50 protein-coding genes, 1 tRNA gene, 1 rRNA gene and 1 pseudogene (1 of these 53 only partly in view) are annotated in these 57180 nt (G+C 63.4%); 29 read left to right on the top strand and 24 right to left on the bottom strand.

All coding sequences use genetic code 11. The features are described from left to right. From BVH03_RS09745 to BVH03_RS09695, 11 genes are all read left to right on the top strand, one after another. Positions 1–316, top strand: the 3' portion of a protein-coding gene (locus tag BVH03_RS09745) for a chorismate lyase (protein WP_075960974.1). Its footprint begins 227 nt before the window's first position; 316 of the gene's 543 nt are visible here — the last part of the coding sequence; its start codon lies off the left edge, out of view; the stop codon is at positions 314–316. Positions 317–371: 55 nt separating this feature from the next. Further along, on the top strand, positions 372–1265 hold the full coding sequence (gene ubiA / locus BVH03_RS09740; protein WP_075960973.1) for a 4-hydroxybenzoate octaprenyltransferase: 894 nt from the start codon (positions 372–374) through the stop codon (positions 1263–1265). 69 nt (positions 1266–1334) lie between these two features. After that, entirely contained in the window at positions 1335–4193 is a 2859-nt protein-coding gene (locus BVH03_RS09735; RefSeq protein ID WP_075960972.1) for a type I restriction-modification enzyme R subunit C-terminal domain-containing protein, read from the top strand. Beyond that, positions 4190–6220 carry a restriction endonuclease subunit S gene (locus BVH03_RS09730; RefSeq protein WP_075960971.1) on the top strand — a complete coding sequence of 677 codons (2031 nt, stop codon included), beginning with the start codon at positions 4190–4192 and terminating at the stop codon, positions 6218–6220. The genes BVH03_RS09735 and BVH03_RS09730 overlap by 4 nt, the downstream gene beginning before the upstream one ends. After that, positions 6217–7716: an RNA-binding domain-containing protein gene (locus BVH03_RS09725; protein WP_075960970.1), complete on the top strand. Its 1500-nt coding sequence runs from the start codon at positions 6217–6219 to the stop codon at positions 7714–7716. Before BVH03_RS09730 ends, BVH03_RS09725 begins: the two co-directional genes overlap by 4 nt. Positions 7717–7719: 3 nt before the next feature. Further along, on the top strand, positions 7720–9201 hold the full coding sequence (locus BVH03_RS09720; protein ID WP_075960969.1) for a class I SAM-dependent DNA methyltransferase: 1482 nt from the start codon (positions 7720–7722) through the stop codon (positions 9199–9201). A gap of 86 nt (positions 9202–9287) precedes the next feature. Beyond that, positions 9288–9977: a phosphate regulon transcriptional regulator PhoB gene (gene phoB / locus BVH03_RS09715; protein WP_070885833.1), complete on the top strand. Its 690-nt coding sequence runs from the start codon at positions 9288–9290 to the stop codon at positions 9975–9977. A 52-nt stretch (positions 9978–10029) separates the two neighbouring features. Next, a complete protein-coding gene (phoR, locus tag BVH03_RS09710) occupies positions 10030–11337 on the top strand; it encodes a phosphate regulon sensor histidine kinase PhoR (protein WP_075960968.1) in 1308 nt (435 codons plus the stop codon). Positions 11338–11456: 119 nt separating this feature from the next. Beyond that, positions 11457–12797: a hemolysin family protein gene (locus BVH03_RS09705; RefSeq protein ID WP_075960967.1), complete on the top strand. Its 1341-nt coding sequence runs from the start codon at positions 11457–11459 to the stop codon at positions 12795–12797. A gap of 236 nt (positions 12798–13033) precedes the next feature. Then, positions 13034–13792 carry a hypothetical protein gene (locus BVH03_RS09700; RefSeq protein ID WP_075960966.1) on the top strand — a complete coding sequence of 253 codons (759 nt, stop codon included), beginning with the start codon at positions 13034–13036 and terminating at the stop codon, positions 13790–13792. A gap of 137 nt (positions 13793–13929) precedes the next feature. Further along, the gene (locus BVH03_RS09695; RefSeq protein WP_075960965.1) at positions 13930–14673 is read left to right on the top strand and encodes an endonuclease/exonuclease/phosphatase family protein; all 744 of its coding nucleotides are present in this window, start codon (positions 13930–13932) and stop codon (positions 14671–14673) included. A gap of 18 nt (positions 14674–14691) precedes the next feature. Here BVH03_RS09695 and BVH03_RS09690 read toward each other — a convergent pair whose 3' ends face one another. From BVH03_RS09690 to BVH03_RS09670, 5 genes are all read right to left on the bottom strand, one after another. Further along, a complete protein-coding gene (locus BVH03_RS09690; protein ID WP_075960964.1) occupies positions 14692–15588 on the bottom strand; it encodes a M23 family metallopeptidase in 897 nt (298 codons plus the stop codon). 159 nt (positions 15589–15747) lie between these two features. Continuing rightward, positions 15748–17814, bottom strand: a complete 2067-nt coding sequence (locus tag BVH03_RS09685) for a GGDEF domain-containing protein (protein ID WP_075960963.1) — start codon at positions 17812–17814, stop codon at positions 15748–15750. A gap of 2 nt (positions 17815–17816) precedes the next feature. Further along, positions 17817–18680, bottom strand: coding sequence for an endonuclease/exonuclease/phosphatase family protein (locus tag BVH03_RS09680; protein WP_075960962.1), 864 nt, complete (start codon positions 18678–18680; stop codon positions 17817–17819). A gap of 22 nt (positions 18681–18702) precedes the next feature. After that, complete coding sequence (locus tag BVH03_RS09675) at positions 18703–19332, bottom strand: thiol:disulfide interchange protein DsbA/DsbL (protein WP_075960961.1); 630 nt, start codon at positions 19330–19332, stop codon at positions 18703–18705. Between the two features lie 152 nt (positions 19333–19484). Then, on the bottom strand, positions 19485–20090 hold the full coding sequence (locus BVH03_RS09670; RefSeq protein ID WP_075960960.1) for a cytochrome c: 606 nt from the start codon (positions 20088–20090) through the stop codon (positions 19485–19487). Positions 20091–20595: 505 nt separating this feature from the next. Between BVH03_RS09670 and BVH03_RS09665 the strand changes: the two genes are divergently transcribed. Both BVH03_RS09665 and BVH03_RS09660 read left to right on the top strand, forming a co-directional pair. Further along, positions 20596–21543, top strand: a complete 948-nt coding sequence (locus tag BVH03_RS09665) for a hypothetical protein (protein ID WP_075960959.1) — start codon at positions 20596–20598, stop codon at positions 21541–21543. 63 nt (positions 21544–21606) lie between these two features. After that, positions 21607–22254, top strand: coding sequence for an HAD family hydrolase (locus BVH03_RS09660; RefSeq protein ID WP_075960958.1), 648 nt, complete (start codon positions 21607–21609; stop codon positions 22252–22254). Positions 22255–22274: 20 nt separating this feature from the next. On the opposite strand, the gene BVH03_RS09655 is transcribed toward BVH03_RS09660, so the two are convergent. Beyond that, positions 22275–22529: a DUF1161 domain-containing protein gene (locus BVH03_RS09655; protein ID WP_075960957.1), complete on the bottom strand. Its 255-nt coding sequence runs from the start codon at positions 22527–22529 to the stop codon at positions 22275–22277. Positions 22530–22563: 34 nt separating this feature from the next. Beyond that, entirely contained in the window at positions 22564–23640 is a 1077-nt protein-coding gene (locus BVH03_RS09650) for an aminopeptidase (RefSeq protein WP_075960980.1), read from the bottom strand. A gap of 104 nt (positions 23641–23744) precedes the next feature. Here BVH03_RS09650 and BVH03_RS09645 point away from each other — a divergent pair, with 104 nt between their 5' ends. After that, positions 23745–24164 (top strand): hypothetical protein, encoded by a 420-nt coding sequence (locus tag BVH03_RS09645; protein ID WP_075960956.1) that lies wholly within the window; start codon positions 23745–23747, stop codon positions 24162–24164. Between the two features lie 62 nt (positions 24165–24226). Here BVH03_RS09645 and BVH03_RS09640 read toward each other — a convergent pair whose 3' ends face one another. The 4 genes from BVH03_RS09640 to BVH03_RS09625 all read right to left on the bottom strand — a co-directional run bounded on the left by BVH03_RS09640 (position 24227) and on the right by BVH03_RS09625 (position 26442). After that, the gene (locus tag BVH03_RS09640) at positions 24227–24652 is read right to left on the bottom strand and encodes an OsmC family protein (protein ID WP_075928408.1); all 426 of its coding nucleotides are present in this window, start codon (positions 24650–24652) and stop codon (positions 24227–24229) included. Positions 24653–24737: 85 nt separating this feature from the next. Beyond that, positions 24738–25733: an LLM class flavin-dependent oxidoreductase gene (locus BVH03_RS09635; RefSeq protein WP_075960955.1), complete on the bottom strand. Its 996-nt coding sequence runs from the start codon at positions 25731–25733 to the stop codon at positions 24738–24740. Positions 25734–25892: 159 nt separating this feature from the next. Beyond that, complete coding sequence (locus tag BVH03_RS09630) at positions 25893–26114, bottom strand: DUF1161 domain-containing protein (protein ID WP_075960954.1); 222 nt, start codon at positions 26112–26114, stop codon at positions 25893–25895. Between the two features lie 112 nt (positions 26115–26226). Continuing rightward, complete coding sequence (locus tag BVH03_RS09625; RefSeq protein WP_075928405.1) at positions 26227–26442, bottom strand: dodecin; 216 nt, start codon at positions 26440–26442, stop codon at positions 26227–26229. Between the two features lie 173 nt (positions 26443–26615). Here BVH03_RS09625 and BVH03_RS09620 point away from each other — a divergent pair, with 173 nt between their 5' ends. The 3 genes from BVH03_RS09620 to BVH03_RS09610 all read left to right on the top strand — a co-directional run bounded on the left by BVH03_RS09620 (position 26616) and on the right by BVH03_RS09610 (position 30580). Next, entirely contained in the window at positions 26616–27119 is a 504-nt protein-coding gene (locus BVH03_RS09620) for a sigma-70 family RNA polymerase sigma factor (RefSeq protein ID WP_371915348.1), read from the top strand. Beyond that, positions 27116–28066 carry a FecR domain-containing protein gene (locus BVH03_RS09615; RefSeq protein ID WP_075960952.1) on the top strand — a complete coding sequence of 317 codons (951 nt, stop codon included), beginning with the start codon at positions 27116–27118 and terminating at the stop codon, positions 28064–28066. Before BVH03_RS09620 ends, BVH03_RS09615 begins: the two co-directional genes overlap by 4 nt. A gap of 96 nt (positions 28067–28162) precedes the next feature. Next, the gene (locus BVH03_RS09610) at positions 28163–30580 is read left to right on the top strand and encodes a TonB-dependent siderophore receptor (protein WP_075960951.1); all 2418 of its coding nucleotides are present in this window, start codon (positions 28163–28165) and stop codon (positions 30578–30580) included. A 231-nt stretch (positions 30581–30811) separates the two neighbouring features. On the opposite strand, the gene tauD is transcribed toward BVH03_RS09610, so the two are convergent. From tauD to tauA, 4 genes are all read right to left on the bottom strand, one after another. Beyond that, positions 30812–31672, bottom strand: coding sequence for a taurine dioxygenase (tauD, locus tag BVH03_RS09605; protein ID WP_075960950.1), 861 nt, complete (start codon positions 31670–31672; stop codon positions 30812–30814). Between the two features lie 5 nt (positions 31673–31677). Then, positions 31678–32493 (bottom strand): taurine ABC transporter permease TauC, encoded by an 816-nt coding sequence (tauC, locus tag BVH03_RS09600; protein WP_075960949.1) that lies wholly within the window; start codon positions 32491–32493, stop codon positions 31678–31680. Further along, positions 32483–33271: a taurine ABC transporter ATP-binding protein gene (locus BVH03_RS09595; RefSeq protein ID WP_075960948.1), complete on the bottom strand. Its 789-nt coding sequence runs from the start codon at positions 33269–33271 to the stop codon at positions 32483–32485. Before BVH03_RS09595 ends, tauC begins: the two co-directional genes overlap by 11 nt. A gap of 66 nt (positions 33272–33337) precedes the next feature. Beyond that, positions 33338–34321, bottom strand: coding sequence for a taurine ABC transporter substrate-binding protein (tauA, locus tag BVH03_RS09590; RefSeq protein ID WP_075960947.1), 984 nt, complete (start codon positions 34319–34321; stop codon positions 33338–33340). Positions 34322–34604: 283 nt separating this feature from the next. On the opposite strand from tauA, the gene BVH03_RS09585 reads away from it, so the two are divergent. Beyond that, positions 34605–35981 (top strand): uracil-xanthine permease family protein, encoded by a 1377-nt coding sequence (locus tag BVH03_RS09585; RefSeq protein ID WP_075960946.1) that lies wholly within the window; start codon positions 34605–34607, stop codon positions 35979–35981. A gap of 51 nt (positions 35982–36032) precedes the next feature. On the opposite strand, the gene BVH03_RS09580 is transcribed toward BVH03_RS09585, so the two are convergent. From BVH03_RS09580 to gabD, 7 genes and pseudogenes are all read right to left on the bottom strand, one after another. Further along, entirely contained in the window at positions 36033–37346 is a 1314-nt protein-coding gene (locus BVH03_RS09580; RefSeq protein WP_075960945.1) for an FAD-binding oxidoreductase, read from the bottom strand. Between the two features lie 114 nt (positions 37347–37460). Next, positions 37461–38507: a glutamine synthetase family protein gene (locus BVH03_RS09575; protein WP_075960944.1), complete on the bottom strand. Its 1047-nt coding sequence runs from the start codon at positions 38505–38507 to the stop codon at positions 37461–37463. Between the two features lie 364 nt (positions 38508–38871). Beyond that, on the bottom strand, positions 38872–39723 hold the full coding sequence (locus BVH03_RS27185) for a hypothetical protein (protein WP_371915349.1): 852 nt from the start codon (positions 39721–39723) through the stop codon (positions 38872–38874). Between the two features lie 26 nt (positions 39724–39749). Next, positions 39750–40343 (bottom strand): annotated as a pseudogene (locus BVH03_RS27180) (methyl-accepting chemotaxis protein); the annotation flags it as partial. Between the two features lie 260 nt (positions 40344–40603). After that, positions 40604–41680: an FAD-dependent oxidoreductase gene (locus BVH03_RS09565; protein WP_075960943.1), complete on the bottom strand. Its 1077-nt coding sequence runs from the start codon at positions 41678–41680 to the stop codon at positions 40604–40606. Positions 41681–41986: 306 nt separating this feature from the next. After that, positions 41987–43267, bottom strand: coding sequence for a 4-aminobutyrate--2-oxoglutarate transaminase (gabT, locus tag BVH03_RS09560; protein ID WP_075960942.1), 1281 nt, complete (start codon positions 43265–43267; stop codon positions 41987–41989). Positions 43268–43517: 250 nt separating this feature from the next. Further along, complete coding sequence (gabD, locus tag BVH03_RS09555) at positions 43518–44966, bottom strand: NADP-dependent succinate-semialdehyde dehydrogenase (protein WP_075960941.1); 1449 nt, start codon at positions 44964–44966, stop codon at positions 43518–43520. A gap of 346 nt (positions 44967–45312) precedes the next feature. Here gabD and BVH03_RS09550 point away from each other — a divergent pair. Both BVH03_RS09550 and BVH03_RS09545 read left to right on the top strand, forming a co-directional pair. Further along, positions 45313–45389, top strand: a tRNA-Arg gene (locus BVH03_RS09550). A gap of 206 nt (positions 45390–45595) precedes the next feature. Then, positions 45596–46426 (top strand): DUF1206 domain-containing protein, encoded by an 831-nt coding sequence (locus tag BVH03_RS09545; protein WP_075960940.1) that lies wholly within the window; start codon positions 45596–45598, stop codon positions 46424–46426. Positions 46427–46446: 20 nt separating this feature from the next. Here BVH03_RS09545 and BVH03_RS09540 read toward each other — a convergent pair whose 3' ends face one another. Beyond that, positions 46447–47367: a LysR family transcriptional regulator gene (locus tag BVH03_RS09540; protein WP_075960939.1), complete on the bottom strand. Its 921-nt coding sequence runs from the start codon at positions 47365–47367 to the stop codon at positions 46447–46449. A gap of 107 nt (positions 47368–47474) precedes the next feature. Here BVH03_RS09540 and BVH03_RS09535 point away from each other — a divergent pair, with 107 nt between their 5' ends. The 9 genes from BVH03_RS09535 to BVH03_RS09495 all read left to right on the top strand — a co-directional run bounded on the left by BVH03_RS09535 (position 47475) and on the right by BVH03_RS09495 (position 56493). Further along, positions 47475–48146 (top strand): RraA family protein, encoded by a 672-nt coding sequence (locus BVH03_RS09535; RefSeq protein WP_075960938.1) that lies wholly within the window; start codon positions 47475–47477, stop codon positions 48144–48146. 111 nt (positions 48147–48257) lie between these two features. Further along, entirely contained in the window at positions 48258–49313 is a 1056-nt protein-coding gene (locus tag BVH03_RS09530; protein ID WP_075960937.1) for a TRAP transporter substrate-binding protein, read from the top strand. 70 nt (positions 49314–49383) lie between these two features. Beyond that, the gene (locus BVH03_RS09525; protein ID WP_075960979.1) at positions 49384–49989 is read left to right on the top strand and encodes a TRAP transporter small permease subunit; all 606 of its coding nucleotides are present in this window, start codon (positions 49384–49386) and stop codon (positions 49987–49989) included. 1 nt (position 49990) lies between these two features. Further along, positions 49991–51271 carry a TRAP transporter large permease gene (locus BVH03_RS09520; RefSeq protein WP_075960936.1) on the top strand — a complete coding sequence of 427 codons (1281 nt, stop codon included), beginning with the start codon at positions 49991–49993 and terminating at the stop codon, positions 51269–51271. A 481-nt stretch (positions 51272–51752) separates the two neighbouring features. Then, on the top strand, positions 51753–52292 hold the full coding sequence (locus BVH03_RS09515; protein ID WP_075960935.1) for a TRAP transporter small permease: 540 nt from the start codon (positions 51753–51755) through the stop codon (positions 52290–52292). Then, on the top strand, positions 52292–53575 hold the full coding sequence (locus tag BVH03_RS09510) for a TRAP transporter large permease (RefSeq protein ID WP_075960934.1): 1284 nt from the start codon (positions 52292–52294) through the stop codon (positions 53573–53575). Before BVH03_RS09515 ends, BVH03_RS09510 begins: the two co-directional genes overlap by 1 nt. A 25-nt stretch (positions 53576–53600) precedes the next feature. After that, a complete protein-coding gene (locus tag BVH03_RS09505) occupies positions 53601–54599 on the top strand; it encodes a TRAP transporter substrate-binding protein (RefSeq protein WP_075934798.1) in 999 nt (332 codons plus the stop codon). A gap of 294 nt (positions 54600–54893) precedes the next feature. Continuing rightward, entirely contained in the window at positions 54894–55697 is an 804-nt protein-coding gene (locus BVH03_RS09500) for a carbon-nitrogen hydrolase family protein (protein WP_075960933.1), read from the top strand. Positions 55698–55707: 10 nt separating this feature from the next. Continuing rightward, a complete protein-coding gene (locus BVH03_RS09495; protein WP_075960932.1) occupies positions 55708–56493 on the top strand; it encodes an HpcH/HpaI aldolase/citrate lyase family protein in 786 nt (261 codons plus the stop codon). A 575-nt stretch (positions 56494–57068) separates the two neighbouring features. Here the strand turns inward: BVH03_RS09495 and rrf are convergent. Beyond that, positions 57069–57180: ribosomal RNA gene (gene rrf / locus BVH03_RS09490) — 5S ribosomal RNA — on the bottom strand; the annotation flags it as partial.

Below are 57180 nucleotides of genomic sequence, written 5' to 3'. Positions count from 1 at the left end.
GGTGCGCGAAGTCTACCTGCGCGGCAACGGCCAGCCCTGGGTGTTCGCCCGCAGCGTGGTTGCCCGGCAGGCGCTGCAAGGCTCGGGCCTGGATCTTCAGCAACTGGGTAGCCGCTCGTTGGGCGAGTTGCTGTTCAGCGACCGGGCCTTTGCTCGCGGCGAACTGCAGGTCTGCCGCTACCCAGGCGCCTGGCTACCGGCAGAAGCCGCACAGGGCGGCTTGTGGGCGCGGCGCTCGTGCTTTCGCCGCGAACAGCTGGCCGTGCTGGTCGCCGAAGTATTCCTGCCGGTCTTCTGGCCCGTGGCGAGTCGCTGACCCGCGGCTGGCGCGCCGCCGTATAATCCGCGCACCGCGCCAGGAGAACCGCTCGATGTACATTCGTCTGCTGCAATCGCTCAATCACCTGCACCCTCGTACCTGGGATTTTCTGCAGCTGATGCGCATGGACAAACCCATCGGTATCTACCTGCTGCTGTGGCCGACGCTCTGGGCGTTGTGGATCGCCGCCGAAGGCGTGCCGAGCCTCAAGAATCTGGTGATCTTCGTGACCGGCGTGGTGCTGATGCGCGCTGCCGGCTGCGTGATCAATGATTATGCCGACCGCAACTTCGACGGCCACGTCAGCCGCACAAAGGCGCGTCCGCTGGCCAGCGGCAAGGTCACCGCGCGTGAGGCACTGATTCTCTTTGTCGTGCTGGTGGCCCTGAGTTTCGCCCTGGTGTTGCTGACCAACGCCACCACCGTCTGGCTGTCGTTCGGTGCCCTGGGCGTGGCGGCGTTGTACCCGTTCATGAAGCGCTACACCTATTACCCCCAGGTGGTGCTCGGCACCGCGTTCTCCTGGGGCATGCCGATGGCCTTCACAGCCGAGACCGGCGAGCTGCCGGCAGCCGCCTGGTTACTGCTGTTGGCCAACGTGATCTGGACCGTCGCCTACGACACCTACTACGCCATGGCCGACCGCGAGGACGACCTGAAGATCGGCGTGAAATCCACGGCGATTCTGTTCGGTGATGCCGACCGGGTGATCATTTTCGGCCTGCAGGGCCTGACCCTGCTGTGCCTGCTGCTGGCTGGCGCGCGCTTCGAACTGGGCCTGTACTTCCATCTCGGCCTGCTGGTAGCCGCCGGCTGCTTCGCCTGGGAGTTCCACATGACCCGTCAGCGCGAACCGATGGTCTGCTTCCAGGCCTTCCTGCACAATCACTGGGCCGGGCTGGCGATCTTCGTCGGCATCGTGCTGGATTACGCGTTGCGCAGTTGATCTTTGCCCCTGGTATTCAGCGGGCTAGTATCGAGCCTTATTTACCGGCCATGTGAGACAAGGCAGTCCATGACCCAAACGCCGCCGCTCAACCAGAACCCAGAACAGCTCGCCCGCGACCGTATCGACGCACAACTGCGTCAGGCTGGCTGGGTGGTGCAAGCCAAGAACAAGATCAATCTTCACGCTGCCCTTGGCGTCGCCGTGCGCGAGTACGGCACCAGCGTTGGCCCGGCCGATTACCTGCTGTTCGTCGACGGTAAGCCCACCGGAGTAATCGAAGCCAAGCGCGAGGAAGCCTGGCACAGCATCAGTGCAGTGGAGGAACAGACCCAAGGCTATGCCAACGCCCAACTGAAATGGATCAAGGCCAGCGAGCCGCTGCGTTTTCTCTACGAAAGCACCGGCGTGATCACCCGTTTTACCGATAGCGGAGACCCCAAGCCGCGCTCGCGGGAGGTGTTCAACTTCCACCGCCCGCAAACCCTGCAGGAATGGCTAAGCCAGCCGGCTTCCTTGCACACCCGCCTGCAAGCCATGCCACTGCTCAATCCGCAAAAACTGCCAGCCAGCGAGCTGCGCCTGCGTGATTGCCAGGAAGTGGCGATCACAAAGCTGGAAGGCTCCTTCCGCGCCGCACGACCTCGGGCTCTGATTCAGATGGCTACCGGCGCCGGCAAAACCTACACCGCCATCACCGCCATCTACCGCCTGCTCAAGCACGCTGGGGCCAAGCGCATCCTGTTTCTGGTCGACACCAAGAACCTGGGAGAACAGGCCGAGCAGGAGATGCTCAGCTACCTGCCCATCGACGACAACCGTAAATTCACCGAGCTGTACCCGGTGCAGCGGCTCAAATCCGCCTACGTCGCCAGCGACAGCGCCGTGTGCATCAGCACCATCCAGCGTCTGTACGCCACGCTCAAGGGCGAGGAGCTGGACGATAGCGCCGAAGAGCTCAACCCTGCCGAGCAACTAACCAAGCCCAAGGCGCCGCTGCCGGTGGTGTACAACGAGAAGATCGCGCCGGAGTTCTTCGACTTCATTTTCATCGACGAATGCCACCGCTCCATCTACAACCTCTGGCAGCAGGTGCTCGACTACTTCGACGCCAGCCTGATCGGCCTGACCGCCACGCCGGACAACCGCACCTACGGCTTCTTCCACAAGAACGTGGTCAGCGACTACAGCCATGAAAAAGCCGTGGCCGATGGCGTCAATGTCGGCAACGAGGTGTACCTGATCGAAACCGCCGTGACCCAGAAAGGCGGCGTCCTCACCGCCGAGCAGCAGGTTGAACGGCGCGAGCGCCTGACTCGCAAGAAGCGCTGGGAACAGCAGGACGAAGACGAGGCCTACAGCGGCAAACAGCTCGACCGCGATATCGTCAACCCGGATCAGATTCGCACCGTGATCCGCACCTTCCGCGACAAGCTGCCGGAAATCTTCCCTGGCCGTATCGATGCCGACGGCAACTACCAGGTGCCCAAGACCCTGATATTCGCCAAGACCGACAGCCACGCCGACGACATCATCCACTGCGTGCGCGAGGAGTTCGGCGAGGGCAACGCCTTCTGCAAGAAGATCACCTACCGCGCCGCCAAGGACAGTACCGACCTCGACGGCAAGGTGATCGAGAAAGGCGAAGACCCCAAGGATCTGCTCGCCCAGTTCCGCAACGCCTACTACCCGCGCATCGCCGTGACCGTGGACATGATCGCCACCGGCACCGACGTGAAAGCGCTGGAATGCCTGCTGTTCATGCGCGACGTGAAGAGCCGCAACTACTTCGAGCAGATGAAAGGCCGTGGTACCCGTACCCTGGAAAAGGACGACCTACAGAAAGTCTCCTCAGCGGCCACCACGGGCAAGACCCACTACGTGATCGTCGACGCCATCGGCGTCAGCAAATCCCTGAAAACCGCCAGCCAGCCGCTGATCACCAAACCCGGCGTACCGCTCAAGGACCTGGCCATGGGCGTGATGATGGGCGCCAGCGACAGTGATAGCGTCAGCTCCCTGGCCGGCCGCTTGGCACGGCTGAACAAACAACTGGAGCCCGCCGAGCACATGAAGCTCGAAGCACTGAGCGGTGGTGTGCCGCTGGGGCAGATCGTCAGCCGGCTGTTCAATGCCATCGACGCCGACCTGGTGGAAATCCGCGCCCTGCAACTGGCCGGCCAGCCGGCCGGCACCGATCCCGGCGAGGCCATGCGTGACAAAGCCCAGGCCGAGCTGGTGAAAGATGTGGCCAAGTTGTTCAACGGCGAACTGATCGAGCTGATCGACCGCATCCGCCGCGACAAGGAACAGAAGATCGACCACGAGACGCTGGATCGCGTGCTCAGCGCCGGTTGGCAAAGCGACAGCGCCGAGCAGGCGCAAAAGCTAAGTGATGATTTCGCCGCTTATCTGCACGAACATCGCGATGAAATCGACGCCCTGAGCATCTACTTCAGCCAGCCGCAGCGTCGCCGCGAAGTCACCTACGAACAGATCCGCGCCCTGCTCGATCGCCTGAGCGCCGATAAACCGCAACTGGCGCCGCTGCATGTATGGCAAGCCTATGCCCGCCTGGACGAAGTAAGCGGGCAGAACCCACTCAACGAGCTGACTGCTCTGGTCGCACTGATACGCCGCGTCTGCGGCCTGGACACCAAGGTCACCCCCTTCGAAGACACGGTCAACCGCAACTTCAAGCAGTGGATCTTCAAACGCCACGCCGGCGGTGGCGAGAAATTCAACGAAGCGCAGATGCATTGGCTGCAGATGATCCGCGACCATATCGCCACCTCCATCCATATCGACCGCGATGCGTTAGACTTCGCGCCCTTTAACCGCCATGGCGGGCTGGGTGGCTTCTACGAGCAGTTTGGCCCGCAGTACGAGGCGGTGATGGATGAGATTAATGAGGCGTTGGTGGCGTGACGGGGAATAAGAAAGTGGGTAGTGGGCTAAATGCAAGCGATAACAAACGGCCCACCAACTGGGTTACGCCCACCTTAGGCGAGGTTTACACCGTCGTGGGTGGCGGCACCCCATCAACCGAAAAAGCAGATTACTGGGGAACAGGCACACCCTGGGTCACAAGCGCCGATATTTATAGTGTTCGTGACATAAAACCGCGCAAGCAAGTCACTACGGAAGGCATTGAAAACAGTACAACTCAAATAGTCCCCCGCAAAACCTTGTTGGTTGTCACGCGCGTGGGCCTTGGGAAAATTGCCATTACCGAGACAGAAACTTGTTTTAGCCAAGATGTCCAAGGTTTGATCCAGCACTCTGATTTGATAGCGCCTGAGTTCGCCCTGTACTTTCTAAGCTACGAACTTCAAATCCTTAAGCACCAAGGCCGCGGCACTACAATTTCTGGAATCACAAAGAAGCAACTCACCGATCTCGAATTTCCGCTGCCACCACATAAAGAACAGTTGCGCATCGTCGCCAAAATCGAAGAGCTGTTCTCAGAACTGGATAAAGGCGAGGAATATTTACGTACCGCCCAACAGCAACTCAAGGTCTACCGCCAAACCCTTCTCAAGCATGCCTTCGAGGGCAAGCTGAGCGCCGACTCAAGGCAGATATCCATAGATCTCCATTGGGTTCAGCGAAAACTAGGCGACCTGCTGGAGTTCTTAACTTCGGGTTCAAGAGGCTGGGCTGCTTATTATGCGGATATAGGGGATATTTTTATCCGTGCCCAGAACATAAAGCATGATCGTCTTGACTTAAGCGATATAGCCTTTGTGGACTTGCCCGAAAAAGCTGAAGGGCTAAGGACTAGAGTTCAGAGGGGTGACTTGTTAATTACCATTACCGGAGCAAACGTGACCAAATCCGCTTTGGTCGAACATACCGTTGGCACTGCCTATGTCAGTCAGCATGTCGCGCTCTGCCGCCCCTCTGATGAGGTTCTGCCCAAATTTCTCTATTGGTATATCGTCGCTGAAGCTGCAGGGCGCAAGCAATTAACCGACTTGGCTTATGGCGCAGGAAAGCCAGGCCTTAATTTAGAAAATATCCGTTCGGTTAATGTCCATCTTCCTGACTTAGTCGAGCAAGCGAGAGTCGTCGAACTAATCGAGAACAAATTATCAGTTGTTGAAGACTTCGAAAAAACAATTACCCACTCCCTGCAACAGGCCGAAGCCCTGCGCCAATCCATCCTGAAAAAAGCCTTCTCTGGTCAGTTGGTTGCTCAAGATGCCAACGACGAGCCAGCCTCCGTATTACTGGAGCGGATCAAGGCGGAAAAGCAAGCCAGGCTTGTCACGGGTAAGCGCGCTTCACGTACTTCAGCTGCTGCGCAGCCGGACAATGTGGTGGCAATGCCGGCGCGTATCCCAGGTATCCCCAGCACAGACCTGCATGCCGGTATCCTGGCGCTGGCTTATAGCGCTCACGAGGCTGCCCCCCAGTACCTGCCGTACTTCGGCCATGTAAAAAGCGAGAAGGTCAGCCATTTGGTTGAAGCGCACCTGGGTATCGAGCTGGATCGTGCACCGGTCAAGGACGCCGCCGGCCCCAACGATTACCCGCACCTGAAGAAGGTTGAGTCACGAGCGCGCAAGGTGGGTTGGTTCGATATGCACTGCGAACCGGGGGCGGCAGCTTACAGCCTGCATAAGCTGGCCGGCTTCAATGAACTGCAAGTGAAAACCCGCAAGGCGCTTGGCCCACGATTGAATGACGTGGAAGCGCTATTGCGCCTGCTGCTGCCACTCAATACCCGGCAGACGGAAATCGTCGCGACCCTGTATGCCGCCTGGAACAACCTGCTACTGGCCGGCCAGCAGCCGAGCGACCAGCAGATTATCTTCGAGGCACGTGACAACTGGCACCCGGACAAACTCAAGATCGAGCTGTGGCGTTTTGAAAAAGGGCTCGTATGGATGCGAGAGCATGAATTGACTCCGCGCGGCCAAGGGCGTCGAGTTGAGGTACGGCGGGCATGACCCCCGAACACTTGGCGCGCCTGCTGCGTGACGGCGAGGGCCTGACGGTCGAGTTCAAGCGTGCCCGCGAGGCGCTCAATCGCGATGTCTACGAGACCATCTGCGCCTTTCTCAACCAGCGCGGCGGCACCCTGGTGCTGGGCGCGGCGGACGATGGCAGCGTGACCGGCATCGCGCCCGAAGCGGTGGCGCAAATCCGCAAGGATCTGGTCAACACCCTGCATAACGCGCAGAAGATCAACCCGCCGATGCAGTTGGTGCCAGAGCAACTGGAGCTGGACGGGCAGATCGTGCTGGTGCTCAGCGTGCCGGAAAGCTCTCAGGTGCACAGCTGCAACAACCGGGTATTCAGCCGTAACGAGGATGGCGACTTCGATATCACTGGCCATTCCCAGCTGCTCGGCGAGCTGTATCTGCGCAAGCAGGTCAGTTACAGCGAGAACCGTATCTTCCCCTTTATCCGCCTGGCTGACCTGCGCAGTGACCTGATCGAGCGCGTGCGCCACAACGTGCGCCTGCAGCGCAGCGGCCACCCTTGGGCCGAGTTGGACGATCTGGAGCTGCTGAAAAGCGCGCGGCTGTACCAGCGTGATTACCAGACCGGCGCGGAAGGCGTGTCCATGGCCGGCGCGTTGTTGTTCGGCCGTGACGAGGTGGCGCTGGGCGTGGCGCCGCATCACCGTACCGACGCGATTCTGCGGGTGCAGGATATGGATCGCTACGACGACCGCGACGATATTCGTACCAATCTGCTGGAAAGCTACGACCGGCTGATGGCCTTCGTCAGCAAGCACGTTGCCGACCCTTTCCACCTGGAGGGCAATCAGCGCGTCAGCCTGCGCGAACGGATTTTTCGTGAGGTGGTGGCCAACCTGCTGATCCACCGCGAATACCTCAATCCGTTCCCGGCCAAGCTGATCATTCAGCGTGACCGGGTGACCACCGAGAACAGCAACAACCCACACGGCGTGGGCTTGCTGCGCCCGGACGACTTCGCGCCATCGCCGAAGAACCCTGCTATCGCCCGGGTGTTCCGCGAAATGCAGTGGGCCGAGGAGCTGGGCTCCGGGGTGCGCAACCTGTTCAAGTACGCCCGCGCCTTCGGCGGCCAGGATCCGGTGCTCAGTGAGGAATCTATCTTCCGGGTGACCCTGATGCTGCCGCAACTCTCAGGTGTCAGCGCCACTCTGCCCGCCCTGAAACTGGAGGCGACCCTGGTACAGCCAGAGTCGCAGCCAGAGTCGCAGCCAGAGTCGCAGCCAGAGTCGCTGGAAGTGCGCGTGCTGCGCTGCTTGCTGGCTGGCCCAGCGAGCAAGGCAGCGCTCTCCAGCGCGCTGGGGCAGAAAAGCATCTCCGGGCCGCTCAATCAGGCAGTACGTCAACTCCTGGCTGCCGGCCGGATCGAGTACACCTTGCCGACCAAGCCCAACAGTCGGTTACAGCAATATCGCCTGACGCCCGCCGGGCAGGCGCATCTGAATCAGCAGGACAGTTAAGTTATGAGCACCACCCATGCAATCGTCTCCAAGGTCTGGAGTTTCTGTACCACCCTGCGCGATGACGGGGTTGGCTACGGCGACTATCTGGAACAGCTGACCTATCTGATCTTCCTGAAGATGGCCGACGAGTATCGCCAGCCGCCCTATGGCCGCGATATCGGCATTCCCGCTGGCTGCGACTGGCAGAACCTGAAGAGCAAGCGCGGCGCCGAACTGGAGGTGCAATACGTCAAGACGCTGTTGGTGTTGGGCGGCAAGCCAGGGATTCTCGGGCAGATCTTCACCAAGGCGCAGAACAAGATCCAGGACCCGGCCAAGCTCAGCCGCCTAGTGGAGATGATCGACGGCACCAAGTGGGTGACTCTGGGCGCCGATGTCAAAGGCGACATCTACGAGGGCCTGCTGGAGAAGAACGCCGAGGACACCAAGTCCGGCGCCGGCCAGTACTTCACTCCGCGTGCGTTGATTCGCGCCATGGTCGAGTGCCTGCGCCCGCAGCCGAACAAGACCATTGCCGATCCGGCCTGTGGCACCGGAGGCTTCTTTCTCGCCGCCTACGATTTTCTGGAGGCCAGCAAGACGCTGGACAAGGGTCAGAAGGATTTCCTCAAGAACCACACCTTCTTCGGCAACGAGATCGTCGCCAGCACCCGTCGCCTGTGCCTGATGAACATGCTGCTGCACAACATCGGCGAGATCGACGGCGACAGCCATATTTCACCTAACGATGCACTGATCGCCGACGATGGTCAGCGTTTCGATTACGTCCTGGCCAACCCGCCGTTCGGCAAGAAAAGCTCGATGAGCTTCACCAATGCCGAAGGCGAGCAGGAAAAGGACGAACTGACCTACAACCGCCAGGATTTCTGGACCACCACGTCGAACAAGCAGCTGAACTTCGTCCAGCACATCCGCAGCATGCTCAAGAGCACCGGCCGCGCAGCAGTGGTGGTGCCGGATAACGTGTTGTTCGAGGGTGGCGCCGGTGAAATCGTGCGCAAGCGCCTGCTGGAGACTACCGAGCTGCACAGCATCCTGCGTCTGCCTACCGGCATCTTCTACGCCCAGGGCGTGAAGGCCAACGTGCTGTTCTTCGACAATCAGCCGGCAAGCAAGACGCCGTGGACGAAGGAGGTGTGGTTCTATGACTACCGCACCAACATTCACCACACGCTGAAAAAGAAGCCGCTGCGCTTCGAGGATCTGCAGGACTTCATCACCTGCTATAACCCGGACAATCGCCACAATCGCCAGGAAACCTGGCATGAGACCGAAAACCCCGAAGGCCGCTGGCGCAAGTACAGCCTCGAGCAGATTCTCGCTCGCGACAAGACCAGCCTGGATATCTTCTGGCTCAAGGACAAATCCCTGGCCGACCTGGACAACCTGCCAGAGCCGGACGATTTGGCCGAAGAGATCATCGAGAACATTGAGGCGGGGCTGGCAAGCTTTCGTGAAGTGCTGGCCGGTTTGAATCGTTGAGGCTGCGCCTTACAGCTGTCATATCACTGCAATAATTCCGTTATCTAATGCGCCGCATGACAGTTGAATGAACCGAGGCTCAACCCATGGTTGGCAAGAACATCCTGATCGTCGATGACGAAGCGCCAATCCGCGAAATGATCGTGGTAGCGCTGGAAATGGCCGGGTACGAGTGCCTGGAAGCGGAAAACACCGGGCAGGCACACGCGATCATCGTCGACCGCAAACCCGACCTGATCCTGCTCGACTGGATGCTGCCCGGCACCTCGGGCATCGAGCTGGCCCGGCGCCTGAAGCGCGATGAGCTGACCGGCGACATTCCGATCATCATGCTCACCGCCAAGGGTGAAGAGGACAACAAGATCCAGGGCCTGGAAGTCGGCGCCGACGACTACATCACCAAGCCCTTCTCGCCGCGCGAATTGGTCGCCCGCCTCAAGGCCGTATTGCGCCGCGCCGGCCCCAGCGACAGCGAAGGGCCGATCGAAGTGGGCGGCCTGCTGCTCGACCCGATCAGCCACCGCGTGACCATCGACGGCAAGCCGGCCGAGATGGGCCCGACCGAATACCGCCTGCTGCAGTTCTTCATGACGCACCAGGAGCGTGCCTACACCCGCGGGCAGCTACTCGACCAGGTATGGGGCGGCAACGTCTACGTCGAGGAACGCACCGTCGACGTACACATCCGTCGCCTGCGCAAGGCGCTGGGCGAGGCCTATGAAAATCTGGTGCAGACGGTACGCGGCACCGGTTATCGTTTCTCCACCAAGGGCTAGACGATAGTCTGCAACTCATCATCACAGGGATCGGCTGGCGGATGAGCGAAACGTGACGAGCAACTGGCGTGGCGCCATAACCCGCCGCTTGGTGCTGCTGATCGCAGCCTGCCTGGCCGCCGGGGTGATTACCGGCGAATATGCCTGGGCCATCGCCATCGGCCTGGCCGCTCACCTGCTATGGAACCTCAGCCAGTTGCTGCGCCTGCACGCCTGGCTCAAGGATCACCAGCCCGACGAACCCCCGCCCGATGGCTACGGCCTGTGGGGCGAGGTGTTCGACAGCATCTACCACCTGCAGCGCCGCAACCAGCGGGCCCGTGGGCGCCTGCAGGCAGTGATCGACCGCGTGCAGGAATCCACCGCAGCATTGCGCGATGCGGTGATCATGCTCGACAGTCACGGCAACCTGGAGTGGTGGAACAAGGCCTCGGAAACCCTCCTGGGCCTGAAAACGCCACAGGACAGCGGCCAGTCGATCACCAACCTGGTGCGCGACCCGCGCTTCAAGGACTACTTCGAACGCGGCAACTTCCTCGAGCCCCTCGATCTGCCCTCGCCGGTCAACCCGCGCAAGCAGTTGCAGCTCAACATCACCCGCTACGGCAACGAGGAACACCTGATGCTGGTGCGCGACGTCACGCGTCTCCACCAGCTAGAACAGATGCGCAAGGATTTCGTCGCCAACGTGTCCCACGAACTGCGTACGCCGCTGACGGTGATTTCCGGCTATCTGGAAACCCTCCACGACAACGTCGACGACATCAACCCACGCTGGCGCCGGGCCCTGCAGCAGATGGAGCAGCAAGGCGCACGCATGCAGGGCCTGCTCAACGACCTGCTGCTGCTGGCCAAGCTGGAAGCCACGGACTACCCCTCCGACAACCACCCGGTGGCGGTCGACGTGCTGCTACAGACCATCCGCAACGACGCCCTTGCGATTTCCGCCGAGCGCAACCACCGGATCAGCCTCGAGGCCGATGCCGGCCTCAAGCTCAAGGGCAGTGAGTCGGAGCTGCGCAGCGCGTTTTCCAACCTGGTGTTCAACGCCGTGAAGTACACCCAGGCCGAGGGCGAGATCCGCATTCGCTGGTGGCAGGACGACCAGGGCGCGCACCTGTCGGTGCAGGACACCGGCCCCGGCATCGAGGCCAAGCACCTGCCGCGCCTGACCGAGCGCTTCTACCGGGTCGACTCCAGTCGCGCCAGCCATACCGGCGGCACGGGCCTCGGCCTGGCCATCGTCAAGCACGTGCTGCTGCGCCACCGCGGCGGACTGGAGATTACCAGCGTGGTCGGCAAGGGCAGCCTGTTCATCTGTAATTTCCAGCCGACACAAATCGCCGCGCGGAGCCGCTGAATAGGGTCTGTTGACGTTTCACGCACGGCCGCGTTGAAACGTCAACAGACCCTAGACCCTATTGCAAAGCGTTCGCCCAGGCCCCACCCTTTAGCAACATCCGGTCACACGAACCCCTTATGGATCCCTCTACGAGCTTCTCCTTCTCCAGTTACTTCGCTGACATGGGCCTGGTGTTGTTCGCCCTGTTCCTGGTACTGCTCAACGGCTTCTTCGTGGCCGCCGAGTTCGCCATGGTCAAGCTGCGCGCCACCAAGGTCGAGGCGCTGGCCAAGAAGAACGGCTGGCGCGGGCATATCTTGCGCACCGTGCACAACCAGCTCGATGCTTACCTCTCCGCCTGCCAGCTGGGCATCACCCTCGCCTCTCTGGGGCTGGGCTGGGTGGGTGAACCGGCCTTCGCGCATCTGCTCGAACCGCTGCTGACCTCGATCGGTATCGAATCGCAGAAGCTGATCCACGGCATCGCCTTCTTCACCGCGTTCTTCATTATTTCCTACCTGCACATCGTGATCGGCGAACTGGCCCCGAAATCCTGGGCGATCCGCAAACCGGAGCTGCTGTCGCTGTGGACGGCTGCGCCGCTGTACCTGTTCTACTGGGCCATGTACCCGGCGATCTTTCTGCTCAACGCCAGCGCCAACGCCATCCTGCGCATCGCTGGCCAGGACCAGCCCAGCGGCCACCATGAGCATCATTACAGCCGCGACGAGCTCAAGCTGATCCTCCACTCCAGTCGCGCCAGCGACCCGAGCGACCAGGACATGCGCGTACTCGCCTCTGCCGTGGAGCTGGGCGAGCTGGAGGTGGTCGACTGGGCCAACTCCCGCGAAGACCTCATTTATCTGGAGCTCAACGCCACCCTGGACGAGGTGTTCAGCCTGTTCCGCCGCCACAAGTACAGCCGCTTTCCAATCTACGATGAGGCCGCGGGTGAGTTCGTCGGCGTGCTGCACATCAAGGATTTGCTGCTGCACCTGTCGCTTCTGGAAATGCTGCCATCGACCCTGCGCCTGGCCGAGCTGATGCGCCCGATCGAGAAGGTCAGCCGCAACCTGCCGCTGTCCGATCTGCTGGAGCAGTTTCGCAAGGGCAGCGCACACTTCGCCCTGGTCGAGGAAGCCGATGGCAAGGTGATTGGCTACCTGACCATGGAAGACGTGCTCGAAGCCCTGGTCGGCGACATCCAGGACGAGCACCGCAAGACCGAACGCGGCATTCTCGCCTACCAGCCCGGCAAGCTGCTGGTGCGCGGCGACACCCCGCTGTTCAAGCTCGAGCGCCTGCTGGGCATCGATCTCGACCATATCGAGGCCGAGACCCTTGCCGGCCTGATCTACGAAACCCTCAAGCGCGTGCCCGAGGAAGAGGAATCGCTGGAAGTCGCCGGCCTGCGGCTGATCGTCAAAAAGATGAAAGGCCCGAAAATCCTCCTGGCCAAGGTCATCAAACTCGACTGATACCGGTGCCTGGGCGCCTGCCTACGATGCCGCTCAGGCAGTGATCCTCACCGCTCTGACAACCTGACCAATCGGTCATATATGGCAATGGAGCAGTGCTGGCACTGCCTTCCAATACAAGCACTTATGACCGTTCGTCGGCTTCCTCGAATGCCAGGGGCGGGTCGAGAGTCCACCGCGGGCATCGATTGGATCGGTGCCCCCCATCATATGAGCAGACTGCCAAGGATTTAGCCATGCAACTCAATGGAATCACCTCGAAAACCGCCCTCGCCCTGTGCCTCGCTGGCGCTTCCCATGCCTACGCCGACTCGATCACGGACCCGATTTCGACCATCGGTGTGATCGGCTCGCACAACCAGTACAAATTGAGCGCCTTTGGCGAAAGCGACAAGGAACGCCTGAACCAAGGCGGCCTGTTCTACAACTTCGGCAACAAGCTGACCGGCCATGAAGGCTTCATTTACCAGGCCGGTATCGAAGGCCAGTACCGCAAGAAGAGTGGCGACGAGTACAAGGCCGCCCGCGCCGATCTGGACCTGGGCCTGCGCGCTGCGCTGAGCACCAACAACTACGTCGACTTCATCGTGGGTGGTGGCTACGACTGGGGCCGTATTGAACAGGACAATGTTGCGCCGTTCGGCAACGACGTCAAGCTGACCAGCAAATCCCCGTTCGCCAAGGCAGGCATCGGCTACAACTACCTGACCCCGGATTACACCGTGCGCCTGGAAGCCGGTGCACGCTACTCGCTCGAGGCCGAAGCCAAGTTGAAAGTCAGCGGCGAAGGCAGCGACACCGTCGACCTGAAGGACAAGGCCAACCCGTACGCCGAACTGACTGTGCTGTGGAACAAGGGCATCAACAACCTGCCGATCAGCACCAGCCTGTACTACACCCGCACTAACTACAAACTCGACAGCGACACCGTGCTGGCGGAAAACAGCAAGCTCAAGCAGGAGCAGATTGGCCTGAAGGTCGGCCTGGCGTTCTGATCACCCCGCGGTGACCGAATCGCCCGGCTTGCCCGGGCGATTTGCATTGTGGCTGGCGTACCACGCATGCTGACCACGGGCGTCAGGTATACTTGGCCGCCGCTGCAACGCCTCCTTTGTTCACGCCTTCCGATTCCATGTCGCTCACTATCGCCTCCATCAATATCGAACGCTCCCGTCATCTGGCGCGCGTCGAAGCTTTCATCGTTCGCGAACGCCCGGATCTGCTCTGCCTGCAGGAGCTCTGCGAGCGCGACATCCCGTTCTTCGAAGCCCTGATGGGCGGGCCCATGGTCTTCGCCCCAATGGCGTGCTACCCGGATGAAGGCCCGGCCAATGTGGTGGGCGTCGGCATGCTGGCCCGTGGCGAGGCGCTGCTCGATGTAACGGCCGAATACTACTCGGGCGACCCGGAGCACATTCAGGAGATGACGTTCTTCACCGCCGAGGGCCGGCGTGTGGCCGATCCGCGAAGCATCGCCGAAGTCATGCTCAGCGCCACGCTTCGCGGCTTTCGCGTCGCGACCACTCACCTGAACGTCACCCCGCTCGGCAGCTCCACGCCTTACCAGCGCGAGAGCGCCGGCAAGCTGATCAGTCTGGCCGAGGCGCAAGCGCAGGACGCCGGCGGTCTGTTGCTGACCGGCGACTTCAATGCACCGCGCGGGCGCGCCACCTTCGATTTGATCGCTGAACGCTTTATCGACGGGATACCGGCGCATTACACCAGCAGCATCGACGGCTCGCTGCACCGTGCCGGCGAGATTCCGTTCATGGTCGATGGGCTGTTCCACACGACGGGCTATCGCCTGGAAGATGCCAGGATGAGCAGCGGCGTATCCGACCACTGCGCATTGAGCTGTCGCCTGAGCACGGCCTGACCACGGAGGCTGATGGCTTCAGTCGCCGCCCACGGCGAAATTGGGCAGGCTGTCCACCGGCTGGGCGAACTCGAAGGGAATCGACTCCAGGGCCATGCCCACGTTGCGCTGCACCACGAAGTGCAGGTGCGGGCCGGTACTGTTGCCGGTATTGCCGGAGCGGCCGATCGGCGCGCCGAGCGCAACGCGCTGCCCTTCGCGCACGCTGACCGAACCCTGCATCAGGTGCAGGTAGACGCCCATGGTGCCGTCGTCATGCAGGATGCGCACGAAGTTGCCGGACGGGTTGGTGCCGCGCCCGCTCTGGTCATTCTCGGTCTTGACCACCATTCCGGCGCGCGCCGCCACGATCGGCGTGCCCTCCGGCATGGCGATGTCCAGGGCGTAGCGGCCCTTGGGCGTGAAGTGGCTGTACTGGCCATTGGCGCCCTGGGTCAGGCGAAACGGGCCACCGCGCCATGGCAGCGGATATGCCTGCTTGATCGGCAACAACCGCGGGTCACCCAGGGCGTAGTTGAGCTTCGGCGTGTAGCGCAGCGGCTTGGCAGGGTCCAACGGCGCCAGGGTGGCCAGACGGATCTCGCTGCGCGGCGGCAGCACCCAATTGATCGGCTTGCCCGGCGCACCACTGACGTTGCTCAACTGCTCCAGCTTTAGCTCGACCTGTACCGGCGCGAACAGGTCGTTGCGCACCAGCAGGGTTTCGCCGGCAGCATGCTTGCGGGTCTCCAGCTTCACCTGGTTGTCGAGCTTCTCGACCATGCGGTCGCTGAACACGAACACCTTCGCACCGGGTGCCGCCTGGTCACTGTAGGTGACCACGCCATTGGCATCGGTATACTTGTAGACAGTCAAGGCGCTCGCCTGACAGGCGAGCGCAGCGAGTCCCAACAGCAGTGAGAGGCGCCCTAGCATAAGATTCGATCTGGTTATCAAGTGTTCGGCAGGGGCAAGACTAGCAGCGCCGTGATGGCCAGGCGACTGCCGGCGCTGCGCTTTGCGACAACCGGCACACGCCGGGCGTACCTGGCGCACAGAAGGGATGAGTGGCGGCGGAGCCAGACTCGGCAGGGTTCAACCCACCTCGATACGGTTGCGCCCGCCGCGCTTGGCGCGGTACAGGGCCTGGTCGGCGCGCTCGAACACCTGTTCGCTGCGCTCGGCGCTGCTGAACGAGCTGATGCCGCCGGACAGGGTAATGGTCACGCGCTCGCCCTTGAAGTGGAACGGACAGTTCTCGATCGCCGAACGCAAGATGTCGAGTAACTTCAACCCACCATCCATGGGCGTCGTCGGGATCAGCAACACGAATTCCTCGCCGCCGAAACGGGCGATGAAATCGGTCTTGCGCAGCCGCTTGAACAGCTCGCCAGCGATGATCTTCAATACCTTGTCGCCAGCCAGGTGACCGTAGTCGTCGTTGATGCGCTTGAAGTGGTCGATATCCAGCACCGCCAGCAGCAGATCGCCGCCATAACGCTGCAGGCGCGCCAGCTCCAGATCCAGGCGCTCGGTCCAGGCCGCGCGGTTGGGCAGCCCGGTGAGCGGGTCGATCAGCGCCTTCTGGCGCTGCTCTTCGAGATGATCGCGAAAACCCTTGGCCTCCAGCTCCATGCTGGCCACCCGGTCGACCAGGATCTGCAGGCGCTCGCCAACCTGCAACTCGCGGGCATCGCGCTGCTGCTGGTACTGGCTCATGGTGCCAAGCAGACCGCTGAGGCGGTTCTCCACCAGTTCCTTGAGGTTGTCGAGGTCGGTAGCCGCCTGCACGCTGCTGTGCAGGCCATCGACCTGCTGGCGCAGCTCGCTGTCCAGGCTGCGCGCGGCCTCGGCGGAATCGGCGTAGTCGGCGTGCACGTCCTGCAGGCTGCCCTGGAAGACGGCCAGGCGCTCGTTGAGCTGCTTGAGATAACCCTCGAACTCGCGCTGGCCGACGTCGGCAATCGCCAGCATCAGCACGGCCAGGTCGTCGAGTACCGGCACCAGCTCGTACATGTTCAGCCCGGCGGTGATGCGCTGGCGCAGCGCGTCGGCCTGGCCTTGATGGCGCTCGGGCAGTGGCAATTCTTCCAGCAGCTTCAGCAGGCTGCCTTCCACGTGGCTGGCGATGGCGCTGTAGCCCGGCTCGGGCGCCGGCGGCAGGGCGTATTCGGGATCGCCTTGCGCCATCGCCACATCGGCGACGGTCAGCTCGGGCACTGCGTCCTGAACCGCTTCTGCCGCTGTGGCGGGCTCGGTGACAGGCCCGGCAGAGGCCTTGGCCACGGGAGACGGCATCAACAGGGCCGACGACAGCGGCAGGCTGTCCAGCATCACGCGGCCGACGGCAGGCGCACTGGCAGCCACAGGTACTGGTGCTGGTGCTGGTGCTGGTGCTGGTGCTGGTGCGACGACAGGTTGTGGAGAAGATTCTGGAGACGGCGCCGGCGCAGCCTCGGCAATGACGGCAGGCGCCACCTCCCTCTGCGTTACCACTTGCGGTTGCTGCTCGGCCACCTCCTGTTCGGCCATCGGCGGTTCGACAGCCGCAATTTCGTCGGATGCAGGAGCCACCTGCTCGCCCACTGCCAACGGCGTAGCGGAGGTCTCGGACTCGCTGCCGGCCGCCGGGCTGGCGCTGTCGCGGCTACCGAACAAGCGCTCGATAAAACCGGGCCGCTCCACCTGCTCGCCGCCCAGCGCCTGCAAGGCCTGTTGCTGCAGTTGGCCGAGTTCGGCCAGCAGCGCCGGCATTTCCCGCGACTGCCGGGCGCGCTGCTCGACCTGCTTGGCAAAGCGCTTGAGCGATTTGCGCACATCGCCTGGCAAATTCGTCTTCAACAGCTGCGCCACCAGGCTCGCCATGCCACTGGCGACCTGCTCGATGCGTTGCTGACGGCGTTGCTCGGAATCCAGAACGGTCTTTTCCAGCCGTGGAATCAGGGCACTGAGGCCGGCGTCCATGTCGTCACGGCGCAGGATCTCGCGAAGATCCTGCATGCACTGGTCAACCGACTTGTCGGAGCCCTCGGCGGCCAGGCTGCTGCGTACCAGACCACGGCGCAGCAGGTCGATGCGCATGTCCCAGCGCCGCTCGAGCTTCTCCTGCTGCTCGATATTGGCAAGGTACTTCTCGCGCCAGCGTCTGGCGTCGTCGGCCATGCTCAGGGCTCCTGTACACAGGGCGTCAACGGTGGCGTGAGGCTGTTGGGCAGGCGAATCTCCACGGCCACCGGCAGGTGGTCGGAGATCGGCTGGGCCAGCACCTGGAAGCGCTCGAGCTCCAGGCCCGGGCTGAGCAGAATATGGTCGAGGCAGCGCTGTGGGCGCCAGCTCGGAAAGGTTGCCTCGACCTGCGGCGCGAGCAAGCCGAGATCGCGCAGCGGCGAATGCTCCAGCAGGTCGATGGCGTGGGTGTTCATGTCGCCCATGAGAATCTGGTGGCGGTAGCCGCCGATCAGCTCGCGGATATAGGCCAGCTGCCGGGTACGGGTACGCGCGCCCAGCGCCAGGTGCATCATCACCACGGCGATGGCGTCGTCGCCCTCGCCGATGCGCAGCAGGATCGCGCCACGACCGGCCGGGCCGGGCAGCGGGTGATCTTCCAGCAGAGTCGGTCGCAGGCGGCTGAGCAACCCGTTGCTGTGCTGGGCGAAACGCCCCAGGTTGCGATTGAGCTGCTGGTACCAGTAGGGAAAGGCACCCATGCGCGCCAGATGCTCGACCTGATTGATGAACCCGGAGCGCACGCTGCCACCGTCGGCTTCCTGCAGGGCGACGATATCGTAGTCGCCAAGCAGGTCGCCAATGCGCTGCAAGTTGCCGGCGCGCCCCTGGTGCGGCAGCAGGTGCTGCCAGCCGCGGGTCAGGTAATGGTGGTAGCGCTCGGTACTGATGCCGACCTGGATGTTGAAGCTGAGCAGCCGCAAGCGCCCGTCCTGCGGCCACTCGCTGTCCGGAGTGCAGTCGGGGTTGACCTGTGGATCACACAGGCCAGCCTGACGGGGCATCGAGCGGCGACGCAGCATGGCAGGCGCTCCGATAGGTGGATTACTTGGCGGCGCGCTCTTTGGCGATCAGGTGATCGGCGACCTGCAGGGTCTGCTCAGGGCCACCCGAGCTGGAAATGTCGAAACGGTACTTGCCGTTGACGATCATCACCGGCACGCCGTTGATCTGGTAGGCCATGGCCAGTTTCTTGGCCTTTTCCATCTGGCTCTTCACGCCAAAGGAGTTGTAGGCCTTGAGGAAGGCGTCACGGTCGATGTCCTGGGTGACCAGGAAATCAGCCATTTCTTCGGGGGTGGCCAGCTTGCGACCTTCCTTGTGAATGGCGCGGAACACGGCGTCGTGCACCTTGTGCTCGACCTTCATGCTTTCCAGGGTGATGAACATTTGGCCGTGGGCGTTCCACAGGCCACCGAACAGGGCGGGAATGCGCACGAAGTTGACGTCGGACGGCAGCTTCTCGACCCACGGGTTGAGAGTCGGTTCGAATTGGTAGCAGTGCGGGCAGCCGTACCAGAACAGCTCGACGACTTCGATCTTGCCGGGCTTGGAAATCGGTACCGGGTTGCTCAGCTCGACGTACTGGTTGCCGGCTTCGATATCGGCGGCATGGGCGCTAACGCCGAACAGGCTGGCAGTGGCCAGAACCGCGGAGAGGATCAGATTACGCATGCATGACTCCTAACGATGAAGGTGCTGCGGACAGCTCTGGTTCGACTGGTCGCCACCCGGCAGGTTCCTGACATTGTAGCGGGCTCGCCAACGAAAAAGGGTGGCCACCGCCACCCTTTTTTTTCACCGCCTGGCAAATGCCGATCGACGCTTCAGTGCAGGCCCTGAACGTAGCTCGACACCGCCTCGATATCCTTGTTGCTGAGCTTGGCGGCGATATCGCGCATGATCATCGCGTCGCCATCGTTGCTGCGCTCGCCTTCGCGGAAAGCGGTCAGCTGCTTGGCGATGTAAGCGGCGTGCTGGCCACCCAGGTGTGGATAACCCGCCGTGGCGATGCCCGCCCCGTCGGGCGAATGGCAACCGGTGCAGGCCGGCATGCCCTCGGCCAGCTTGCCGCCACGAAACAGCGCCTGGCCGCGCTCGACCAGCGCAGCATCGGCCGCGCCCACGCTCATCTTTCGGCTAGCGAAATAGGCCGCGACGTCGGCCATGTCCTGCTCGCTCAGCGGCTCGAGCATGCCGGTCATTTCCACCACCGGCCGGGCGCCGGACTTGATGTCCTGCATCTGTTTGAGCAGGTAGCGCTCACCCTGGCCGGCCAGCTTGGGAAAGTTGGCCAGCGCACTGTTGCCATCGCCCCCGTGACAGGCCCCGCAAACCACCGCCTTGGCCTGCCCCGCAGCCGGATCACCCGCCGCCTGGGCAGCCCCGGCCAGGCCCAGCGCCAGCAGCAGACTCACTATTGTGTTGTTCATCAGCTCATCCAAACGGCTAAGAGAAGTGTTATGAACCGGGGCGTTCTGCCCACCGCATCAGGCGGCGGTGCGCAAATACTCAAGCCGCGCGTTTCTGCACGAACCTTGGGGCGGCATGATCTAGGGATGACGCGCCACTCGGCACGCCCCCTGCCCTGCACCCTAACAGCCTGGTTACCCACTCGGCACCCGCCATGATTGCTCAGTGCGGCAGGCCCGATAATGACCGGCATCAATCACCCGTGCAGATTCGCCATGTCGACAGCTAGAAACCAAAGGGGCAGAAAGCCTGACGGCATTCGCCCAGCTTTAACAGCACTGCAAAAACCTGTTGCAGGCCTACGTTAGAATCGCCCCATGAAAAACCACGCTCCAATTTCCTGACCGTTCTCTGCATTCTCGCCTTCGCCGCCGTCCCGCTGAAATAGCCGCACGCATCAGCGGCTGCTCTGCATTCCATTGACCCTACCCTGCTGGCGCCGCGGCGCCGCAAAAGGACATCACCATGAGCAACCCCTCCCCCGTCATCGGCCAGGCCGAGCCTCGACGTTCGTCACGCCTGCCCATGCGCCTGCTGTTCACGGCGCTGGCGTGCTGTACGGCGAGCCAGGTGATCCACTGGCTGATCATGTGGCTGACGCTGGAGCCGGAGTATTTCCAGGCCTATCTGAACAACCTGTGGCAGCTGGCGGCCTATTGGCTCAGCGCCCTGGCGGTCGACGGCTGTAGTGCGCTGCTGCTCGCCCGCTACTACCTGCAACGCCATGATGTGGTCGATGTGAGCCGCCCGGCGCGGCTCATCGCGCTGTTCATGGGCGTCTACCTGGTGGCGATCTTCGTGGTCGGCCTGCTCTACAACCTGCTGTGGGCGCAGATAGCTCCCTGGCTGTATGAAAATGCCCAAGGCGTTTCGCCCACCCTGCTCATGCTGCCGCTGAACCTGGTGTCCTTCATGCTGGCGACCCTGCTGCCGCTGTGGGCGAGCCTGCACCTGATGCGTCGCTGGGGGCAGTTCCAGGCCGGCTCGACCCTGGTGAGCCGTGGCGAGACCGCCCTGGCTTTCGGCCTGTTGTTCATCGTGTTCTACACCAAGCTGCTGACGCTGCTGCCCGCCGACGCCATCAGCCCTTACGGCATGGAGTGGATGCTCGGGCTCAGCACCGCCGCCGGACTGGTGTACGGGCTGGTGGCGCTGATCGCCGCGCAGCGCTCGCTGCCGGCGCAATTGCCGCAGCTGGCAGTGGGCCGCCTGCTGGCGAGCGTGCTGGTGTGCATGGCGATCTGGCTGTTGGTGGCCGGCGTGCTGGGTTTCGTGTTGCTGGTGGCGCTGTACGCCGGCTCGGAGTTTCTGGTGCTGGCGCTGATGGTGCTGTTCGGCGTCCTGCTGCTGGCGCTGCTCTGGCCGCTGACCCTCCTGAGCCTGCGCTGGATCTACCGTCCGCTCACCGCCTGAGTTGCCGCGGCAACCCACGGTGCGGGACAATCCACACCGATTCAGGCCAGCGGATACCCTCTCATGCAACAGCGCACCGTTCTCTTCGACCTCGACGGCACCCTCACCGACCCGCGTGAAGGCATCACCCGCTCGGTGCAGTACGCGCTGTCGAAACTGGATATCCACGAGCCCGACCCGGTGGCGCTGGAGCACTTCATCGGCCCACCGCTGCTGCAATGCTTCATGGATACCTACAGCCTGAGCGAGGCACGCGCCTGGGAGGCGGTGAATCACTATCGCGATCGTTTCCGCGAGGTCGGGCTGTACGAGAACCAGCTGTTCGACGGCGTGATCGAGTTGCTGCAACTGCTGCAGGAGCAGGGCCGCACCCTGTACGTCGCCACCAGCAAACCGACGGTGTTCGCCAGCGAGATCGCTCGGCACTTCGATTTCGCCCGTTACTTCAAGGCCATCTACGGCAGCGAACTGGACGGCACGCGCACCAACAAGGTGGAGCTGATCGCCCACCTGCTCGAACAGGAACGCCTCGATGCGGCCGATACGCTGATGATCGGCGATCGCAAGCATGACCTGATCGGCGCCCACAGCAACGGTTTGCAGGCGGTGGCGGTCGGTTACGGATTCGGTAGCCTGGAAGAGCTGAGCGGCGAGCGCCCAGCTCACCATGTGCAGACCCTGGCGCAGCTGCGCCAGGCGTTCAGCGCCTGAATGGTTAGCGGCGCAAGCCGCTACATCATCCGCGAGCCGGTCAGGTCGTTGCGCTGGTAGATCACCTTGCGGCTGCCGCCATCACAGGTGCCGATCACCATGCTGTCGTCTTCGACCTCTTCGTTGGGCACGATCTCCAGCGTATAGCTGGCTACACCCGCCGCCTGGATCTTCACTTCGATTTCCTGCTTGAGCTCGTCGCACGACTTGGGCGCCGCCCAGGCGTTGCCGCCCATCACGCCCAGCACCAGCATCACTGCCGTCCATCCTCTCATCACGACCTTCCTCTGCGTCTAGTTGGTTCTGACCCTACTCTGGGACAGCGTCCAGCGCTCGCAGTTGTATAAGCCGTTGCGTTGGCGGCAAAGCGCCCAATTCGGCGACCCGCTGGTAGAACCTCGGCCAGTCTCCCCCGACCTCGGCGAACAGCCTGGCGAATGCCGCGACCCATTGATCGTAGAGCCCGAAGGGCAGCAGCTTGGCGTTGTTCAAGGGGCCGTTGATCCAGCCGTCGTAGTAGCCTACGCCCTGCCACCGGCTCGCGCGTAACTGTCGATACTCGGCGCGCAGGCGCTCGAATTCGGCCTGCTTGCCGGCGCGCATCGCCTCGGCATCCAGGCCACTGGCGTAGAGCGTCTCCAGGCGCGCGCGACTGGCCAGCACCAACGCGGTGAATTGTTCACGCGGCTGCACACCGAGTTCCCTGGCGGCCGGCAGACCGCGGGCCGCGCGCCATTGCCGCAAACCCTCCTGCTCGACGAAGGTGGCGTAGGACTCGTTGAATGCCGTATCGCCGGCCAGGTAATACTGCTGGTGCGCCAGCTCATGAAAGATCACTGCGACCAGGCGCTCGTCGCTCCAGCGCAGCATGGTGTTGAGGATAGGGTCATCGAACCAGCCCAGAGTCGAGTAGGCTTCCACGCCACCCAGGTAGGTATCCAGCCCCTGCGCCTCGAGCAGCGCCGCCGCGCCACGGGCCCGGCCCTGTTCGTAGAAGCCGCGATAGGCCACGCAGCCGGCAATCGGGAAGCAGTGCAGCTGCGCTTGCAACGAGAACTCCTCGGTGGCGAACAGGTTCCACACCACGAACGGCCGTTGCAGGTCGGCATATAGCCGATAGCTGCGATTATCCGGCAGGGCCAGCCTCTCGCTGGCGAAGCGTCGCGCCTGCTGGGAAAGCGTAAGCCGCTCGCGCAGCCTCGCATCGGTGGCCGGATCGTCGATCAGCGCCTGCACCGGCTGCCGCGCGCTCAGCAACTGCAGCTGCCCACGGGCCAGTTGCCCGTAGTAATCGACCGTGCTGCAGCCGGTCAGCGCCAAGGCCAACAGGGGAACCGCCGCGCGGCGCGACAGGTCGACAAGAAGAGAGGTGCGCTGCTCGAGCATGGCCGGGGTCATGTAGAGGGTGATCGCCTCATCCTACCGCGAAGTCGCGGCCGCTTTGCGCGATACTGCTGCATCCACCGAATCGGCCCATGGGAGACACCACGATGCGCCAGCCCCTCCTGCTTGCCAGCCTGCTGCTCCTGGGCGCCTGCGCGTCGCCGCTGCCGGCCGCCGACCCGAACATGGCCTGGATCGATCTCAAAGGCGAAGGTATCGACCTGCTGATGGCCGAACGCCTGGACCGCGAGCGTGTCAACGACGGCCGTTATTTCCAGGTGACACCAGGCGCCCACGAGTTGGAGATGCGCTATCGCTTCGAGATTGCCGGCGGCGGTGGCGCTTCGATGATCTCCGAGCCACAGGAGCTGACCTGTGATGTGCGCATTCGCTATGACGACTTCAAGGCTGGTCAGCGCTATCGCGTCGAAGCCCGCTCGGCGGCAATGCGCGCACAAGCGGCGCTCTACGATGCAGACCGCAACGTGCTGGCACGGGGCAAGAATCTGCGCTGCGGCACTTTTTAATCCGAAGGGGTAGAAACGACTGAGCCGCACAAGGCGGCTCAGGTACGGCGGGCAGGAGCCGGTCAGGCTTCCAGCACGGCTTCCAGGGTGATCTCGGCGTTGAGCACCTTGGATACCGGGCAACCCGTCTTGGCAGTTTCCACTGCTTTCTCGAAGGCAGCGCGGTCAGCGCCCGGAATCTTGGCCTTCAGCGACAGGTGCACGGCAGTGATGGCGAAGCCGCCGTCCTGCTTGTCCAGGGTGACTTCAGCCTTGGTGTCGATGCTCTCGGCCGTCATGCCCGCCTCGCCCAGCTCCTTGGACAGCGCCATGGAGAAGCAACCGGCATGGGCTGCGCCGATCAGCTCTTCGGGGTTGGTGCCGGGCTTGTCTTCGAAGCGGGTATTGAAGCCGTAGGGCTGTTCGGAAAGCACACCACTCTGGGTGGAAATGGTGCCCTTGCCGTCTTTGATGCCGCCCTGCCAGTGGGCCGATGCTGTCTTCTTCATCTTTACGCTCCTGTTGATAAGGGGTACAGAATTGAGAGAGACAGCGGCCGGGCAAGTTCGAGTTTTCTGCCGAGCGACCGGCTGCTCAGCGCAAGCTGGCAAGGATATCGAAGGCGCGCAGGCGATCGGCGAAGTCGTAGTGGTCGCAGGTGAAGATCAGCTCGTCGGCCTCGGTCTGTTCGAGCAGTACCTCCAGCCGCGCGCGGATCTTCTGTGGCCCGCCGATCACCGCCATGCCCAGGAAGCTGCCCACGGCATCGCGCTCGTGGGGCAGCCATAGGCCCTCCATCGACTCCACCGGCGGGCGCTGCACCAGGCTCTGGCCGCGGATCAGCGAAAGGATGCGCTGATAGGCCGAGGTCGCCAGGTGCTGGGCCTGCTCGTCAGTATCAGCGGCCAGCAGCGGTACACCGAGCATCACGTAAGGCTTGGCGAGCGCCTCGGACGGTTTGAAGGCGTTGCGGTAGACCCTGATCGCCTCGTGTACATAACGCGGCGCGAAATGCGAGGCGAAGGCGTAGGGCAAGCCGCGCTCACCGGCCAGCTGAGCGCTGAACAGGCTGGAGCCGAGCAGCCAGATCGGCACATTGGTACCGGTGCCGGGCACCGCGATGACGCGTTGATCCGGCGTACGCGGGCCAAGGTAGCGCTGCAGCTCGGCGACATCCTGAGGAAAGTCGTCCGCGCTGCCGGAGCGCTCGCGGCGCAGCGCATGGGCAGTAAACTGGTCGGCGCCGGGCGCGCGGCCCAGGCCCAGCTCGATGCGTCCCGGATACAGGGTCGCCAGGGTGCCGAACTGCTCGGCGACCACCAGCGGCGCGTGGTTGGGCAGCATCACCCCGCCCGAGCCCAGCCGAATGCGCGAGGTGCCAGCGGCCAGATAGCCGAGCAAAACAGCGGTGGCCGAGCTGGCGATGCCGTCCATGTTGTGGTGCTCGGCGACCCAGAATCGGTTGAAGTCCAGCGACTCGACGTGCCGGGCCAGTGCCAGCGAATCATGCAGCGCCTGCTGCGGGCTGCCGGTGTCGCGGATCGGCGCCAGGTCGAGAACGGAGAATGGAAGTTGCGCGAGTGCAGACATAAGAGAACCCTTGCCCATGGACAATGCCGGGGCCTTATCCGAGTAAAACAGTAGGTCTTATCCTACGCCTCCCAGCCGTGCCTGGCCAACTCGGGGCAAATTGCAGGCAGTAAAAAGCCGGCGTCGCAGAGGCTGCGCGCCGGCTTTCGAGCTTCGTCATCAGTTGCGCTGGTAGACGATGTCCTTGGTGCCGCCTCCGCAGGAGCCAACCACCTGACGGTCGGTGACGCTGCCTTTGTCGACGATCTCCAGGGTATAGGATGCAACGCCATTAGCCTGAATCTTCGCATCGATCTCGCCTTTGAGCTCCTCGCAGTCCTTGGCCGCGAAAGCCGAACCAGCGAGCGCCATCAGGCCTACTGCAAACAACACTTTTTTCATCACAAACGCTCCCTCGTAGCAGTGAACAACGCCGGAAACCCAAAAGTGGCCCGACTCAATAAAGCCGCAGATCGCCGATAAGGCAAGTCACCACGACTGGCGATGCCCGTGATCAGCTGTTGGCGACGCGAAAGCCAACCTTCAGAGTTACCTGATAGTGAGCCACCGCGCCATCGGCGATATGACCACGGGTTTCGGTAATTTCGAACCACTCCAGATGCCGAATGCTCTTGCTGGCCTCGGCCAGGGCATTGTTGATGGCATCTTCGATACTCGAGGTGGACGAGCCAACCAGCTCGACCTTCTTGTAAGTGTGATGATCCGACATATCCGCCTCCAGGGCTGTGAATTCAGATGGGCTGATCGCCCTTAATCAATCAGTCACTGGAGCGCGCTGCTAAGTTCAGGTTTTCGTCGTGGAGCGTAACGACGAGGATTGCTCGTATTCTGCATGAATCTTAGAATGAGAAACATTATCACATTTTAATGGATCTTCACGCTGTGCGCAGCCATAACAACGCGCTAGGTTTTTTCTTCAGCGACCATCATCGCTGGTTGGTGCAATTCGTCCAGCGACAGTTGCGCAATCGGGCCGATGCCGAAGACACCGCCGCCGAGACCTTTTGCCAGATGCTCAATGCACGCGTCGATCCGGCGAGCATCGAGCAGCCGCGGGCGTTTCTGTCGACCATCGCGCGCCGGTTGATTTTTGACCGCCACCGCCGCAAGCGGCTGGAGCTGGCCTACCTGGAACGGCTGGCGCAAATCCCGGAAGCGTTGATGCCGCCTCCGGAGGAGCGCCTGCTACTGCTCGAAGCGCTGGACGCTATCGACCAGACACTGGACGGATTGCCCCTGCTGGTCAAAAAAGCCTTTCTGTATAGCCAGCTCGACGGTTTCAGCTATGTGGAGATCAGCCGTCGGCTGGGCATTTCCGAGCGCACGGTCGGCCGCTACATGACTCAGGCCCTGCGCCAGTGCTACCTGTGTGGGGCACAGCCATGAGCCACGCTCCGCTCGATCGCGCCGCCGAGCAAGCCATCACCTGGATGGTGCGTCTGCGTGCCGGCACGCCAAGCGCTCAGCAACGTGCGCGCTTCGATAGCTGGCTGGCCAGCGATCCGGCACACCAGCAGGCCTGGGCACAATTGCAACGCGGCCTGGGTAGCCACTTTGACGTGGTGCGCCAGGCACCTGAACGGTTGCGCGACAGCCTGTTGCACGCTGAGTCCAGCCGCCGTGACGTGCTGCGCGGACTGGTTGGCCTGGGCATGCTCGGTAGCGGCCTGTGGCTGGCTGCCGGCAGCGACCAGGGCCGGGTACTGCTGGCCGACCTGCGCACAGGTATTGGCGAAAGACGCAGCCTGGCCTTGCCAGACGGCAGCCGCTTGAGCCTGAACGCTGACAGCTCCGTGGATGTGGACTTCTCTGCCCGACACCGCCTGTTGCATCTGCACCAGGGTTCACTGCTGGTGCAGGCCGCTGCTGATCCGCTGCGACCGCTTGTGGTGCGCACCGCTCAAGGTGAGGCCAAGGCACTGGGCACGCGCTTCATGGTAGAGCGCCAGGCCGATTCGACTCGCGTGCTGGTGCTGGAACATGCCGTACGCGTCTCCCTGCCCGGCGGCCAAGGCCTTGAACTGCAAGCGGGACAGTGTGCGGATCTCTATCCCGCGCGCATCGAACGTCTGCCGGGCGACCAGCGTTTTCGCGCTGACTGGCAACAAGGTCGCCTTAGTGTGTTCGACGAGCCACTGGAGGCCGTGATAGATGCCTTGCGTCCCTATCGGCGCGGGCTGATACGGGTCGCCCCACAGGTACGACACCTGCACGTCCAAGGCGTATTCGCGCTCGACGACAGCGAGCGAACGCTGACCGCCCTGGCCGAGACCCTGCCGCTGAGCGTCGAGCACTATGGCCCGTGGCTGACCCTGATCGGGCCACGTAGCTGAATACAGGATATAGAATGCAAATTCTTCGCATCCGTGTCCGCTTTCACCACCTCGTTGCACCTCTCTCCTGACGATCCCACTTTTCAGGAGCATCCCGTGTTCAAACCCTGGCCTCTCGCCCTGGCAATCGCACTCGCGTCCAGCCTGCCGTTGGCAGCCGCCCATGCCCAGTCGGCGCCTCAGCAACAGCGGCTGACCTTCCAGCTGCCGTCCGGCGGACTCGGCATTACCCTAAACGCGATCGCTCGTCAGAGCGGCCAGGTCATGTCGCTCGACCCCTCACTGATCACCAACAAACGGGCGCCGGCCATCGTCGGCGAAATGACCGCGCTGGAGGCGTTGCAACGGGCCTTGGCGGGCAGCGACCTGCAGGTGATCGTTACCGCCAGCGGCGTGTTCAGCGTCGTGCCGGCGGTCCAGGCGCAAGGCACGATGGAACTGGGGGAGACCCGCATCGACAGTCAGGAGCTGAACGAGGTCACCGAGAACTCGGGCTCTTACACCACAGGCGCCGTAACCATCGGCAAAACCGCGCAGACCCTGCGGGAAACACCGCAGTCGGTCACCGTGGTGACCCGCAAACTGATGGACGACAAGAACCTGGTATCGCTCGACCAAGTCATGGCCCAGACCACCGGCATTACCCGTGCCAACCGTGGCTATGGCAACCACCACTTCAGCTCGCGAGGCTTCGACCTCACCGACGAGAGCTACCTGGTCGATAGCGTACCTGGGCAGGCATACGCCTATACCGGCTGGATGATTCCGGACATGGCGTTATTCGATCGAGTGGAAGTGCTGCGCGGCGCCTCGGGCCTGCTGGTCGGCGCAGGCAACCCCGGCGGCGCGGTGAACCTGGTGCGCAAGCGCCCGAGTGTCGACCCGCGCTTCACGGTGATCACCCGAGCCGGCTCCTGGGACAACTACCGCCTGGACCTTGACGCCAGCGGCCGCCTCAATTCCGAGGGTACCCTGCGCGGGCGTCTGGTTGCCTCCTACGAGGACCGCGGTTACTTCACCGATGTCACCAAATCCAAGCGCCCGCTGCTGTACGGCATACTCGAAGGCGACCTGAGCGACGCAACCACCGTGGCTTTAGGTCTACGCCGTCAGACCTCGCGGATCGACGGCTATAGCGTGCTGGGCCTGCCCAACAATCCGGATGGCAGCAACCCCCTTCTCAAGCGCAGCACCTATCTGGGCCAGGACTGGACCAAGATGCAAACGAACATGGATGAGGTGTTCGCCGACCTCACTCACCACTTCACCGACAGCTGGAGCGCTAAACTGGCGATGTCACATTCCGAAGGCGGCTACGACCGCAGTGCTCTGGATTGGGGTGTGGACTTCAGTCAACCTGGCTCGCTCGAATACGGAGCACCCGGCGCACCCCGGGTCACCGGCGTGGGCTATCACAAGTTCAGCATCACCTCCAATGCATTCGATGGCCACCTGGATGGCAGCTTCGACGCCCTCGGCCAGACCCATCAGGTCACGCTCGGGGCCAACTGGTCCCAGCGCAAGATGAACGACAAGGATGCAAGCGTGGAGCTGGCGACGCCCATTCCACTAGATGTGTTCGACCCCAGTCACAACAATGTTCAGAAACTGGCTCGTCAAGGCTGGGGGACAGACAATGACAGCATCGACACGCGCTATGGCGTATATCTCAACACCCGGCTGCATGCCACCGACGCTCTGAGCTTGGTACTCGGTTCACGTCTGAGCTGGTACAAGAACGAAGTGTGGGATGGGCCAACGGTCAATACCAATCGCCAGAACAGTGAATTCACGCCGTTCGTCGGTGCCATCTACGACCTCAACGATCAGTGGTCGTGGTACGCCAGCTATGCCGACATCTTCTTGCCCCAGTCGGATTACCGCACCGTCAGCGGGAGCGCGCTGGATCCGTCGATAGGCTCCAACTACGAAACCGGGATCAAGGGCGAATTGTTCGACAAGCGCCTGAATGTCTCGTTAGCGGTGTTCTATATCGAGCAGGAAGACGTGGCGGTCAAAGACCCGAATGCCCGTGACGAGTGCACGAACGACTCCTCGGGGCAATGCTGGCTGAACGGTAACGGCATCAGTCGCAGTAAAGGTTTCGAGGCCGAAGCCACTGGCGAGGTACTGCCGGACCTGCAGGTGGCCGCCGGTTACACCTACAACACCACCGCCGACTCGGGCGGCGGCCCCATCTCGGCGCAGACGCCCAAGCACATGCTGCGCCTGAACACCCACTACACCCTGCCAGGGCAGTGGAATAGGTTCAGCATCGGCGCAAGCGTCTCGGCGCAGAATGGCTACAAAGATGCGGTCAATGAGTCGCAGAACAGCGGTCGAGCCATCGTCGACGCCCGCGCCGCCTACAGGATCGACGATCACTGGACCGTCGGGGTCGACGTCGACAACGTCTTCGATCGCAAGTATTTCGCATCCATCGGCTACTGGACACGCGGCACCACCTACGGCGAGCCACGCAGCTACATGCTGAGCCTGCGCGGCGACTTCTAACCTGACCTCGCTACCGGCCACACTTGTCGGTCGACCCAGACGGCGTGCTCAAAGGCGCGCCGTTTGTATTTTCGTCCTTGACCGGCCTCGCCGGGCGAAGACAACAATGCCCCTCACCGAGCGAGGACACCGCTTTGCCGATGACCGCGAGGCATGTGATGCCAGCAAACGAATGCGCAGACCCGCTCTGACGAGGCCACTAGCAGGAAGGATCACAGTGCTGCTGACATCTTATGCAGCCCACCGCTGCGCGGCAGGCCCATAGGGCCGATCGCCGAGAATCGTCGCGCGGTGCATGATGCGCCGCTGCGGGCGGTAGTCGTCGCAGGCGTAGTGCTGGGTCAGGCGGTTGTCCCAGAAGGCCAGGTCGCCCTGGCGCCATTGCCAGCGCACGGCGAACTCCGGCCGGGCGATCTGTTTGAACAACATCTGCAGCAGCGCCGTGCTTTCGCCTGGCTCCAGCTCCTTGATGCGCGTGGTGAACGCTTCACTGACGAAGATGCCCTTACGCCCGGTTTCCGGGTGCACGCGAATCACCGGGTGGGTCACCGGCGGGTTGGCGGCGCGGGCGGCGTTCCATTGCTCCAGGGCATCCGGGGTGGTGCCGAAGCGCTCCAGCGGAAACGACAGGGTCAGGTCATGCACCGCGCTCAGGCCGTCGAGCAGCCCGCGGATCGGTGCGGAAAGCGCCTCGTAAGCCGCCGAGCAGCTGGCCCACAGGGTGTCGCCACCGTGGGCCGGCACGTGCCGGGCGCTGAGCAGCGAACCCAGCGGTGGCGACTGGATGAACGACACGTCCGAATGCCACAGGGCGTTGTCGCGCAGGTCGTTGAGGTCGGTATCCAGCACGAGGATTTCCGGCTGCGCGTCGATCTTCGGGTAGATCGGATGAATGTGCAGGTCGCCGAACAGTGCGGCGGCATTGCGCTGCTGCGCGGGCGTCAGCAACTGATCACGAAAGAACAGCACCTGGTGTTCGAGCAGGCCCTGATGCAGCGCCCGATGGTCGCCAGGCGTCAGCGGCTGCGACAGGTCGACGCCGTGCACCCGGGCGCCCAGGGCCTGGCCGATACGCTCGAATTGGATGCTCATGATCGTCAGCTCCAGGACGCGAAACGTTTCTGCAGAGCCCGCAACCCCAGCTCGATGGTCAGAGCGATAGCGGCGATCAGCAGGATGCCGACCACCACCACGTCGGTAGCGAGGAACTGCGCAGCGGACTGCACCATGAAACCCAGGCCCTGATTGGCGGCGATCAGCTCGGCAGCCACCAGCGTCGACCAGCCGACGCCAAGGGCGATGCGCAGCCCGGTGAGGATGTCCGGCAATGCGCTGGGCAGAATCACGTGGCGTACCACCTGCAGGCGGTTGGCGCCCAGGCAGCGAATCGCCTGGATACGCGCCTTGTCGACGCGGCGCACGCCGCCCACGGTGGCGATCAGCAGCGGCGCGAACAGCGCCAGGTAGATGAGCAACACCTTGGACAACTCGCCGATGCCGAACCAGATCACCATCAACGGCAGATAGGCCAACGGCGGAATCGGCCGGTAGAACTCCACCAGCGGGTCGAGCGCGGCATTCAGCGTCGGGTTCAGGCCCATGGCGATGCCCAGCGGCACGGCGCTGAGCACCGCCGCCAGCAGGGCCAGCAGCACGCGCCACAGGCTGGTACTCAAATGCTGCCACAGGGTGGCGTCCAGGTAGCCGTCGTGCAGCAAGCCCTTGAGCGCCACCAGCAGTTGCTCGGGCGCCGGCAGGAAGAGGGTATCGATCCAGCCCAGGTGCGTGGCCAGCCACCACAGGCTCGCCAGCGCGGCCAGGGTGGCGAAGGCGGCCACGCGGCGGCGGTCGAGGCCGATGACAAGGCGGCGACGGCGGACGTTCAGAGTGCTGCGTAGCGCTTCAGTAGGCATGGTCGGCGGGCTCCTGCAGGAAAATATCGAGCAACTCCTGGCGCAACTGCGCGAAAGCCGGATCGCCCTTGATCGAACGTACCGGCTCGCCGGCGGTGTAACGGCGCGCGAACGGCAACTGCCGGCGCAGCACCGCGCGAGCGGGCGGGCCATCCAGCACGATCAGGTCGGTGGCCAGGAACAGTGCCTCATCGACGCTATGGGTGATCAGGAACAGGCCCTTGCCAGTGCGCTTCCAGACGTCGAGCAGCAGCACCTGCATGCGCTCGCGGGTCAGTGCATCGAGGGCGCCGAAGGGTTCGTCGAGCAACAGGAAATCCGGGTCGACGGCCAGCGCCCGGGCCAGGCCGAGGCGCTGACGCTGGCCGCCGGACAGCTCGCCGACCTGATGGTGGGCATGGCTGGCCAGGCCGACCAGTTCCAGCACCTCAAGCGCCCGTGCATGGCGCTCGGTCTTGCTCAGGCCACGCAGGCGCAGGCCCAGGGCGACGTTGTCGAGGGCATCGAGCCAGGGCATCAGCGCGTCGTCCTGGAATACCACGCCCCGCTCGCCCCCCGGGCCCTGCAGGGTTTTGCCGTCGATATGCACCCGGCCGCGGTCCGCTGGCTGGAAACCGGCCAGCACGTTGAGCAGGCTGGACTTGCCGCAGCCCGACGGGCCGAGCACGACCACCGACTCACCTTTGTCGATCTGCAGGTCGAAGTCATCCAGGATCACCTGCGCAGCACCGCGGCGCGCGAAGCTCAGGCTGACCCGCTCGGCATTCAGTCGGCTCATGGTCGACTCCTCAATTAAAAAAGCCCCTCCGAAGAGGGGCAAACCTGTCGTGAAGGTGATTCGGGTTCACTGCGCCTTGGGCACGTACTCGGCGCTCACGTAGGGCGAGTAGTCGGGCAGGACGGCGGGAATGCGCTTCTGTTCCTTGAGGAACTCGGCCGTACGCGCGGTGGCCTTGGCGGTGCCGCCGCCCAGCAGCTCGGCGCTCACCTGCTGCTGGGCGCTGGGATAGGTCGAGCCGGCCAGCAGCTCGGGAACGTCAGCGGCATTGGCACCGATCAGCTTGGCGATCTTTTTGGCCTGTTCGGAATCGGCGGTCCACTTGGCGGCGTTGGCCTGGTAGTCGGCAAAAGCGTCCAGGGTCACGCCAGCGAACTCGGCGAGTACCTCGGGGTGCTTCTCGGCGAAATCCTTGCGAGCGACCCAGACCTCGAAGGTGGGCGCACCCCATTTGCCGACTTCGGCGGCATCGGTCAGCACCTTGCCGCTGCGCTTGATCTCGCCCAGGGCCGGCGACCAGACGAAAGCGCCATCGATGTCACCGCGCTTCCAGGCGGCGGTGATCTCGGCGGGATTGAGGTTGACGATCTTCACCTTGCTCGGGTCGATGTTCCAGTGCTTGAGGGCACCGAGCAGGCTGTAGTGGGAGGTGGACACGAACGGCGTGGCGATGGTCTTGCCCACCAGTTGCTCGGGGTTGTCGATGCCGCTGCCGTTACGCACCACCAGCGCCTCGGCGGCGTTGATCTGCGCCGCGACCAGGAAGGTCACCAGCGGCAACTTTCGCGAGGTGGCAGCGGCCAATGGGCTGGAGCCGAGGTTGCCGATCTGCACGTCGCCGGAGGCCAGGGCGGTCACCACTTCGGGGCCGGAATTGAAGCGTCGCCAGTCGAGCTTCTCGCCGATGGCTTTCTCGTAGGCACCGTCGGCCTGGGCGACCTTGGACGGGTCCACGCCGGTCTGGTAGCCGATGACGATATCGGCCGCCTGGGCCTGCAGGCTGGTGGCAGCCACGACGGCGAGCAGCAGGGTCTTCAAGGCATGTTTCATGAGCAACTCCTCGCAATGGGCACCGAGCCATCCCGGCTGCCTGCGCCTCGGTGGCGCTGTTGCGAGAAATTTATGGTTATAAAAAATATCCTTCCAATAACATTTAATGATTAGCTTAGAGCCGCCTGTCACAGCCGTGAGCCAGCGCGGCAGCGCTTGCACAAGACAATGCCGGTTACAGCAAAACGCGCCGATAGCCGGACCTCGATCACCCGGTCGCCAGCCACTTGGGATTGCCGTTTGCAGGCAGTAGAATCCGCCGTTTTTCCAGGCGATCACGACCATGCAACCAGGTGACTCCCCGCGTAACGGCGAACTGATCTACGGCCTCGAGGACCGCCCGCGCCCGCTGGTGGCCATCCTCGCCGCCCTGCAGCATCTGCTGGCGATCATCGTGCCGATCGTCACACCGGGCCTGCTGATCTGCCAGGCGCTGGGCGTGTCGGCCCGCGACACCAACCTGATCGTGTCCATGAGCCTGGTGATTTCCGGCATCGCCACCTACGTGCAATGCCGCCGCTTCGGGCCGCTGGGCGCGGGCCTGCTGGTGGTACAGGGCACCAGCTTCAACTTCGTCGGCCCGCTGATCGCCGGCGGCGCGCTGATGGTCAAGCAGGGCACACCGGTGGAAGGCGTGATGGCGGCGATCTTTGGCGTGGTGATCGCCGGCTCGTTCGTGGAGATCGGCATCTCGCGCATCCTGCCATTCGTGAAGAGGCTGATTACCCCGCTGGTGACCGGCATCGTGGTGCTGATGATCGGCCTGACGCTGATCAAGGTCGGCCTGATCAGCATGGGCGGCGGCTACGGCGCGATGGCGGGCGGTACATTCGCCAACGGCGAGAACCTGCTGCTGTCCGGCGTGGTACTGGCGGTGATCGTGGTGCTAAACCGCATCCCGGTGGTGTGGCTGCGCAGTTGCGCCATCGTCATCGCTCTGCTGGTCGGCTACGCGCTGGCCGGTTACCTGGGCCGCCTGGACTTCACCGGCATGCACCAGGCCGAGCTGTTCCAGGTGCCGACGCCGCTGCATTTCGGCCTGGGCTTTTCGTGGAGCCTGTTCATCCCGATGCTGGTGATCTACCTGGTGACGTCCCTGGAAGCCATCGGCGATGTGACCGCCACCAGCAAGGTGTCGCGCCAGCCGGTGGAAGGCCCGCTGTGGATGCAACGCATCAAGGGCGGCGTGCTGGTCAATGGCGTCAACTCGCTGCTGGCCGGCGTGTTCAACACCTTTCCCAGCTCGATCTTCGCCCAGAACAACGGGGTGATTCAGCTGACCGGCATCGCCAGCCGCCACATCGGCGTGTGGATCGCCCTGGTGCTGGTGATTCTCGGCCTGTTCCCGGCGGTAGCCGGCGTGATCCAGGCCGTTCCCGAGCCGGTGCTCGGCGGCGCGGCGATGGTCATGTTCGGCGCCGTGGCGGCGTCGGGCATCAACATCCTCGCCGGTATCGAGCTGGACCGCCGCGCGCTGCTGATCATCGCCGTGTCCCTGGCCCTCGGCCTCGGCGTTTCCCAGGTGCCGGAATTCCTCGCCCACATGCCGGCGGCGCTGCGCAACGTGCTGGAATCCGGCGTGGCCACCGGCGGCATCTGCGCGCTGGTGCTCAACTGGTTCCTGCCGGAGAGCACGGCCAAGGCCGAACGCCACGACTAAGAATCTGTGGCCCGTTACCGCCAGGGTGCAGGCAACCCTGGCGAACTGCCGTCAGCGCAGCTTCTCGAGCATCTGGTAGTACCACATGCCCGCCGCCAGCATCGGGTTGCCGAGCTGATCGCCCAGGGGCACCTTGATGTGCTTGCAGGCGGCGAAGGTGTCGAACTGTTCCAGGTCGCCGGTGATCGCCCTGGCCATGATCTCGCCCATGATGTGACTGGTCGCCACGCCGTGGCCGGAATAGCCCTGGCAATACCAGACGTTGCCGGACAGCTTGCCCAGCTGCGGGATGCGGTTCATCACGATGCCCATGGCGCAACTCCACTGAAAATCGATCGGCACGCCCTTGAGCTGCGGGAAGGTGCGCTCGATGCACGGCCGCAGCTCGCTGGCGATATCCCGCGAATCACGCCCCGAGTAATTGGCGCCGCCGCCGAACAGCAACCGGCCATCGCCGGTCAGGCGGTAGTAGTCGAGCACGAAGCGGCAGTCGTACACCGCCAGATCCTGCGGGTTGATCTCGTGGGCCAGCTCGCCCAGCGGCGCGGTGGTGACGATGCCGCCCATGGCCGGAAAGATCATGCCCTTGAGCTGGCGACGCTCCAGCTTGTGGTAGACATCGCCGGCCAGCAGCACCTGCTTGGCTTCGATGCGCCCGCCCGTGGTGACCACCGCCGGGCGCGGGCCGTGAACGATCTCCAGCACCTCGGAATGTTCGAAGATCAGCGCGCCCAGGCTTTCGGCAGCCCTGGCCTCGCCGAGGCACAGGTTGAGCGGGTGCAGGTGCATGTTGCGGGTGTTCTTCAGCGCGCCGCAGTACAGGTCGCTGCCCAATTGCGCCCGCACGCCAGCGGCGTCGAGCAGGCTGACATCGCCCGCCATGCCGCGGCGTAGCGCTTCGTCATAGGTGGCCTTGAGCTCGTCCAGATGGCTGGCCTTCATCGCGGTATGCAGATGGCCGTATTTGAGATCGCAGGCGATGCCGTACCTGGCCACCCGGCGCTCGATGATCGCGTGGCCGCGCCAGCGCAGTTGCCAGATGAAATCGTCCACGGCCTCGCCCAGGGTGTTGCGCATCTGCTTGCGCATGGCTTCGTCGCCGGACAGGCTGCCGGTGACCTGGCCGCCGTTGCGCCCGCTGGCGCCCCAGCCGGCCTTGTGGGTTTCCACCACGGCGACCTTGAGGCCGCGTTCGGCCAGTTCCACCGCGGTGGCGATGCCGGTGAAGCCGCCGCCGATGATGGCCACGTCCACGGTCACGCTGCCCTGCAGCGTCGGGTAGTCGCTCTCGAAATTGAGCGAGGCCGAGTAGTAGGACGGCGCGCGTACGGCAGCGGGTTTGACGGATTGATTGCTTGCGTTCATTGCATGTCCTTGGGGTGCGCTGGCACCGATAAATCAGCCATCGCGGCTAAAGCCGCTCCCACGCAGCGCTTGGGTAGGAGGGGCTTCAGCCCCGAGCCTTTCAAACAGGAGCCATCAGGCATTGCTCAGGTACCAGCGCCAGTCCTGTTCGCCGACCTCACCCATGAACTGGCGGTACTCGGCGCGCTTGATCGCCAGGTACACCTTGAGAAACGCCTCGCCAAAGGCCTCGCGGGCCCACTCGGAGTGCTCCAGCGCCTGGATCGCCGCCGACCATTGGGTAGGCAGGTGCTCGGTGGCCTGGGCATAGCCGTTGCCCTCGACCGGCGCCCCGGGGTCCAGCCCCTCGCGGATGCCCCGGAGAATCCCAGCCAGAATCGCCGCGGCGGCCAGATAGGGGTTGGCATCGGCGCCGCAGATGCGGTGCTCGATATGCCGGGTATTCGCCGGGCCACCGGGCACGCGCAAGCTGACGGTGCGGTTATCCACACCCCAGGTGGGCGCCAGCGGCGCATAGCTGTTGGCCTGGAAGCGTCGGTAGGAATTGGCGTTGGGGCAGAACAGCAGCAGCGAGTCGAGCAGACTGGCGAGCATGCCGCCGACCGCCTGACGCAGCAGCGGCGTGCCGGCTGGGCTTTCACTGGCGAACAGATTTTCGCCTTGTGCGTCTGCGAGGCTCACGTGCATGTGCATGCCGGTGCCGGCGATCTCGGCGAACGGCTTGGCCATGAAGCAGGCCTGCATGCCGTGGGCATGGGCCACGCCCTTGACCAGGTGCTTGTAGCGCACCGCCTGGTCCATGGCCGCGAGTGCCGGGCCGTGCTCCAGGGTGATCTCCACCTGGCCAGGGGCGTACTCGGAAATCGCCGTGCGCGCCGGGATGCCCTGAGCCTTGCAGGCCGCGTAGAGGTCCTTGAGAAACGGCTCGAGCTGCTCCAGCTCACGCAAGCCGTAGACCTGGGTCTGCCGCGGGCGGCCGCCGTCGGCGTCCAGCGCCGGCTGCGGGCGCCCGCTCTGGTACAGCGCCAGCAGCTCCTCGCGGTGCAACAGCTTGCCGCGCGGCACGCCATTGGCATCGAGGATGAACAGTTCGATCAATTCGATATCGGGGTTAGCGGCCAGGAAGTTCTGGGCTTCCTGCACCGCTGCGAAAGTGGTCATCGCGCACTCGCTTGCGCCAGTCAGGCGCTCGATGTCCGCACGGCCGGCTCGCGGTTCGAACCGGCGCACAGGCAGACAGATGGGTATCAGCGACTGCGGTCAGGGCGCAGCCATCGGATTCAGCGGGCGGAGAAGGCGTCCGGCGGGCGGGCGTGGCGACAATGCCAGAGTGCCCAGAAGGCGAGGATCTGCGGCAGCGCCGTGGGTTCGGGCGCCCGCCCCCGCGAGCGCAAGGCTGGCAGAGCAAGGGCGTGGACAAGGCTGCAGACCGGAATAGACATGCCAGCGAGGCTCGCACGCCGCGACAGTCGGGTTAAATCGTTATTGGCGCACCTTCAGGTCGCCAGCGGCTAAACAATCGCGCTCACGGCTCCGGCCGGTAACCCAGGCGCAAGCCGCCCCAATGCTTGCCCTGCACATGGATCGGCACCGACAGGTCGTGCATCAGTTCGCCGGTGTCGCGCATGTAGGTCTGCAGCAGCACGCGCTGTTGGTGGCTGCCGCAACGAATGCCGGTGCGGTCGTTGAACAGCCGCTTGCTGCGGCTCTTCACGGTGTCCACGGCGCGATCGCCGGTGGGCGGATGGTTGAAGGCCTGATTGTGGGTCGGCACGTAACCTTCCGGCGTGGTGGCGATGGCGAACACCAGGCCTTCATGACGCTTGAGCAGCGGCTCCTGAATGGCCGGCAGCACGCCATCGGCGTAGCTGTCGAAGCGCGTGCGGAATTTGGCCGGGAAGCTGTCCGGGATCGGCTGGTACTGGCGGTCGAACAGATCCGCGAGGCTGATGCGCCCGGCCTGGATATCGGCCTCGAACTGCCGGGCAATCGCGGCGGCGCCCTCCAGGGCGAGGTCGTAGATGCGCTGGTGGTAGTCATCGAGCCCGACGCTGGCCAACTGCTCGCTGACGCTTTCCGCCTGGCCGACCAGCTGCTCGGCGGCCTTGCCCAATTGGCGGGTCTGGTCCTCGCTGCTGCGCACGTCGCCGCGCAGTTGCTCGACCGCCACCAGCAGCTCGGCCAGATGCCCGTGGTTGCTCGCCGTGCCAGCGCTGATCTGTTCCACCTGGGTGTCGACATCAGCGGCCAGGTCGGCGATGCCGCGTAGTTGCTCGCCGGTGAATTCGACCTGCCGGGCGGCCGCTTCGAGCTCCTCGGCCTGACGCTGGATATGGCTGACCACCGCCGCACTCTGTTGGCGGATATCGGCGATCATCTGCCCCACCTCACCGGTAGCGCTGGCGGTACGCCCAGGCTGCGCACCTCGTCGGCGACCACCGCGAAACCACGGCCCTGCTCACCGGCTCGCGCAGCCTCGATGGCGGCATTGAGCGCCAGCAGGTTGGTCTGGCTGGCGATGGACTGGATTACCTGGGTGACCTGTTCGATCTGCTCGGTACGCGCGCCAAGGCCGTCGATCAACTCGCGGCTGGCGGCGGCCTGGACACTGAGCTGCTGCATGCGGCCGATGGCCTGCTGCAGTTCGGTCTGGCCGCTGGCGCTGCTGGCACGCACCGTCTGCGCGGCACCGAGGGTCTGTCCGGCGCGCTCGGCGTTGCTCTGCTCGGTGCGGGTCACGGCATGGGCGCCCTCGCTGATCTGCTCGACCGCCACCAACTGCGACTGCAGCCGGCCAGCCAGTTGCTGCACGGTGAACGCCACCTGGGCCGCGGACAGCGCGTTATGGCAGGTGTGCTGCGACAGGCTCTGGCTCAATGCATCCAGCGAAACCGCTGGGGCGGCTGCTGCCGTCGCCGGGGCAGGGCGCCGCCAGGGGCCGAGCCAGGGCCACAGCGCCAAGGCCAGCAAGGCGATCACGCCGACATAGACCGGCATCTGCACCTGCAGCCAAACCAGCAGCAGCGCCAGCAGGCCGACCACGTGCAGGGCCAGCGCGAGCCGGTCACGAGTCATTCCAGCGTCCATGGCGAACCTCGTCTTTCTTATTGTGGGGTGATACGAGCGACTGGCCTAGCGGCCCTTGTTCAGTAGATCGACCGCATGGGGCAAATCCGTAGGCCGAAACCAATTCGGTCAGTTGACCACCCCATGATGCGCCGTGCCATGGCACTTTGGTAGCAGAGCGGCGGACGCGCTCAGCGTTCGAGGCGGTGGCGCTTGACGAAGGAGCGGTCGAAGTAGTCCTTGCAGCGTCCGTAAAGCTGGCCGCCGGCACTCCACTGCTGCCAGCCCAGCAGCGCACCACCGTCACCACTGGCCAGTAGCAGGGGGCGCTGGCCACGCGCCTTGTAGTCACGCAGCGCGCCGCCGCGCAAGGCCGCTGCCAGGTTGGCGGCAAGCACCGGCACCTGGCGCATCGAATACAAGCCGCTCTTGCGCACGCCGGGCAGGTTGGCGCAATCCCCCACAGCGAACACCTGTGGGTGGGAATGGCTTTGCAACGTGGGCGCGGTGTTCACGAAGCCGTCGCCGTCGCAGCTCAGGCCGCTGGCCGCGATCCACAACAGCGCCTGGGCGCCACTGGCCAGCAACAGGCGGCTGCCATGCCACACGGACGCCTCACCGCTGATCAGGCAGTTGCCGTCGATGCGGCTGATCGGGCAATGCTCGCGCACCTGCACGCGGCGCATGCGCAGATGGCCCCAGGCGCGCATGCGCAAACCGGCACAGTGGCCGGCCAACAGTGGCTCACCGCAGAACAGCGCCAGCTGCGGCACCTGGCCGGCGAGGGCCAGGGCCATTTCCACCCCCGCCACGCCGCCGCCGAGAATCGCCAGCGGTTGCGGGTCACGCTGCCAGGCCTGCCAGCCGGTGATGAATTGATCGACCGGCTTCACCGCCAGCACGTCCATCCCCTCGCCCTCGCGTGGTGGACAGGCGACCCGGTCACCCACGTTGAGCGACAGCCAGTTGCCCAGCAAAACGCGACCATCTTGCAACGTCAGCTGACGTGTCGCGGCGTCCAGCGCGGCAACGGGGGCGACGATCAGCTCGACCTGCGCGGCCTGGCACAGCGCGCCCAGGCCGATCTGGCAATCCTCCGGCGAATAGCGGCCGCCGACCAGCCCCGGCAACATGCCGGCGTGCCAGGTGTGCTCGGCACCCGCCATCAGGGCGATACGACCCGCCGGCCGCTCGATCAGCGCCCAGCGTCGCAGTACCCCGAGATGGGCCGGGCCTGCGCCTACCAGCAACAGATCGTAGTCAGTCATCTACACCGATATCCTTGAGAACCTGGGAGCGATTTGCAGCCGCATGCGGGCATGCACAGCGAGCTTTGACCAACACACGCGCACAATGATCCCGCCCAAGAGGGCTTGATGGAGCATGGCGGCAGCAGGCCGTTTCGAGCAAGAGAGGAGACGCTTGCGGCGGGCTTTCGGCACATTTTCCTGCGGCCGCTATGCGCCACAGGTTGCCGTGGCCTGGTTCGGCGCTGCAACGTCCGGCTACAGGCGGTGGCATGAACCGCAGGCAAAAAAAGACCCGCCGAAGCGGGTCCTTTTCAATGCCGTGGCTTACGCCAGCTCGTCGAAGCACTCGGCGACGATGGCGATGCCTTTTTCCAGCTGGGCATCCGGGATGGTCACCGGCATCAGGAAGCGCACCACGTTGTAGTAGGTGCCGCACGACAGCAGGATCAGGCCCTTCTCGCGCGCCTTGGCGACGATCTTGCCCGTCAGCTCGGCAGCCGGCTTGCTGTGGTCGCCGCCGTCGAACAGCTCGATGGCGACCATCGAACCCAGGCCGCGCACGTCGCCGATCACCTTGTGCTTGGCGGCGATGTCACGCAGGCCAGCCTTGAGCTTCTCGCCAACGGCGTTGGAGCGATCCAGCAGCTTCTCTTCGTCGAACACCTTGAGTACGGCCAGGGCTGCAGCGCAGGCGATCGGGCTGCCGGCATAGGTGCCGCCCAGGCCACCGGGGGCGATCTTGTCCATGATCTCGGCCTTGCCGCTGACGCCGGAGATAGGAAAGCCGCCGCCGACGGACTTGGCGAAGGTGGTCAGGTCCGGCACCACGCCCAGTTGCTCGGTGGCGAAGAAGGTGCCGGTACGGCCAGCGCCGGTCTGCACTTCGTCAGCGATCAGCAGGATGCCGTGCTGGTCGCACAAGGCACGCAGGCGCTGCATGAAAGCTGGCGAGTTGACGTAGAAACCACCCTCACCCTGCACCGGCTCGATGATGATCGCGGCGATGTCCTGGGGCTGAGCATCGTTCTTGAAGATGCGCTCGATGCTGGCGATGGACTCGTCTTCGCTGACGCCATGCAGCTCGCACGGCGCGATGGCACGGTACACGCCAGCAGGCATCAGGCCCATGCCAGCGGAGTACGGCGCCACCTTGCCGGTCAGCGACAGGGTCATCATGGTGCGGCCGTGGTAGGCGCCGGTGAAGGCGATCACCCCAGCACGGCCGGTGGCGGCGCGGGCGATCTTCACGGCGTTCTCGACGGCTTCGGAGCCGGAGGTGACCAGCAGGGTCTTCTTGGCGAAGTCGCCCGGTACGCGCTTGGCGATTTCTTCGCACAGCTCGATGTAGGGCTCATAGGCCAGCACCTGGAAGCAGGTGTGGGTCAGCTTGGTCAGTTGCTCCTGAACGGCGGCGACCACTTTCGGGTGCAGGTGGCCGGTGTTCAGTACGGCGATACCGCCGGCGAAGTCGATGTACTCGCGGCCTTCGACGTCCCACACGGTGGCGTTCTCGGCGCGCTCGGCGACGATCGGGTGGATCTGGCCGACACCGCGCGGTACGGCGGCCTGGCGGCGTTGCAGCAGGGATTCGTTGGTCTTGCTCATGGCTTCCTCATTCACCGCTCATCGTCGGTGTGGTTCAAGGATGAAATGACCGGGTCAGCGCCGTCGCAGCATACGATGATCGACTGCAACACTCGCCCCGATCACAGGGACTACTTTTTGCTTTCACGCACTATCGGAGCGTAGCGAGCGAAGGTCAGGGCCGCACCCGCTCCTGCGGGTAGCGGCATTTCCCACATCCATGTGGGTCACAAGGGCTAACGCAGCATCACCGAAGCGCAGTAGCGACTACCTAGATGCTCAGGCAGAGGTACTTGATTTCCAGGTAATCCTCGATGCCGTACTTGGAGCCTTCACGGCCCAGGCCCGAGGCCTTGATGCCGCCGAACGGTGCCACTTCGTTGGAGATCAGGCCGGTGTTGATGCCGACCATACCGTATTCCAGCGCCTCGGCCACACGGAACACGCGGGAGAGGTCACGGGCGTAGAAGTAGGAGGCCAGGCCGAACTCGGTGTCGTTGGCCATGGCGATCACTTCGGCTTCGTCCTTGAAACGGAACAGCGGCGCCAGCGGGCCGAAGGTTTCGTCCTTGGAGACCAGCGCGTTCTTCGGCACGTCGGCCAGAATGGTCGGCTCGAAGAACGTGCCGCCCAGGGCGTGGGTCTTGCCGCCGGAGAGAATCTTGGCGCCTTTGGAAACGGCGTCCTCGATGTGCTCCTTGACCTTGGCCACGGCCTTCTCGTCGATCAGCGGGCCAGTGGTGGTGCCGTCTTCCAGACCGTTACCGATCTTCAGCTTCTCGACCGCGACCTTGAGCTTCTCGGCGAAGGCCTCGTAGACGCCGTCCTGCACGTAGATGCGGTTGGCGCACACGCAGGTCTGGCCGTTGTTGCGGTACTTGGAGATGATCGCGCCTTCGATGGCCTTGTCCAGGTCAGCGTCGTCGAACACGATGAAAGGTGCGTTGCCGCCCAGCTCCAGGGACACCTTCTTGATGTCCTGAGCGCACTCGGCCATCAGCTGGCGACCGATCTCGGTCGAACCGGTGAACGACAGCTTGCGCACGATCGGGTTGCCGGTCAGCTCGCCGCCCACTTCACCGGCACTGCCGGTCACCACGCTGAACACGCCAGCCGGGATGCCGGCACGGGTCGCCAGTTCGGCCAGGGCCAGGGCGGAGTACGGGGTTTGCGAAGCGGGCTTGAGCACCATGGTGCAGCCAGCAGCCAGGGCCGGGCCAGCCTTGCGGGTGATCATCGCCGCGGGGAAGTTCCACGGCGTGATGGCCGCGGTAACGCCGATCGGCTGCTTGATGACGATCAGGCGCTTGTCGGCCTGGTGGCCCGGAATGGTGTCGCCATACACGCGCTTGGCTTCTTCGGCGAACCACTCGATGAAGGACGCCGCGTAGGCGATTTCGCCCTTGGCTTCGGCCAATGGCTTGCCCTGCTCGATGGTCATCAGGCGCGCCAGGTCTTCCTGGTTCTCGAGCATCAGCTCATACCAGCGACGCAGCTTGGCGGAACGCTCCTTGGCGGTCAGTGCACGCCAGGCCGGCAGGGCCTTGTCGGCCGCTTCGATGGCACGGCGGGTTTCGGCTGCGCCCATCTTCGGCACGCTGCCGATGACGTCGCCAGTGGCCGGGTTGGTTACCTTGATGGTCTGGCCGCTGTCGGCATCAGCCCAGGCGCCGTTGACGAAAGCCTGCTGGCGGAACAGTTGCGCGTCTTTCAGTTGCATGGCGATCTCCTCTATCCCGGCACCACGGCGCCAGGAGATGACGAAAGAAGCTGGGAGCGAACCCAGGTATGGATGAGCGACAGATTAGCCACTGCATGGCTGTTCGAACGGCATGTGTAATCGGGAGTTCAGCTTAGCCGACACGGACGTTTGAAATATCAAACAGATCCTAAGATCAGCTCGGTCAAAGGGCAATAGCCTGTTCGAGAAAATTAACAGCCCGTAGATGGGCGGGAATCGGGCTGGCTTTTCTTATAGCGCAAACCTGCTGCCAAGGCCCACCAAATGAGCCCCTCGCCCAGCATGGACGCACGCCAGCGACATGCGTATGATTGCGCCCCGCAACGCACCAGTAGCTCAGCTGGATAGAGTACTGCCCTCCGAAGGCAGGGGTCGTGGGTTCGAATCCCGCCTGGTGCGCCAGATCTTTGTTTCCGTCATCCGAGAGGTGACCAGGAAACGCAACACGAAGCCCGCCCTGTGCGGGCTTTGTCGTTTCTGGCGCCAGGCAGGTCTTTCGACACCGCTGGCACGCCTTTCCGAAACCGCTGGCCAATCAATCGAAACCGCAATCCGCCCGTGGGTGTCAACTGCATCGCGATCACGCTCACCGACTCAGGATGCTGACCATGTACAACCCGGCCATTCACGCCAAAGGCGAACTCTCGCGAGGTATCGTCTGGCTCGCTCGGACTGGCTACGCGGCGCGCGGCGTGGTGTACCTGATCATCGGCACTTTCGCGCTGCTCGCGGCCTGGGGGAGCGGCGAGACGGTCGGCACCAAAGGCGCCATCTCGCAACTGCTGGGGCAACCGTTCGGCGAGACGCTACTGTGGATCATGGTGGTCGGGCTCATTGCCTACGCCGCCTGGCGGCTGACCCAGGCGATCACCGACCCGGAAGACCACGGCACCGACGCCAAGGGGCTCGCTGCGCGTGCCGGCCTCGTCGGTGGCGCCATCAGTTACAGCCTGCTGACCCTGTTCACGCTGGGCCTGCTGGGCAGTTCGCTGGGCGAGTCCTCCGGGGGTGGCGGGGGCGGCGAAGACTTTCTCTCCGGCATGCTGGGCTGGCAGTATTCGAACTACCTGGTGTACCTGGTGGCGCTGGTGCCCCTGGGCGTCGGTATCGCCCATATCATCAAGGGCTGGAAAGCCAAGTTCGAAAAGTACTTCTCGGCCTCGGACGAGGTCATGCGCTGGGTAACGCCCATCTCCAAAGCGGGCCTCATCGCCCGCGGCCTGTCCTTTCTGGTGGTGGCCGGCATGCTGTTCAGCGGCGGTACCCGTTATGAACCCACCTCCCCACCCGGCCTCGAGGACGCGCTGCACGCCTTGCAATCCCTGCCCTTCGGCGCCTTCTGGCTGGGTTTGATTGGCGCGGGCCTGATCGCGTTCGCGCTCTACAGTTTTGCCGAAGCGGTCTGGCGGCGCATCGACACGGCGGCGGTCTTCGACTGACCCCAGGCTCAGGCACTCGGTCAGTTGCCGTCCATCACCTCCGGGCCGACCAAAAACTTCTGCCGCAATAGCGTTTCCCGGGTAATCGCCACCAGCGCATCGATCTGCATGTCGGGCATTTCCGTCATGTAGGAGAGGCAGAAGCGCGCTGGCGGGATGGGCGGATCGCAGGGCAGGGTTTTCAGCAGGTTGAGGGCGAGCATTTCGCGGATCAGCGGCACCGGCAGGATGCCGATGGCATGGCCGGCAGAAACCAGCTTGGCCATGAAGCTCAGGGAGTTGCTGGAGTGGAAGGCTTCCGACGGTGCGTTGCCGCCCTTGAGCCAGTTCTCCACCACCGAGTACAGGGTCGAGGGCGCCGAATGGCTGACGATGGGATGGCCGGCGGCGTGCTCGGGCAGGAAGGGCTCGGCGTCGATGGCCAACTGCGGGGCGGCGACCCACTGGAAGGTCATCCAGCCGATGAAGATGTCGGTGACGTCCTCGCGGGTGGCGGGGTTGGTGAGCAGCGCCAGGTCGAGTTCGTGGTCGTTGAGCTTGCGGTTGAGCACCGCGCCGACGGCGATGGTGATCTCCAGGGTGATCTCGGGAAAGTGCGCCTTGATCTCGGCGATCACCGCGGTCAGCCCAACCATCGCCGAGCATTCGTCGGCGCCAAGGCGCAGCCGGCGGTGCTGCTTCTGCTTGGCAGCGAACTGCTCCAGTTTCACGCTGTTGTTGAGCGCCAGTTCGGCGTGGCGCAAGGCGATATGGCCATCGGCGGTGAGGGTCATGCGCTGCTTGCTGCGGTCGAACAGCTTGACGCTGAGCAGCGATTCCATCTCGCGAATGCGTGAGGAAATGGCCGGTTGGGTCAGATGAAGGTGGCGAGATGCAGCGTGTACACCGCCCAATCGGGCCGTCCAGTAGAAGGCCTCGATCTGCATCAGGGTAATTCGCATGATAAAAATCGTCCCCTCTTCCGTACGCTGATTTTTATTATCGCCGTAAAAACATGCTTGCTAGGATCGAGCTCACTTCTTGCCCAAAACGAATAATTAAACAGCGCATGTATATTATCGAAGCACTTCCCGAGGCGATTAATCCAGAAGAACTTTCCGTTCTTTTGCGCGCCGAGCCCGCCACCATCGGCCACTTCATCACCACCGGCATACTGAGCCCGCAAATCAGGGCGCACTTCGAAAATGTGCGCACCGTGGGCACCGCGGTGACGGTGAAGATGCCTGGCGCCGACGGCGGCATCCTGCATTACGCGATGGGTTGCGCCAGGCCGGGTGACTTCCTGGTGGTCGACCGTTGCGGCGAAAGCGTGACCGCGGCCATGGGTGGTGCCATGGCCTATGCCGCCAAGCAGGCGGGCATCGCCGGGATCATCGTCGACGGCTACGTCACCGACCTGGGCGAGCTGCGCCAGCACGGCGTGCCGGTGTGGTCGTGGGGCGCCAGCGCCATCACCACGCGGGTGAAGGGTGAGGAAGGCGAGTTCTGTACCGCGGTACAGTGCGGCGGGGTCGTCATTCACCCCGGTGATGCGGTGATCGCCGACGAGAACGGCATCGTCATCCTACCGCCCGCCCAGGCGCTGGCATTGGCCCACCGCGCCATCGAGTTCCAGGAGAACGAGAAGCACACCCTGGCGCGCCTGGCCCAGGGCGAGAAGTTTCCCGACGTGGTGGGCTCACGCCCGCTGATCGACGCGGCCATCGACCGGGCACGCTGACCTCGGTCGCACCGCGCAAGGTCAGGCGCGATGACAATTCCAATACTGACCCGCTGCACGTTTCATCAGGTTTCTGCCCCGTAGCTCCCCCAGAAAAACAACAGGACTACCATGAAACTGTATTCCCTCCCCAGGATGATCCTGGCTGCGCTGGGCTGCGCGATTGGCGCCAGCGCACTTGCGGACGATGCGTCGTCCGTCCATTTCAACGTGGTCGGTGGCGGCAGCCACAACTATACCTTTCGCGCCGTCGAGCGCCCTTTCTGGACTGAAACTCTGCCCGCCAATTCGGGCGGGTCTGTCACCGCTCGCCTGATGGGCCTCTCTGAAAGTGGCCTCAAGGGCCCGGAGATGGTGCGCGTACTACGCGCGGGCGCCGTCGAAATCGGCATGGGCGTGTTCGCCTTCGTGGCCGGCGACGATGCGGCTTTCGAGGGTATCGACCTGCCCGGCATGGCCGCCGACATCGCCACTTCACGGCAGATTGCCGATGCCTACAAACCGGTGCTCGAGGCACGCATGGCCGAGCGCCACGGCGTCAAGCTGCTGGCCACGGTACCCTATACCGCCCAGGTGTTCTTCTGTCGCGATGCCGTGAATGGCCTGAACGACCTGAAGGGCCGCAAGGTGCGGGTACGCGGTCGCAACATGGCGGACATGGTCAGCGCCCTCGGCGCATCGCCAGTGACCCTGCCCTTCGCGGAGGTGGTCACGGCCATGCAGACCGGCGTCATCGACTGCGCGGTAACCGGCATGGGTTCGGGCAATGCCGCCAAGTGGTACGACGTGGCAGCCCACGTCTACGACCTGCCGGTGGACTGGTCGATCGGTTTCTACGCCATGGGCCTGCAACGCTGGCAGCAGCTTTCCCCCGATATGCAGCGCCTGCTGCAGGCCCAGTCGCACGTGCTGGAGGACGCCCTGTGGACGGAAACCGCTCGCGAGAACCGCTATGCGCTGGCCTGCAACACCGGCGCCGCCGACTGCCAGATTCATCACCCTGCCGCGATGCAGGCCAGTGCGCCGACCGAAGACGAGCGCGCCAGGCTGCGCGAGGTCGTGCTGCGCATCGCCAATGACTGGGGCAAACGTTGTGGCGCCGACTGCGTGCAGCAATGGAATGCCACGGCGGGTAAGGCGATTGGCGTCAGCCTGAAAGATCCCTGAGCACAGCGACAGACCTCGCCCGATGCGGCGCCACGGCGCCGACCTGCAACCGTTCGCGGAGAAATTGCTCATGCAAGCTACCGATACTCCGAGCCTCCGGCTCATCAACCGCATCGCCCGGGCCAGTGCCTGGATGGGTGGCATCGCGTTGATGGGCTCAGCCCTGATGATCAGCATCGATCTGCTGCTGCGCCGCCTGTTCGGCTTTTCCATGGGCGGCGCCGACGAGATCGCCGGCTACGTGCTGGCCATCGTCAGCGCCTGGGCCTTTCCCATCGCGCTGCTCAGGCGCTCCCACCTGCGTGTGGATATCCTCTACTCGCGCCTGTCGCTCAAGCCGAGAGTCGGCCTCGATCTGCTGGCCCTGGCCGGCATGGCGCTGTTCGTCGGCACCCTGCTCTTTCATGTCGGCGCGGTGCTGTGGGACTCCATCGTCTATCGCTCGATTTCCACCACGCCGTTGCAGGTGCCGCAGTGGGTTCCCCAGTCGCTGTGGTTCGCCGGTTACCTGTTCTTTGCCTCGACCATTCTGGTGCTGGGCTACAACAGCCTGATGCAGCTGCGTCAGCAACGCTGGGCCGCAGCCAACGCGCTGATCGGCATCAATTCGGTCGAGGAGGAGATCGAGGAAGAGTCTCGCTCCAGCCATGCTGCAACCACCCGGGAGGGCCGCTGAGATGCTGGCATTCACCCTGATCGTCTTATTGGGGCTGCTCGGCCTCAGCGTGGCCGCGGCAGTCAGCGTGGGCCTGCTGGGCATGTCGCTGGCCGAGCTGTTCTCGGCCTTGCCGCTGAGCAATGCCATGGGCGAGATCGCCTGGAGCACCGGCGCCGAGTTCCTGTTGGTGGCCATTCCGCTGTACATCCTGATGGGCGAGCTACTGGTCTGCTCGGGTGTGGCGGGGCGTATGTACAGCGCTGCGGACAAGTGGCTGTCGTGGCTGCCGGGCGGTCTGATGAACTCCAATATTGGTGCGTCGGCATTGTTCTCCGCCACCAGCGGTTCCAGCGTTGCCACGGCGGCGACCATCTCGACCATCGCCCTGCCGGAACAGACGCGCAAGGGCTATCCGGCGCCGCTGTTCCTCGGTTCGATTGCCGCAGGCGGCACCCTGGGCATTCTGATTCCGCCGTCGATCAACATGATTCTGTTCGCGCTGATCGCCAACATCTCGGTACCCAAGCTCTACCTGGCGGCGACCATTCCCGGCCTGCTGCTGTGCGTGATGTTCGTGGCGATGATCGTGATCACCTGCATGATCTGGCCGAAGCTCGGCGGCACCCGGCAGCACGCCACCTGGGCCGCGCGTCTGGCGAGCATCCCCGACCTGCTGCCGCCGCTGGCGATCTTCGTGCTGGTGGTCGGCGCCATCTACAGTGGCTTCGCCACGGCCAGCGAGTCGGCGGCACTCGGTGTGCTGGCCGCATTCGGCCTGGGCCTGTGGCGGCGCACCTTCACCTGGCAGAACCTGGGCCAGGCATTCGAATCGACCATGCGCACCAGCGGGATGATCATCTTCATCACCCTGTCGGCGTTCTTTCTCAACTTCGTGCTGTCAGCCATCGGCCTCACGCCCACGCTGGTCAGCTTCGTCACCGACCTGGACATGTCGCCGATGGCCACGCTGCTGGCGATCATCCTGTTCTACATCATCCTCGGCTGTTTCATGGACACCCTGGCGATGCTGATCACCACTGCGCCGCTGGTGGTGCCGGTGATCGTCGCGTTGGGTTTCGACCCGTTATGGTTCGGGGTGATCCTGATCGTGCTTTGCGAGATGGGGCAGATTACCCCGCCGTTCGGCATGAACCTGTTCGTGGTGCAGAGTATTCGCAACAAGGGTAACTTCATGGATGTCATTTACGGCGCGTTACCGTTCTGCTTCGTGCTGTTGTTACTTATCGCGCTATTGATTGCGTTCCCACAATTGGCCCTGTGGCTGCCGCAGTTCGCCTGATCACCCGATAAACGCCTTACTTATAAAGCAGCCTGCAAATAATCAACGGCGCTAATTACTCGACAACTTGTGCAAAAGGATTTGCATGCACTGCCATGACGCTTACTTTATCTGTAAAACCCGCTATGCCCGCCGCCCGCGAGGCCGGCGGCACTCGCGTGCCTGTCTGATTATTTGCCATAACTATCCGTACGCAACTTTTCCAATTGCGTTGCTATCCGTGGAAATCCGCCAGCCGCTGCCATTTTTATCAGCCTAATAAAAACATTGAATCCGACTCTTCCCGCCGCTGCGTTGACACCTATCGGCATTCAGAAAAGAATCAATCACCGCATACAAACATATAACCAACAATAAAAAGGTGACCAATGCTCGCCCCCGACGACACGGCCAGCGCTGCCGTATCGGACGCGTTCGCGCGCGCCGAAAACAAGGCAACTTTCCTACTTCGCTCATCTGCCCATTCGCCGGAGAGCGCACCATGAAAAGCATTCTGACCCTCTACTTCGCCACGCTGAAAGTGCTGATCGTTTCCAGCCTGGTCTGCATAACCCTGTTGATCTTCTCCAACGTGGTACTGCGCTACGGCTTCAACTCCGGGCTGTTCTTCAGTGAGGAGATCTCGCGGCTGGCCTTCGTCTGGCTGGTGTTCGCCGGGGCGCAACTGATGCTTCACGAGAACGGCCATATCGGCGTCGATATCGTGACCAGCCGCGTATCGCCCACGGTCGGCAAGTACCTGCTGCTGCTCACTCAGGTGCTGATGCTCTACGTGACCTGGCTGTTCCTGCAGGGCAGCTGGAAGCAGACGCTGATCAACCTGCACGTCGGCGCCCCTTCGACCGGTGTGTCCATGGCGTTGTTCTACGGCGCAGGCCTGGTGTTCTCGGTGCTCAGCGCCGCGCTGATCACCGTGCAGATGATCGACAACCTGAGAAAGCCGGCGGGCAGCTACATCCCGCGCACCGCCGAGCCCGACACCCATGTCGCACCGACCACCCAACCTGGGGTACTGAAGTAATGGCCCTTACCGTCTTCGTTGGCGTGCTGTTGGCCGCCATTCTCATCGGCGCTCCCATCGCCTACGCGCTGATCCTCTGCGGTGTGGCGCTGATGTGGCTGCTGGGCCTGTTCGATGGCCAGATCATCGCGCAGAACATCATCAACTCCGCCGGCAGCTTCCCGCTGCTGGCCATTCCGCTGTTCATCATCGCCGGTGAGGTGATGAACAGCGGCGGGTTGTCCAAGCGCATCATCAACCTGGCCATCGCCATGGTCGGCCACCTGCGTGGCGGCCTCGGTTACGTGACCATCTTCGCCGGCGTGCTGCTGTCCAGCCTGTCCGGCTCGGCACTGGCCGACGCGGCCTCGCTGACCGCGCTGCTGCTGCCGATGATGGTCATCGCCGGCTACAACAAGAACCGCTCCGGAGGTTTGATCGCCTCGGTCTCGGTACTGGGCTCGATCATCCCGCCGAGCATCGGTTTCGTGGTGCTCGGCGTAGCATCCGGCCTGTCGATCACCAAGCTGTTTCTCGCCGGCATCGCTCCGGGGCTGATGATCGCCGTGGCGCTGTGCGTAGCCTGGTGGCTGGTGTCGCGCCGCGACACCGATGTGAAACTCAGCCCCAAGGCATCCGGCAAGGAGCGCGCCAAGGCCTTCGTCGACAGCATCTGGGCGCTGATGCTGCCGGTGATCATCGTCGTTGGCCTGCGCTTCGGGGTGGTCACGCCGACCGAAGCGGGCGCCGTGGCCAGCGTCTATGCGCTGCTGGTGTCGGCCCTGGTGTACCGCGAGCTGAACCTCAAGGATCTCAACGCGTTGCTGCTGCGCGCCGGCAAGACCACCGCGGCGGTGATGTTCCTGGTCGCCGCCGCCTCGATCCCGGCGTGGATGATCACCATCGCCGACATACCCGGGCAGATCATCGACCTGATCGAGCCGGTGATGGACAACCCGAAGCTGCTGATCCTGGTACTGATGCTGCTGATCCTGGTGATCTCCATGGTCATGGACCTCACCCCGACCGTACTGCTGCTCGCGCCGATTCTGGTGCCGGTGGTCACGGCGGCGGACATCGACCCGATCTATTTCGGCGTGCTGTTCATGATCAATTGCTCCATCGGCCTGATCACCCCACCCGTGGGCACGGTGCTCAACGTGGTGTGCGGTATCGGACGAATGCGTTACGAGGCGCTGCTCAAGGGCACTTTCCCGTTCCTGATCGCCGAAATCATCGTGCTGTTTCTGCTCGTCGCCTTTCCGCAGCTGGTCACCGTGCCGGCCGAATGGTTCGCCAAATAACAACAACCACAACAAGGATTTCACCATGAAGATGAAACTGACCGCACTTGCCGCGTTGCTGCTGGCCAGCAGCCTGAGCTTCGCCGCCGAGTACAACTCGCACACCATCAAATTCGCCGCCACCAGCCCCAAGGGCACGCCGCCGGCCATCGGTATGGAGCTGTTCGCCAAGAAAGTCAGCGAGCGCAGTGGTGGCAAGATCAAGGTTCGCACCTTCCCCAACGGCGTGTTGGGCGGCGATGTGCAGGTGCTGTCGTCGCTGCAGGGCGGCGTGATCGAGATGATGACCTGGAATGCCGGGCTGATGCTCAACCACGTCACCGACTTCGGCATCCTCGATTTCCCGTTCCTGTACACCGACACCGCCAAGGTCGATGCCATGCTCGATGGCGAGGTCGGCAAGATGCTCACCGACCAGTTGCCCGAACAGAATCTGGTCGGCCTGGCGTTCTGGGAGCTGGGTGTACGCAACCTGACCAACAACAAGCGTCCCGTCGCCAAGCTGGAGGACATCGCCGGCTTGAAGATTCGCGCTCAGCAATCGCCGCTGTTCCTCGACGTGTGGTCGGCCCTCGGGGCCAACCCGACCCCGCTGCCGTTCACCGAAGTGCACACGGCGCTGGAGACCGGCACCGTCGATGGCCAGGAAAACCCGGCAGCGCTGATTCTCGCCTCCAAATTCAACGAGGTGCAGAAGTACCTGAGCCTCACCCACCACAACTACAACCCGCAGATCGTGCTGATCGGCAAAGGTTTCTGGGACAAGCTCAACGACGACGAGAAGAAGCTGATCAGCGAGGTGGCCATGGAGGTGCGCCTCGAGCAGCGACAGATCTCCCGTGAAGCCGACAGCAAGGCCATCGCCGAGCTGGAGGCCTCCGGCATGCAGGTCAACGAGCTGCCGGATGAAGAAGTCGCCCGCATCCAGGAAAAGATCCGCCCGGTCGTCGACAAGTACGCCGCCAAGATCGACCCGCAGCTCGTGAAGAAGGTTTACGAGGCCATGGACGTTACCCAGCCCTGAACACCTGTTCATGATCTTCCAACCCAGGTTCGCCGATTTTGACAGCTAAGGAGCGGGAGCGGCCGTTCGCGCCCGTAGGGTGGACTGGTGATTATCTGTGGGAGCGGGCCATGCCCGCGATTTTTCGCGCGCATAGCGCGCTCCCACAGTGGATCAGCGAACGGCTGCTTCTGCCCTGGAGCTACCACGTCAGGCGCACAACGATCGTGAACAGCCCCTGATCACTGCAGCGTCGCTGCACGAACAAGCGCACCCGAGCACCTGGGTGCGCTCTGCCACCTATAGAGGAAACCCATGAAAATTTCGGTCGCGCAGATCCACCCCGTCCCCGGCAACCCGACTCAAACCATCGAAAAGGTCGCTAAGCTCTCCCGTCAGACAGCGCAAGAAGGCTCGCGCCTGATCGCTTTTCCAGAATGCCTGCTCACCGGTGGCTCCTTCGACAGCCGTGAAGACCTGGAGCGTGGCGCCATCGAGATCGAGGCACTGGCCCCGCTACTGGCGGTAAGCGCAGAGACCGGCATCTATATAATCGCCGGCTTCTACGAGCGTCGCCCGGATGCGATCTTCAATACTGCCGCGCTGATCGGCCCGGAAGGCATCGTCGGTCTGCACCGCAAGCGTCACCTGCCGTTCATGATCGGCGACCGCTTCACCGATACCCCGGATGAGTGGACGCCACCGGTGTTCGACACCGAGATCGGCCGCATCGGCATGGCTATCTGTTATGAAATCCGCTTCCCGGAAGTAGTCCGCACCCTGGCTCTGGAAGGCGCCGACATCGTCGTACTGCCGGCCGCCTGGCCAGAGCAGGCGCGCATGCTGCCGGACATCTTCAGCACCGTGCGAGCGGCCGAGAACATCGTCTACTTTGTAGCCCCGAACCGTAACGACATGGACGGCGGCATGCAGTTCATCGGCATGAGCCACATCATCGAACCATCCGGCAAGACGCTGGTACGGGCTGGCGCTGAGGACGGCGTGTTCACCGTCGAGATCGACGTGGAGAAGGCCCGCAACAAGTCGCTGATCCGTGAACCCGGCGTATTCGAAGTGCATCCCTTCCGTGATCGCCTGCCTGACACCTACCGCATCTGAGGGCGCCCCGATGACCAGCACACTGAAACAGTTGATGGCACGTGGCACCACCTATGGCATGAACATCTACAGCACCGCTTCGATGCCCATCGAAGTGGCCGGCAACTGGGGCCTGGACTTCGTGTTCATCGACGCCGAGCACACTTCGCTGGGCGTCGACCGCGACATGGAAAAGCTGATCCTGGCGGCCAAGTGTTCGAATATCCACAGCCTGGTGCGGGTGCGCGGCACCCTTGACTGGGATATCCGCAAGGCCCTGGAAATGGGTGCCAGCGGCGTGATCATCCCGCAGGTACACAACGCCGAGCAGATGCGCAGCATCATCCGCAGCAGCAAGTTCCCACCCATGGGCCGCCGTGGGGGTGACAGCTCGGTACGCTCGGCCAACTACGCCGGGCCGAACTTCGACTGGAGCACTTATACACAGGCGGAGAACGAGCGCACGGTGATCGTGCCGATGGCCGAGAGCTATGAGTTCTTCGACAACATCGACGCGATTCTTGACGTCGAGGGCATTGACGCCGTGCATTTCGGCCCGGCTGATTACTCGCTGTCACGCCAGTTGCCAGTCGACTACCGCCTGGGCAACCCCGAAGTGTTGCAGCGCCTGGAACTGCTGATCGAGAAATGCCATGCCCGCGGCATCCAGGTCATGGTGCCCTGCTTCCCGGCCGACAGCGAAACCGCCAAGCGTCTGCTCGACATGGGCAGCGATATGCTGCTGATGGGCAGCGACCTGTCCTGGCTCAACCAGGCTGGGCGCAGTATCGCTGCAGTGAGGGAACAGCTGCAGTAACCAGGTAACCCTGTAAACGACGAAGCCCGCTATATGCGGGCTTCGTCGTTTTTGCAGATCGGATTTTGGAAGCCGGCAGTCGATCGGCCGGACTGGAGAATCTTGCAGCTAAGCTAGACGCACACGCGCTTGTGTAGGCAGGAGCCGGTTAAACGGCTCAGCGCCCCCACCAGCTCCCTGGGTGACGCCTGCGGCTAACCCAGGCTACGAGAGTTCTATACGCACCCTAGGGTGGAAGACGCTTCACCCTTCCACCACGAAATCACCTCTGTAGCCTGCGCTTGAGCGAAGCGATACCCAGGCAGGCGCGCTGCATGTGCATGTCCGCCTGCCTGGCGCCACCGGGTCTTAGGCCTTGGTATTTTCCAGCCCAAAAAGACGAAACCCCAGACCTATGTCGAGATCTGGGGTTTCTTATAGAAGCTTGACGATGATCTGGCCGGCATTCCGGTGGCCGGCACTCCGGTGGCCGGCACTCCGGTGGCCGGCACTCCGGGACTCTCACAGCCACACCATCATTCGAGCTAAAAAGAGAAAGCCCTGATCAGTTACCTGATCAGGGCTTTCGGGTAGAAGCTTGACGATGACCTACTCTCACATGGAGAAGCTCCACACTACCATCGGCGATGCGTCGTTTCACTACTGAGTTCGGGATGGGATCAGGTGGTTCCAACGCTCTATGGTCGT

The organism is Pseudomonas sp. PA15(2017) (assembly GCF_001945395.1).
Taxonomy (GTDB): domain Bacteria; phylum Pseudomonadota; class Gammaproteobacteria; order Pseudomonadales; family Pseudomonadaceae; genus Aquipseudomonas.
The sequence above is the reverse complement of the archived record's forward strand: the minus strand, read 5'-3'. Positions and strand labels throughout refer to the sequence as shown.

Excerpts from the sequence above, each read along its gene's own strand:
- ubiA (WP_075960973.1), top strand. The coding sequence starts at position 372 with ATGTACATTCGTCTGCTGCAATCGCTCAATCACCTGCACCCTCGTACC.
- BVH03_RS09735 (WP_075960972.1), top strand. The coding sequence starts at position 1,335 with ATGACCCAAACGCCGCCGCTCAACCAGAACCCAGAACAGCTCGCCCGC.
- BVH03_RS09725 (WP_075960970.1), top strand. The coding sequence starts at position 6,217 with ATGACCCCCGAACACTTGGCGCGCCTGCTGCGTGACGGCGAGGGCCTG.
- BVH03_RS09720 (WP_075960969.1), top strand. The coding sequence starts at position 7,720 with ATGAGCACCACCCATGCAATCGTCTCCAAGGTCTGGAGTTTCTGTACC.
- phoB (WP_070885833.1), top strand. The coding sequence starts at position 9,288 with ATGGTTGGCAAGAACATCCTGATCGTCGATGACGAAGCGCCAATCCGC.
- BVH03_RS09705 (WP_075960967.1), top strand. The coding sequence starts at position 11,457 with ATGGATCCCTCTACGAGCTTCTCCTTCTCCAGTTACTTCGCTGACATG.
- BVH03_RS09700 (WP_075960966.1), top strand. The coding sequence starts at position 13,034 with ATGCAACTCAATGGAATCACCTCGAAAACCGCCCTCGCCCTGTGCCTC.
- BVH03_RS09695 (WP_075960965.1), top strand. The coding sequence starts at position 13,930 with ATGTCGCTCACTATCGCCTCCATCAATATCGAACGCTCCCGTCATCTG.
- BVH03_RS09690 (WP_075960964.1), bottom strand. The coding sequence starts at position 15,588 with ATGCTAGGGCGCCTCTCACTGCTGTTGGGACTCGCTGCGCTCGCCTGT.
- BVH03_RS09685 (WP_075960963.1), bottom strand. The coding sequence starts at position 17,814 with ATGGCCGACGACGCCAGACGCTGGCGCGAGAAGTACCTTGCCAATATC.
- BVH03_RS09680 (WP_075960962.1), bottom strand. The coding sequence starts at position 18,680 with ATGCTGCGTCGCCGCTCGATGCCCCGTCAGGCTGGCCTGTGTGATCCA.
- BVH03_RS09675 (WP_075960961.1), bottom strand. The coding sequence starts at position 19,332 with ATGCGTAATCTGATCCTCTCCGCGGTTCTGGCCACTGCCAGCCTGTTC.
- BVH03_RS09670 (WP_075960960.1), bottom strand. The coding sequence starts at position 20,090 with ATGAACAACACAATAGTGAGTCTGCTGCTGGCGCTGGGCCTGGCCGGG.
- BVH03_RS09665 (WP_075960959.1), top strand. The coding sequence starts at position 20,596 with ATGAGCAACCCCTCCCCCGTCATCGGCCAGGCCGAGCCTCGACGTTCG.
- BVH03_RS09660 (WP_075960958.1), top strand. The coding sequence starts at position 21,607 with ATGCAACAGCGCACCGTTCTCTTCGACCTCGACGGCACCCTCACCGAC.
- BVH03_RS09655 (WP_075960957.1), bottom strand. The coding sequence starts at position 22,529 with ATGAGAGGATGGACGGCAGTGATGCTGGTGCTGGGCGTGATGGGCGGC.
- BVH03_RS09650 (WP_075960980.1), bottom strand. The coding sequence starts at position 23,640 with ATGCTCGAGCAGCGCACCTCTCTTCTTGTCGACCTGTCGCGCCGCGCG.
- BVH03_RS09645 (WP_075960956.1), top strand. The coding sequence starts at position 23,745 with ATGCGCCAGCCCCTCCTGCTTGCCAGCCTGCTGCTCCTGGGCGCCTGC.
- BVH03_RS09640 (WP_075928408.1), bottom strand. The coding sequence starts at position 24,652 with ATGAAGAAGACAGCATCGGCCCACTGGCAGGGCGGCATCAAAGACGGC.
- BVH03_RS09635 (WP_075960955.1), bottom strand. The coding sequence starts at position 25,733 with ATGTCTGCACTCGCGCAACTTCCATTCTCCGTTCTCGACCTGGCGCCG.
- BVH03_RS09630 (WP_075960954.1), bottom strand. The coding sequence starts at position 26,114 with ATGAAAAAAGTGTTGTTTGCAGTAGGCCTGATGGCGCTCGCTGGTTCG.
- BVH03_RS09625 (WP_075928405.1), bottom strand. The coding sequence starts at position 26,442 with ATGTCGGATCATCACACTTACAAGAAGGTCGAGCTGGTTGGCTCGTCC.
- BVH03_RS09615 (WP_075960952.1), top strand. The coding sequence starts at position 27,116 with ATGAGCCACGCTCCGCTCGATCGCGCCGCCGAGCAAGCCATCACCTGG.
- tauD (WP_075960950.1), bottom strand. The coding sequence starts at position 31,672 with ATGAGCATCCAATTCGAGCGTATCGGCCAGGCCCTGGGCGCCCGGGTG.
- tauC (WP_075960949.1), bottom strand. The coding sequence starts at position 32,493 with ATGCCTACTGAAGCGCTACGCAGCACTCTGAACGTCCGCCGTCGCCGC.
- BVH03_RS09595 (WP_075960948.1), bottom strand. The coding sequence starts at position 33,271 with ATGAGCCGACTGAATGCCGAGCGGGTCAGCCTGAGCTTCGCGCGCCGC.
- tauA (WP_075960947.1), bottom strand. The coding sequence starts at position 34,321 with ATGAAACATGCCTTGAAGACCCTGCTGCTCGCCGTCGTGGCTGCCACC.
- BVH03_RS09585 (WP_075960946.1), top strand. The coding sequence starts at position 34,605 with ATGCAACCAGGTGACTCCCCGCGTAACGGCGAACTGATCTACGGCCTC.
- BVH03_RS09580 (WP_075960945.1), bottom strand. The coding sequence starts at position 37,346 with ATGAACGCAAGCAATCAATCCGTCAAACCCGCTGCCGTACGCGCGCCG.
- BVH03_RS09575 (WP_075960944.1), bottom strand. The coding sequence starts at position 38,507 with ATGACCACTTTCGCAGCGGTGCAGGAAGCCCAGAACTTCCTGGCCGCT.
- BVH03_RS27185 (WP_371915349.1), bottom strand. The coding sequence starts at position 39,723 with ATGATCGCCGATATCCGCCAACAGAGTGCGGCGGTGGTCAGCCATATC.
- BVH03_RS09565 (WP_075960943.1), bottom strand. The coding sequence starts at position 41,680 with ATGACTGACTACGATCTGTTGCTGGTAGGCGCAGGCCCGGCCCATCTC.
- gabT (WP_075960942.1), bottom strand. The coding sequence starts at position 43,267 with ATGAGCAAGACCAACGAATCCCTGCTGCAACGCCGCCAGGCCGCCGTA.
- gabD (WP_075960941.1), bottom strand. The coding sequence starts at position 44,966 with ATGCAACTGAAAGACGCGCAACTGTTCCGCCAGCAGGCTTTCGTCAAC.
- BVH03_RS09545 (WP_075960940.1), top strand. The coding sequence starts at position 45,596 with ATGTACAACCCGGCCATTCACGCCAAAGGCGAACTCTCGCGAGGTATC.
- BVH03_RS09540 (WP_075960939.1), bottom strand. The coding sequence starts at position 47,367 with ATGCGAATTACCCTGATGCAGATCGAGGCCTTCTACTGGACGGCCCGA.
- BVH03_RS09535 (WP_075960938.1), top strand. The coding sequence starts at position 47,475 with ATGTATATTATCGAAGCACTTCCCGAGGCGATTAATCCAGAAGAACTT.
- BVH03_RS09530 (WP_075960937.1), top strand. The coding sequence starts at position 48,258 with ATGAAACTGTATTCCCTCCCCAGGATGATCCTGGCTGCGCTGGGCTGC.
- BVH03_RS09525 (WP_075960979.1), top strand. The coding sequence starts at position 49,384 with ATGCAAGCTACCGATACTCCGAGCCTCCGGCTCATCAACCGCATCGCC.
- BVH03_RS09520 (WP_075960936.1), top strand. The coding sequence starts at position 49,991 with ATGCTGGCATTCACCCTGATCGTCTTATTGGGGCTGCTCGGCCTCAGC.
- BVH03_RS09515 (WP_075960935.1), top strand. The coding sequence starts at position 51,753 with ATGAAAAGCATTCTGACCCTCTACTTCGCCACGCTGAAAGTGCTGATC.
- BVH03_RS09510 (WP_075960934.1), top strand. The coding sequence starts at position 52,292 with ATGGCCCTTACCGTCTTCGTTGGCGTGCTGTTGGCCGCCATTCTCATC.
- BVH03_RS09505 (WP_075934798.1), top strand. The coding sequence starts at position 53,601 with ATGAAGATGAAACTGACCGCACTTGCCGCGTTGCTGCTGGCCAGCAGC.
- BVH03_RS09500 (WP_075960933.1), top strand. The coding sequence starts at position 54,894 with ATGAAAATTTCGGTCGCGCAGATCCACCCCGTCCCCGGCAACCCGACT.
- BVH03_RS09495 (WP_075960932.1), top strand. The coding sequence starts at position 55,708 with ATGACCAGCACACTGAAACAGTTGATGGCACGTGGCACCACCTATGGC.